43 protein-coding genes, 1 CRISPR repeat array and 1 riboswitch (1 of these 45 running past the window's edge) are annotated in these 57671 nt (G+C 75.2%); of the genes, 22 read left to right on the top strand and 21 right to left on the bottom strand.

From position 1 onward, the window contains the following. From ACFVFR_RS00215 to ACFVFR_RS00205, 3 genes are all read left to right on the top strand, one after another. Window positions 1–515, top strand: partial view of a hypothetical protein gene (locus ACFVFR_RS00215; RefSeq protein WP_383696274.1) — the 3' portion only. Its footprint begins 13 nt before the window's first position; only the last 515 of its 528 coding nucleotides appear in the window; its start codon lies beyond the left edge, outside the window; it ends in the stop codon at window positions 513–515. A gap of 556 nt (window positions 516–1071) precedes the next feature. Continuing rightward, window positions 1072–2166, top strand: coding sequence for a futalosine hydrolase (mqnB, locus tag ACFVFR_RS00210; RefSeq protein ID WP_383696779.1), 1095 nt, complete (start codon window positions 1072–1074; stop codon window positions 2164–2166). Then, on the top strand, window positions 2163–3056 hold the full coding sequence (locus ACFVFR_RS00205; RefSeq protein WP_383696271.1) for a 1,4-dihydroxy-6-naphthoate synthase: 894 nt from the start codon (window positions 2163–2165) through the stop codon (window positions 3054–3056). Before mqnB ends, ACFVFR_RS00205 begins: the two co-directional genes overlap by 4 nt. A gap of 70 nt (window positions 3057–3126) precedes the next feature. Here the strand turns inward: ACFVFR_RS00205 and ACFVFR_RS00200 are convergent, their stop codons facing one another. The 3 genes from ACFVFR_RS00200 to ACFVFR_RS00190 all read right to left on the bottom strand — a co-directional run bounded on the left by ACFVFR_RS00200 (window position 3127) and on the right by ACFVFR_RS00190 (window position 7267). Continuing rightward, window positions 3127–5310 carry a neutral/alkaline ceramidase gene (locus tag ACFVFR_RS00200; RefSeq protein ID WP_383696269.1) on the bottom strand — a complete coding sequence of 728 codons (2184 nt, stop codon included), beginning with the start codon at window positions 5308–5310 and terminating at the stop codon, window positions 3127–3129. Between the two features lie 467 nt (window positions 5311–5777). Continuing rightward, a complete protein-coding gene (locus ACFVFR_RS00195; RefSeq protein ID WP_383696266.1) occupies window positions 5778–6584 on the bottom strand; it encodes a TetR/AcrR family transcriptional regulator in 807 nt (268 codons plus the stop codon). Between the two features lie 299 nt (window positions 6585–6883). Beyond that, window positions 6884–7267, bottom strand: coding sequence for a cold-shock protein (locus tag ACFVFR_RS00190; RefSeq protein WP_383696263.1), 384 nt, complete (start codon window positions 7265–7267; stop codon window positions 6884–6886). Between the two features lie 193 nt (window positions 7268–7460). On the opposite strand from ACFVFR_RS00190, the gene ACFVFR_RS00185 reads away from it, so the two are divergent. Further along, window positions 7461–7697, top strand: a complete 237-nt coding sequence (locus ACFVFR_RS00185) for a hypothetical protein (RefSeq protein ID WP_383696260.1) — start codon at window positions 7461–7463, stop codon at window positions 7695–7697. 171 nt (window positions 7698–7868) lie between these two features. Here the strand turns inward: ACFVFR_RS00185 and ACFVFR_RS00180 are convergent, their stop codons facing one another. Next, the gene (locus tag ACFVFR_RS00180; protein ID WP_383696257.1) at window positions 7869–8642 is read right to left on the bottom strand and encodes an HAD family hydrolase; all 774 of its coding nucleotides are present in this window, start codon (window positions 8640–8642) and stop codon (window positions 7869–7871) included. Between the two features lie 514 nt (window positions 8643–9156). Between ACFVFR_RS00180 and ACFVFR_RS00175 the strand changes: the two genes are divergently transcribed. The 4 genes from ACFVFR_RS00175 (at window position 9157) to ACFVFR_RS00160 (ending at window position 14320) form a co-directional block, all read left to right on the top strand. Then, window positions 9157–10185, top strand: coding sequence for a FecCD family ABC transporter permease (locus ACFVFR_RS00175; protein WP_383696254.1), 1029 nt, complete (start codon window positions 9157–9159; stop codon window positions 10183–10185). Between the two features lie 397 nt (window positions 10186–10582). Next, window positions 10583–11671 (top strand): FecCD family ABC transporter permease, encoded by a 1089-nt coding sequence (locus tag ACFVFR_RS00170; RefSeq protein ID WP_383696252.1) that lies wholly within the window; start codon window positions 10583–10585, stop codon window positions 11669–11671. A gap of 728 nt (window positions 11672–12399) precedes the next feature. After that, a complete protein-coding gene (locus ACFVFR_RS00165; RefSeq protein ID WP_383696250.1) occupies window positions 12400–13146 on the top strand; it encodes an ABC transporter ATP-binding protein in 747 nt (248 codons plus the stop codon). Between the two features lie 190 nt (window positions 13147–13336). Continuing rightward, a complete protein-coding gene (locus tag ACFVFR_RS00160) occupies window positions 13337–14320 on the top strand; it encodes an ABC transporter substrate-binding protein (protein ID WP_383696248.1) in 984 nt (327 codons plus the stop codon). A gap of 472 nt (window positions 14321–14792) precedes the next feature. On the opposite strand, the gene ACFVFR_RS00155 is transcribed toward ACFVFR_RS00160, so the two are convergent. Both ACFVFR_RS00155 and ACFVFR_RS00150 read right to left on the bottom strand, forming a co-directional pair. After that, window positions 14793–16208: a hypothetical protein gene (locus ACFVFR_RS00155; RefSeq protein WP_383696245.1), complete on the bottom strand. Its 1416-nt coding sequence runs from the start codon at window positions 16206–16208 to the stop codon at window positions 14793–14795. Window positions 16209–17430: 1222 nt separating this feature from the next. Continuing rightward, window positions 17431–17916 carry a hypothetical protein gene (locus tag ACFVFR_RS00150; RefSeq protein WP_383696242.1) on the bottom strand — a complete coding sequence of 162 codons (486 nt, stop codon included), beginning with the start codon at window positions 17914–17916 and terminating at the stop codon, window positions 17431–17433. Between the two features lie 720 nt (window positions 17917–18636). Next, a CRISPR array of direct repeats spans window positions 18637–19654; the repeat unit is 25 nt; unit sequence CTGCTCCCCGCGCGTGCGGGGATGG. A 149-nt stretch (window positions 19655–19803) separates the two neighbouring features. On the opposite strand from ACFVFR_RS00150, the gene ACFVFR_RS00145 reads away from it, so the two are divergent. Beyond that, the gene (locus tag ACFVFR_RS00145; RefSeq protein ID WP_383696240.1) at window positions 19804–23433 is read left to right on the top strand and encodes a helicase-associated domain-containing protein; all 3630 of its coding nucleotides are present in this window, start codon (window positions 19804–19806) and stop codon (window positions 23431–23433) included. Window positions 23434–23878: 445 nt separating this feature from the next. Continuing rightward, a complete protein-coding gene (locus tag ACFVFR_RS00140; protein WP_383696238.1) occupies window positions 23879–25528 on the top strand; it encodes a DNA repair helicase XPB in 1650 nt (549 codons plus the stop codon). Between the two features lie 589 nt (window positions 25529–26117). Here ACFVFR_RS00140 and ACFVFR_RS00135 read toward each other — a convergent pair. Next, entirely contained in the window at window positions 26118–26360 is a 243-nt protein-coding gene (locus ACFVFR_RS00135; RefSeq protein ID WP_383696236.1) for a hypothetical protein, read from the bottom strand. A gap of 723 nt (window positions 26361–27083) precedes the next feature. On the opposite strand from ACFVFR_RS00135, the gene ACFVFR_RS00130 reads away from it, so the two are divergent. Together ACFVFR_RS00130 and ACFVFR_RS00125 are read left to right on the top strand one after the other, a co-directional pair. Continuing rightward, window positions 27084–29417 carry a HelD family protein gene (locus ACFVFR_RS00130; RefSeq protein WP_383696777.1) on the top strand — a complete coding sequence of 778 codons (2334 nt, stop codon included), beginning with the start codon at window positions 27084–27086 and terminating at the stop codon, window positions 29415–29417. Between the two features lie 203 nt (window positions 29418–29620). Further along, on the top strand, window positions 29621–30142 hold the full coding sequence (locus tag ACFVFR_RS00125; protein WP_383696235.1) for a GNAT family N-acetyltransferase: 522 nt from the start codon (window positions 29621–29623) through the stop codon (window positions 30140–30142). A gap of 456 nt (window positions 30143–30598) precedes the next feature. On the opposite strand, the gene ACFVFR_RS00120 is transcribed toward ACFVFR_RS00125, so the two are convergent. Then, a complete protein-coding gene (locus tag ACFVFR_RS00120) occupies window positions 30599–31315 on the bottom strand; it encodes a copper homeostasis protein CutC (protein ID WP_383696233.1) in 717 nt (238 codons plus the stop codon). 391 nt (window positions 31316–31706) lie between these two features. Here ACFVFR_RS00120 and ACFVFR_RS00115 point away from each other — a divergent pair, with 391 nt between their 5' ends. Together ACFVFR_RS00115 and ACFVFR_RS00110 are read left to right on the top strand one after the other, a co-directional pair. Continuing rightward, entirely contained in the window at window positions 31707–32333 is a 627-nt protein-coding gene (locus ACFVFR_RS00115) for a hypothetical protein (RefSeq protein ID WP_383696776.1), read from the top strand. Window positions 32334–32710: 377 nt separating this feature from the next. Continuing rightward, window positions 32711–33973, top strand: coding sequence for a Cmx/CmrA family chloramphenicol efflux MFS transporter (locus tag ACFVFR_RS00110; protein ID WP_383696232.1), 1263 nt, complete (start codon window positions 32711–32713; stop codon window positions 33971–33973). A 572-nt stretch (window positions 33974–34545) separates the two neighbouring features. Here the strand turns inward: ACFVFR_RS00110 and ACFVFR_RS00105 are convergent. Both ACFVFR_RS00105 and ACFVFR_RS00100 read right to left on the bottom strand, forming a co-directional pair. Further along, complete coding sequence (locus tag ACFVFR_RS00105) at window positions 34546–34875, bottom strand: DUF4031 domain-containing protein (RefSeq protein ID WP_383696230.1); 330 nt, start codon at window positions 34873–34875, stop codon at window positions 34546–34548. Further along, complete coding sequence (locus ACFVFR_RS00100; RefSeq protein WP_383696227.1) at window positions 34875–35273, bottom strand: hypothetical protein; 399 nt, start codon at window positions 35271–35273, stop codon at window positions 34875–34877. The genes ACFVFR_RS00105 and ACFVFR_RS00100 overlap by 1 nt, the downstream gene beginning before the upstream one ends. Window positions 35274–35334: 61 nt before the next feature. On the opposite strand from ACFVFR_RS00100, the gene ACFVFR_RS00095 reads away from it, so the two are divergent. Together ACFVFR_RS00095 and murQ are read left to right on the top strand one after the other, a co-directional pair. Continuing rightward, on the top strand, window positions 35335–36261 hold the full coding sequence (locus ACFVFR_RS00095) for a MurR/RpiR family transcriptional regulator (RefSeq protein ID WP_383696224.1): 927 nt from the start codon (window positions 35335–35337) through the stop codon (window positions 36259–36261). 123 nt (window positions 36262–36384) lie between these two features. Further along, window positions 36385–37332 (top strand): N-acetylmuramic acid 6-phosphate etherase, encoded by a 948-nt coding sequence (gene murQ, locus ACFVFR_RS00090; RefSeq protein WP_383696221.1) that lies wholly within the window; start codon window positions 36385–36387, stop codon window positions 37330–37332. A gap of 198 nt (window positions 37333–37530) precedes the next feature. Here murQ and groL read toward each other — a convergent pair whose 3' ends face one another. The 6 genes from groL to thrC form a co-directional block, all read right to left on the bottom strand. Then, window positions 37531–39156: a chaperonin GroEL gene (gene groL, locus ACFVFR_RS00085; protein ID WP_383696218.1), complete on the bottom strand. Its 1626-nt coding sequence runs from the start codon at window positions 39154–39156 to the stop codon at window positions 37531–37533. Between the two features lie 1190 nt (window positions 39157–40346). After that, the gene (locus ACFVFR_RS00080; RefSeq protein WP_383696216.1) at window positions 40347–40826 is read right to left on the bottom strand and encodes a hypothetical protein; all 480 of its coding nucleotides are present in this window, start codon (window positions 40824–40826) and stop codon (window positions 40347–40349) included. 18 nt (window positions 40827–40844) lie between these two features. Next, entirely contained in the window at window positions 40845–41063 is a 219-nt protein-coding gene (locus ACFVFR_RS00075) for a hypothetical protein (RefSeq protein ID WP_383696215.1), read from the bottom strand. A gap of 49 nt (window positions 41064–41112) precedes the next feature. Beyond that, window positions 41113–41319, bottom strand: coding sequence for a cold-shock protein (locus ACFVFR_RS00070; RefSeq protein ID WP_383696213.1), 207 nt, complete (start codon window positions 41317–41319; stop codon window positions 41113–41115). A 441-nt stretch (window positions 41320–41760) separates the two neighbouring features. Next, window positions 41761–42036, bottom strand: coding sequence for a MoaD/ThiS family protein (locus ACFVFR_RS00065; protein ID WP_383696211.1), 276 nt, complete (start codon window positions 42034–42036; stop codon window positions 41761–41763). 104 nt (window positions 42037–42140) lie between these two features. Then, window positions 42141–43457 carry a threonine synthase gene (gene thrC / locus ACFVFR_RS00060; protein WP_383696208.1) on the bottom strand — a complete coding sequence of 439 codons (1317 nt, stop codon included), beginning with the start codon at window positions 43455–43457 and terminating at the stop codon, window positions 42141–42143. 17 nt (window positions 43458–43474) lie between these two features. Beyond that, a riboswitch (SAM riboswitch) is annotated at window positions 43475–43613 on the bottom strand. Between the two features lie 174 nt (window positions 43614–43787). On the opposite strand from thrC, the gene ACFVFR_RS00055 reads away from it, so the two are divergent. Together ACFVFR_RS00055 and ACFVFR_RS00050 are read left to right on the top strand one after the other, a co-directional pair. Then, on the top strand, window positions 43788–44789 hold the full coding sequence (locus tag ACFVFR_RS00055) for a glucosyl-3-phosphoglycerate synthase (protein ID WP_383696205.1): 1002 nt from the start codon (window positions 43788–43790) through the stop codon (window positions 44787–44789). A gap of 181 nt (window positions 44790–44970) precedes the next feature. Further along, window positions 44971–46713 (top strand): trehalose-6-phosphate synthase, encoded by a 1743-nt coding sequence (locus ACFVFR_RS00050; protein WP_383696204.1) that lies wholly within the window; start codon window positions 44971–44973, stop codon window positions 46711–46713. A gap of 257 nt (window positions 46714–46970) precedes the next feature. Here ACFVFR_RS00050 and otsB read toward each other — a convergent pair whose 3' ends face one another. The 3 genes from otsB to ACFVFR_RS00035 all read right to left on the bottom strand — a co-directional run bounded on the left by otsB (window position 46971) and on the right by ACFVFR_RS00035 (window position 49962). After that, entirely contained in the window at window positions 46971–47801 is an 831-nt protein-coding gene (gene otsB, locus ACFVFR_RS00045; protein WP_383696203.1) for a trehalose-phosphatase, read from the bottom strand. Between the two features lie 456 nt (window positions 47802–48257). Then, on the bottom strand, window positions 48258–48692 hold the full coding sequence (locus tag ACFVFR_RS00040) for a DUF3263 domain-containing protein (protein WP_383696201.1): 435 nt from the start codon (window positions 48690–48692) through the stop codon (window positions 48258–48260). A 10-nt stretch (window positions 48693–48702) separates the two neighbouring features. Further along, the gene (locus ACFVFR_RS00035) at window positions 48703–49962 is read right to left on the bottom strand and encodes an extracellular solute-binding protein (RefSeq protein ID WP_383696199.1); all 1260 of its coding nucleotides are present in this window, start codon (window positions 49960–49962) and stop codon (window positions 48703–48705) included. A gap of 684 nt (window positions 49963–50646) precedes the next feature. Here ACFVFR_RS00035 and ACFVFR_RS00030 point away from each other — a divergent pair. The 4 genes from ACFVFR_RS00030 to ACFVFR_RS00015 all read left to right on the top strand — a co-directional run bounded on the left by ACFVFR_RS00030 (window position 50647) and on the right by ACFVFR_RS00015 (window position 55180). Next, window positions 50647–51579, top strand: coding sequence for an ROK family protein (locus ACFVFR_RS00030; RefSeq protein ID WP_383696196.1), 933 nt, complete (start codon window positions 50647–50649; stop codon window positions 51577–51579). Beyond that, complete coding sequence (gene nagA / locus ACFVFR_RS00025) at window positions 51579–52754, top strand: N-acetylglucosamine-6-phosphate deacetylase (protein ID WP_383696193.1); 1176 nt, start codon at window positions 51579–51581, stop codon at window positions 52752–52754. Before ACFVFR_RS00030 ends, nagA begins: the two co-directional genes overlap by 1 nt. A gap of 408 nt (window positions 52755–53162) precedes the next feature. Next, window positions 53163–54092 carry a 1-phosphofructokinase family hexose kinase gene (locus ACFVFR_RS00020; protein WP_383696190.1) on the top strand — a complete coding sequence of 310 codons (930 nt, stop codon included), beginning with the start codon at window positions 53163–53165 and terminating at the stop codon, window positions 54090–54092. A gap of 233 nt (window positions 54093–54325) precedes the next feature. Then, window positions 54326–55180, top strand: coding sequence for a ketose-bisphosphate aldolase (locus tag ACFVFR_RS00015; protein WP_383696187.1), 855 nt, complete (start codon window positions 54326–54328; stop codon window positions 55178–55180). 244 nt (window positions 55181–55424) lie between these two features. Here ACFVFR_RS00015 and ACFVFR_RS00010 read toward each other — a convergent pair whose 3' ends face one another. Both ACFVFR_RS00010 and ACFVFR_RS00005 read right to left on the bottom strand, forming a co-directional pair. Next, window positions 55425–56459, bottom strand: a complete 1035-nt coding sequence (locus ACFVFR_RS00010) for a carbohydrate-binding protein (RefSeq protein ID WP_383696185.1) — start codon at window positions 56457–56459, stop codon at window positions 55425–55427. Window positions 56460–56704: 245 nt separating this feature from the next. Then, a partial coding sequence (locus tag ACFVFR_RS00005; protein WP_383696182.1) for a diguanylate cyclase domain-containing protein occupies window positions 56705–57671 on the bottom strand: 967 nt, incomplete at its 5' end.

The raw sequence follows: 57671 nt of genomic DNA, 5'->3' as shown, positions 1-57671 counted from the left end.
CGCGGCGGAGCCGCACTTCGATGTCGTCCTGGCGCAAGGGCCGCCGCGTCGCCGCCGCCGTCGGTGCCGTGTCCATCGGGCTGATCACCCTGGCCGCCTGTGACAAGCCGACCCCCCTGGCCACCGTGACCGTCGGCACCAGCTCGGTGAACTCCGAGGCCACCGAGGGCTGCTACGGCGACGGCAAGGTGCTCAACGAGCAGAAGACCAAGGACTGCCTCTCGAAGAAGGGCGGCGAGACGATCAAGGTCGCGCCCGGCGAGAAGGTGCGCATCGGCGTGGACCCGGAGATCGGTGAGTCCGGCTGGGTGCTGGTCTCGAACAACCCGCTCATGAAGGAACCGAGCAAGCACAACTACCGCAGCTTCAACGGCGACGACCTCTTCGAGCAGAAGGACCCGCAGTCCGGCCAGGTGGTGGGCATGCGCGACAAGGTCACCATCGCCATCGTGGAGCTGTCCAAGAACGACGGTCCGAAGGCCATGTGGCACTTCGAGCTGGAGCGCGAGGACTAGGAAGCCCCGACGAACCCGGCGAACCCGATGCCCCGGGCGCACGCCCCGTCGGCCGGTCGCCGTCCCCGTGACGGCCACCGGCCCGACCACTCCGTCGCGCGCCGCGCGCCCACCGGCCGCGCGCGAGCCGGGTGCGTACGGGTCGAGCGCGCGGCGGCCCGGCGCGTACGGGCCTGGTCCGCCGGGCGCCGGCGCGTTCGTCTCGGGGCCGGCCCGTGCCACGGGTCAGCCGTCCGGCCGTATCCGCCGCTGGCCGCCCGTGTCGCGCCCCGGCCGGCCACCGGTCGGGCGCGCGCCCGGCGCCACCCCCGCCCGTACGCGCCGTACGGGCCCGCAGCACCGCACCACCACTCCGCGTCACCGCACCACCCGCACCACCTCTCCCGCACACCGCACCGCACCGCGCGTCAGCCGCAGCTCGCCGGGGGCCGTCGCGGCCCGTCGCGCGGGTTTCGCGGGGCGCCTGGGCGTGGTGCCCGACCTCTGGGGGCGTGAGCCCATGCGCGCACTGATCGTCACCGCTGTTCCGGCCGAACGCGACGCGGTGGTGCGCGGCATCCGCGACGCCGGTGCCTTCGAGGGCGTGGAACGCGCCCTGCCCGGCGCCGCCGGGTACGCGCTGCACCGGCTGGCGCTGCCGGTCACCGGAGCCACCGACGCGCTGACGCTGGACGCGCTGGACGCCGACGTACTGGCGGCCGGCGTCGGGCCGGCCGCCTCCGCCGCCGCCACCGCAGGCGCCCTGGCCACCGCGCTGGCCGCCGGCCTCCCGTACGACCTGGTCGTCTCGGCCGGCATCGGCGGCGGCTTCCCGGCCCGCCGGCCCCAGCGACACCGCCCGACGGCGACCGACGCGCTCGACCCGACGGGACCGGCCGAGACGTCCGAACCGAACGGCTTGACCGACCCGGCCGAGCACGCCGGGGTGGTGCTCGGGTCCGTCGTGGTGGCCGACGCGATCGTGGCCGCCGACCTGGGCGCCGAGACGCCCGACGGCTTCGCCGCCGTCACCGACCTCGGCTTCGGCACCGTCGAGCACCTGCCGCCGGCGCGACTGGTGCGGCTCGCGGCCGAGGCCACCGGGGGCGTGCGCGGGAGCGTGCTCACCGTCTCGACGGTCACCGGGAGCGCCGAGCGCGCCGCCGCGCTGATCGCCCGTCACCCCCGGGCGGTGGCCGAGGCGATGGAGGGGTTCGGCGTGGCGGAGGCGGCCACGGCGTACGGGGTGCCGGTGCTGGAGATCCGCGCCCTGTCCAACGCGGTGGGCCCGCGCGACCGCGCCGCCTGGCGGATCGGCGCGGCACTGGCCGCCCTCACCGGCGCCTTCGAGTCCCTGGCGCGGGCGCTGCCGCGCGCCGCGACGGAGACCGACACCGAGACCGACGCCGAGACCGGGAGCGCGGCCGAAGCCGCGCCACGGGACTCCGCGCCCCCGGCCACGACGGTGGCCGAAACCGTGACCGACGCGCCAGAAACGGCGGAGAAGCGGACGTCGGCGGCCCCGGCGGGAACAGCGGAGGCCGCCAGCGCGCTGCACCAGGCGGCTTCCGACGCGCCGGCGGCCGGGGCGCCGCCCGGTCGCGCCGAGGCACCGGACGTCCCGGCCCAGGAAGCCGCCGCAGACCCATCCCGCGCGAGGAGGACCCCGTGACGACCGACAGCGCCGCACTCTCCGAGCAGGCCGGCGGCGGCGTGGACCCGCTGCGTATCGCCTACTCGCCGTGTCCCAACGACACGTTCGTCTTCGACGCCTGGGCGCACGGCCGCGTCCCCGGGGCGCCCGCGCTCGACGTGACCTTCGCGGACATCGACCTCACCAACGGCATGGCCGAGCGCGGCGAGCTCGACGTGCTCAAGGTCTCGTACGCGGTGCTGCCCTGGGTCCTGGACGAGTACGCGCTGCTGCCCTGCGGCGGGGCGCTGGGCCGGGGCTGCGGGCCGCTGGTCCTCACCTCGGGCCCGCGCGAGGCCGCCGACCTGGCCGGCCGCACGGTCGCGGTGCCCAGCGAGCGCTCGACGGCGTACCTGCTCTTCCGGCTGTGGGCGGCGACCGAGGTGCCCGGCGGCGTGGGCGAGGTCAAGGTGCTGCCCTTCCACGAGATCATGCCGGCCGTGCGCGCCGGCGAGGTGGACGCCGGCCTGGTCATCCACGAGGCGCGCTTCACCTACCAGAACTACGGGCTGCACTGCCTGGCCGACATGGGCGAGCACTGGGAGGAGACCACCGGGCTGCCCATCCCGCTCGGCGCGATCATCGCCCGCCGCGCGCTCGGCGCCGAGCGGCTGCGGGAGCTGGCCGACGCCACCCGCGCCTCGGTGCGCATGGCCTGGGACGACCCGCTGGCCTCGCGCCCGTACGTCCTGGAGCACGCGCAGGAGATGGACCCGGCCGTGGCGGACCAGCACATCGGCCTGTACGTCAACGAGTTCACGGCCGACCTCGGCGAGGACGGTTACGCCGCCGTGCGCGGGCTGCTCACCCGCGCCGCCGCCGAGGGCCTGGTGCCCGCCCTGCCCCCGGGCGCGTTCGACTTCGCCTGACCCGCGCCGCGCGTCCGTCCGCCACGGCCCCGCCCCTCCCGTACGCCACGGGGGGCGGGGCCGTGGGGTGTCAGTGGACGGTGAACGGGCGGGAGGTGCCGGTGAAGGGGCTGATCTCGCCGCCCAGTGCGCGCGCGTCGCCGTGGTGGACCAGGCGGTAGGTGCCCGGGGGCGCGTCACGCGGGACGTCCCAGGTCACGGTGGCCGTGGAGACCGCCAGATAGGCGCGCCGCCACCGGTAGGTGGTGGACCAGTCGTCGTCGGTGGCCACCGTCCGCCAGGTGCCCGCCGGGCCGCTCTCGCGGCGCTGCACCTCCAGGAAGGTGCCGCCGGTGCGCGGGTTGTTGGCGGGATGGCCGGTGAAGAAGGTGGCGCTGGCGCGCTCGCCGGGCCGGTAGGACTCGGCCGGCTGGTCGCGTACGTCGCCGAACGCGCGGCCGGCCGGTGGCGCGTCCAGCACCGGGCCCGGGTTCAGGCTGAGTTGGCGCTCGCCCCGCCAGGGCGGGCGCACCGCGCTCGGCGTGGGCTCGCCGGTCCGCAGCGCCCGCGCCAGGGCGGCGAACTCCTGCTGGTAGGCGGGCAGGGTGTAGCGGCCGAAGTGGGTGGAGGCGCCCTCGTAGTGCTGGGCGTCGTACTCCTGCGGGGTGGTGACGTACTGGCTGTACGCGTTGGAGTAGCCGGCGAAGACGGTGTGCCGCGAGGAGTCGCCCAGTTCGGCCGCGACGGTGTCGGTGACCCGGTGCCCGGCGGCGATGGTGAACTCGGCCGGGGCCGCGGTGAGCGTGAGCTGTCCGATGCGCACGATCTGCACGGGCAGGATCTGCGGCGTCCAGGCCGGCCGTTGGGCGCCGGTGGCCAGGAAGACGGGCTTGGGCGCCTGACAGCGGCGCAGTCCGGGCGGCGCCGGGTTGAGCACCGCGCCGAGGCCGACGACCAGCGGGTTGGCCTTCAACTCTCCCTCGTCGACGAGGTCGGGCCCCGGGCCGTCCTCGGCGCCGGCCGTGAACGCCTGGCCGAGCGCGGCCTGGCAGGTGCGGTGCGGCTGGCCGTCGGGGGTGTAGCGGCCGGCGACGTCCACGGCGGAGAAGTCGACGTAGCGCTGGCGGTGGTCGATCGGGCCGCGCAGCACCTCGGTGGCGCTGTGGAAGAGTTCGAGCGCCTTGGCGGCCTGCCGCTCGCCGATGATCCTGGTGTTCTCGAACTCGTCGTCGGTGGGGCCGTGCGCGCCGCCGTCGCGCAGGTTGGGTGACATGTCGCCGGCGTTGGTCTGGGCGAACGCGGCGACGAACCGGCCGCGCTCGGACGCGTCCACGCCGAACGCGTCGTGCTCGACCCGGTAGCTGGCGTACCCCTTGTTGTCGGCGCTGATCAGCGTGTTCTCCGGGGTCATCGAGGTGGCGTGGGTGGGGAACCAGCTCAGCATGCCCACCGGGCGCCCGCCCCGCTCGAAGCGCAGCACCGTCATGCGGGTGTCCACCTCGCCGGGGAAGCGGGCCCGCTCGGCGGCCGGGTTGCGCCGGAACGCCGCCGCCGACCGGTTGACGTTCGCGCCGCGCAGCTCCCCGGAGGCGATCTTCACGGAGCCGGGCGCGCGGTCCGCGTCGGCGGCGACGACGGCCTTGACGATGCCGGAGACGATCGCCTCGTACGTCTTCCTCTGGTGGCCGAGCGTGGTCAGGTTGTAGAGCACGTCGTGTCCGTGCCCGCCGGGCCCCGCGTGGGTGTGCGTCGCGGAGAGGACCACGTTGCTCTCGGTGTAGCGCGGGCCGAGGCGTACGGCGAGCCGGCGCAGCACCTCCTGGTGCACGCCCTGCATGATCATCCCGACGTCGGTGCTGACGAACGCCGTCCGCCCGCCGCCCGCCCGCTCCACGACGAAGGCCCGCGCCCACTGTCGGGTGTGGATACCGGAGGTGCGCTGGTCGAGCCGGGCGTAGCCCATCATGCCGACCTCGGCGGCCTCCCCGGTGACGTCCGCGATGCCCACCCCGACCCGGTATCCGTCGGCCGGCGCGGAATCCGCCGGCCCGGCTGTCGACGGTGTCCGCCGGTCGCGGTCGGCGGTGAGCGGGTCGGCCGCCACGGGGCCGGGCGCGGCGAGCGGGGTGATCAGCACCGCCGCGAACAGCGCGCCGAGCACGGCCCGGGCGACACCGGGGCCGGTGATCGCCCGCCCTCGGCGGCGGGGCGTACGGATGGTCAGGGGGGCGCGGCCACCGGGACCGCGCGACGGACGCGACGTGCGCAGGGACATACGCGGAGCCTGACTGTGAGGGATGGGACACCCCCGACACCTCCCACGGGCGGCCCCACCCGGCCGGCGTTCGCGGCTCACCATGGGGCCGTACTTACTCCCGGGTCAATACGTGGAACACAGAAACCAGAAAAGACCCTCAGCTTTTGCGCCACCGCCGCGCCCTCGCGTCGACCCGCCGCCCGCGCCCCCGTCGACCGCTCGCCCCGCACTCCACGCCCCGCCGACCGGCACCCCGGGCCGCGTCCGATCCCCGCGCCGACCCGGCCGAACACCCGCACCGCCCGGCCGGACGCCACGCGCCGCGTGTCCCGCGTCCGGGGTGCACGGGCCTTCGCACGTGCGGCGTACCGGGCCCGCCCCGTCCCGCGCCCCGCCGAGGGCCACGCCGCCGCGCGCTTCCCGAGCCGGTTTCGCGTTCCACCCGGTACGCGAGCGGCCCGTGGGGCGGCGGGTGCGGCGGGTCGCTACGGCCGTCGCGACCGCGCCTCCCACGCGTGGGAGACCGCCGGGCCCGGCAGGCCGGGCCCGGCGAGCGTGGGCGTGGCGGTGGCGGTGGCGGTGGCGGGGCCCGGTCCGAGGGGGCCGCCGGACTCGCGGCGCGCACCCCGCTCGAAGATGCCCTGCACCACGCGGCGCGCCTCGGCCAGCACGGCCGGGTCGCCCTGCTCCGGGTCGCGTTCGAAGGCCAGCTTGACCAGGGCGTCGCCGGCGGCCACGGCCGTCAGCAACGCGGTCCGCAGCCGCTCGTCCACCACGACGTCGAACCGCGCGCCGACCAGCTCGGCCAGCCGGTCGGCCACCACCTCGTCGTTACGCCGCCCCTCGGCGAGCAACCGGTCGTCGGCGACGTCCCCGAAGAGCACCATCCGGAACCCCACATCGGCCCGCGACATGCGGACGTACTCGTCGAAACCGGCCGTCGCCGCCTCCGCCCAGTGCGCGAACCCGGCGCCCGCCAGCAGCTGGTCCAGTCGACCCAGGAACGCGTCCAGGTTCCGCGCGGACGCGGCCCTGAAGACCGCTCTGCGGTCGGTGAAGAAGCCGTACAACGTGGCCAGGCCCACGCCGGCGGCCTCGGCGATGCGGGTGGTGGTCGCCGCCCCGTACCCCTCACGCACCACGAGCCCCACGGCGGCGTCCATGATCCGGTCCACCTTCTCGCGGCTGCGCCGCTGCCGGGGCTCGCGGCGCAGCGCGCTCGGGCTGGCCACGGGGGCGGGCGTGCGGACCGGGACGGTTCGCCCGGTGGGCTCCGCTGGCTGAGCGTTCATCCACCCATCTAACCGAAGGGGACGCTCTCTGGCGATGACACGGAAAGGCGGAAACGAGAAGGGATGTCCCCATAGCGTGGCCGCCCCGGCGCACCAGCCGGCGCACGCCACCGCGACGCCCGGCCGCGCCCGTCAGCCTGTCGGTCTCCCGTTCGCACGGACCCGTGCCGCCCCGGTCCCAGCCCCCCGGGCGGGTGTGGCGCGGGAGACACGGCGCGGGCCCGGCGGTGGGGGTATGGCCGCCGGGCCCGGGGGGAGGGCCGGTAGGTGCCGACCCGCGCGTGCGCTTCGCCGCCGCGTTACACGTCGAGTTGGTCCGCCACCGCGCGCAGCATGCCCGCGATCTTGTGGCCGTGCGCCTTGTCGGGGTAGCGGCCCCGCTCAAGCTGTTGCGTGACGTTCTCAAGGAGGGTGGTGAGGTCCTGGACGATGGAGGCCAGCTCGTCCGGCTTGCGGCGCTGGGCCGCCGCGACCGAGGGGGTCGGGTCGAGCAGCGTCACGGAAAGCGCCTGGTCACCGCGGTTCCCCGCGACAACCCCGAACTCGACGCGCTGGCCTGGCTTGAGCACCTCGACGCCTTCGGGGAGCACCGACGAGTGGACGAAGACGTCACCGCCGTCGTCACGGGAGAGAAAGCCGAAGCCCTTCTCGCTGTTGAACCATTTGACCTTGCCGGTAGGCACGTCTGTCCTCGTCCTCGTACTCGTCGGGAAACAACGGAAAACAGCTCTGGATAGCAGTACAGCGGGTCGCAAGACCCGCCACCACCAAGGCTAATGGTCCGGAGCCTGGTGACAAGACGTACCCGGGTCGTTCCTGCTCGGTGATGACCGGCAGGAGTCCCGCTGGCGCAGGTAGGGGACCTACCCTGGTCCCGTGAGCAATGAAACTTCCCGTCCTGGGGATCTCCTGGTCCGCATCGGTGCGATCGTCTTCCTCGTCGGCGCGGTGGGGACGCTGGCCACCGTCACGCCGCTGCTGCTCGGTCTCGACCGGCTGCCGACGCCCGCCTACTTCGTGTCCATGCTGATGGGCGTCGGCTTCGTGATCGCCGGCGCCGGTCTGCTGACGTCGATCGCCGCGCAACGCCGCCAGGCCAGGTCCGCCGCGTAGCGCCTGGGCCGGCGGGGCGAGCCGGGGCCCATGTCGGGTCCGGGCGAGCCGGGGCCGGGTCCGGTGCGGGCCGCGTCGGGCGGGCCGGCCCGACGGCGGCGGGTCGCGCCGGGACGTCGGGCCGGGTGGGGGCGCGCTCCCGGCGCGCGGGGAGCGCCGTATCCGACCAGGTCAGGCCAGGTCGGCGACGTACGCGCGCCACCAGGCGGGGAACTCCGTGAGGTCGGCGAGGACGACGTCGGCCCCGGCCGCGCGTAGCTCGTCCGCGTCGCACGGGCCGGTCGAGACGGCCACCGCGAGCGCGCCGGCGGTGTGCGCGCCGCGTACGTCCCCGACATGGTCGCCGACGTACACGCTGGCGCCGTACTCGCGCAGCGCCTCCGCCTTCGCCTCGGCCCACAGCCAGCCGATGACGGCGTCGGGCGCGATGCCGAGGTGCTCCAGGTGCAGCTTGGCGTTCGGTTCGTGCTTGGCCGTGACGACGATCGCCCGCCCGCGCGTCCGCGCGGCACCCGCCGCGTCCGCGCCGCCCGCCGCGTACTCCCGGACCGCCGCGATGGACTCGCGGGCGCCGGGCAGCGCGGGGGTGGGGGCGATGGCGTGGGTGACGTACAGCTCGCGGTAGCGGTCGCCGACTGGCTGGATCTGGTCGTCGGGGAACCAGTGCGCGAGCTCCTGCTCCAGCGGCGGGCCGAGCCGGGTGATCGCGAGGTCCGCGTCGATGAAGGCCCCGGTCTCCGCCGACAGCGCCTGGTAGGCGGCCTTGATACCGGGCCGCGAGTCGATGAGCGTCATGTCGAGGTCGAAGCCGACCGTCAGGAACGGGGCCGGGGACAGGTCGCCCGCCGCCGACCCCGGACGGGCCCGCTCCGGAGCGGCCTGCCGCCGTGGACTCGGCTGGGACCGCTGAGGCTGCTGCGAAGGCTGGTGCGGTTGCGAAGACATGCCCGCCATTCTGCCGGCCCCCACGTCCCGCCCGCCGAACGGCTCCCACCGGCCCGTGCCCCACGGGAGCGGGCCCGGCCACCACGCGGCCCGGCCCCTCCCGCGCGCCCCCGCCCCCACCCGAGCGGCTCCCCCGCCTCCCGGCCCCGTGCCCCGCGCCCGGGCCCCCGTACGGCGGGCGCGACAAGGCGTTCTCCCCTGCCAGGGCACACCTCGCCCACCCCACGCCCCGACGCAACGCCCACGCTCTTCTCCGTCTGCCTTCTCCGTCTGCGGGCAGCCGTGTCAGGCGGGCGCGTTTCCCGTGTCACGCCGGGCGCGTGTTCCGGCATCGCCCGCCCGCCCTTTTCGCGTGTCCCGCCGGAGCGCGACCGACGGCGGCGTACCCGCGTACGTCCCGCCGGGCCGCCGTCCGTTGGGCGGTCGGCGTGCCGGCCGCGCCCCCTACACTTGGCACCGCCCGAACGCCAACTCGCCGTCCGTCGTTGCCGATACGCCCGAGGTGGAGGGAACGATGTCAGCCGTGCCGTCCGACAGCGCCCGGGGTCCGCGGGTCGGCCGTCGCGTCGGCTGGACGGCGCTCGCTGCGCTGGCCCTGCTGCTCGCCGTACTGCTCAGCCTCGCGGTCGGCAGCCGGCACCTCGCGCCGAGCGCCGTCGTCGACGCGCTGGCGCACGGCGGCGAGGGTGAGGCGGCGGAGGTGGTGCGCTCGATGCGGCTGCCGCGCACGCTGGTGGGGGTGATGGTGGGGGCCGCGCTGGCGATGGCGGGCACGGTGCTCCAGGGCCTCACCCGCAACCCCATCGCCGACCCCGGCATCCTCGGCATCAGCCAGGGCGCCTCGGTCGCGGTGGTGCTCGCCATCGCGTACGCCTCGGTGCACACGCTGAGCGGCTACGTGTGGTTCGCCTTCGCGGGCGCGGCGGTCGCGGCCGTCCTCGTGTACGCCGTCGCCGCGCGCGGGCGCGGCAGCGCGACCCCGGTCAAGCTGGCGCTCGCCGGGGCGGCGGTCAACGCGTTGCTGGTCTCGGTGACCATGGCGGTGCTGACGACGAAGTCCGCCGCGCTGGACGAGTTCCGCTTCTGGCAGATCGGCTCGCTCTCCGGGCGCGACGCCGAAGTGGCCGCCCGAATATGGCCGTTCCTGCTGGTCGGCACGGTGTTGGTGATCGCCGTCGCGCGTGGTCTCGACGCGCTGGCGCTCGGCGAGGACGTCGCCCGGGGCCTGGGCCAGAACGTCGCGACCGTACGGATCGTCGGCGGCCTCGGTGCCGCGGTGCTCACCGGTGTGGGCGTCGCGGCGGCGGGGCCGATCGCGTTCGTGGGCTTGGCCGTACCGCATATCGCCCGGGCGATCGTGGGCACCGACCACCGCTGGCTGCTCCCGATGGCCGCCCTCGTCGGCCCGGTGATGCTGCTCGTCTCGGACGTCGTCGGCCGCCTCGTCTTCCCGCCGAGCGAGGTCCCGGCGGGCGTCATGACCTCCCTGACCGGCGTGCCGTTCCTGGTGGCGCTGGTCCGGCGCAAGGCGGTGGCGGCGTGAACGGCCCGCGCGGCGTAGCACGCCCCGGCCACTGGGCACGGCCCCCCCATCGGCCACGCGCCGCGCACGCCCCACGGGCCGCGCGCCGCCCACACCTCCGGCGACCAGCACACCCCACCGGGGGCTCGCGCCCCGCGCGCCTCCTCCACCCGCCGCGCCCCATGGGACCGCCCCAGCCCGTGCGGCGCACGCGCCCACCACGGCCCGGGCACCCGTCGCACACGCCCAGTTCCGTACGCCCCGAGTGCGCCCCTCCCTCCCGTGGCCGGCGCGCGACACCCGCCGGGCGTACGCCGCACCTCGCGCCGCGCCCCCGGACGGCGCGCCTCCGCATGCCGCGCGCGGCCGCCCCCGCGCCCCTGCCACGCGGGCCGCGGGCCGCGCGTCGGGTGGGGCGATGAGCGTCGTCGAGGCGGGTTCGGGTGAGGCCGGGGAGCGGCGGGCGGGGGTGCGGCCGGCGGGGTACGCGCTGGTGCGGGTCGGGCACGCGGGGTTTCTCGTGCACCGGCGGGCCGTCGGCGTGGCCCTCGTGCTGGCCGTGTCGCTGGCCGGCGCGTGTGTGCTCTCCCTCTGCCTCGGGGAGTCCACCGTGCCGCCGGACGAGGTGGTGCGGGTGCTGGCCGGGCGACCGTCGCCCGACCGGCTCGTCGTGGAGACGCTGCGGCTGCCGCGCGTCGCCCTCGGGCTGCTGGTCGGCGCGGCGTTCGGGATCGCCGGCGCGCTCATCCAGACCGTCGCCCGCAACCCGCTGGCCAGCCCCGACATCATCGGCGTCACACAGGGCGCGAGCGCGCTGACGGTGGGCGCGATGACGTACGGCGTCACCGCGCAGTCCGCGCTGCCCTGTCTGTCCGTCGCGGGCGGGATGGGCGCGGCCGTGCTCGTCTACGTCTTCGCCTGGCGCGGCGGTCTGCACGCCGCCCGGTTCGTCCTCATCGGAATCGGCTTCGCGATCGCCCTGCGATCGATCACCCAACTCTTTCTGACCAAGGGTGACTACCTGGTGGCGCAACAGGCCCAGGTGTGGATGACCGGTTCGCTCAACGGGCGCGGCTGGGACGAGGCGGACCCGCTCGCGCTGGCCCTGCTCGTCCTGCTGCCCGGCGTGGTGTGGGCCGCGCGGGCGCAGCGTTCGGTGGCGCTGGACGACGACACGGCCACCGCGCTCGGCGTCCGGCTGGGCCGGGTACGGCTCGGGCTCGTCCTGCTCGGCGTGGCGCTCGCGGCGCTGGCCACCGGGGCGGCGGGGCCGGTGGACTTCGTCGCGCTGCTGGCACCGCAGGTCGCCCGCCGGCTGACCCGCACGGCGCAGCTCCCGCTGCTGTGCTCGGCGCTGCTGGGCGCGTTCATCGTGGTGCTGGCCGACCTGCTGGCCCGCAGGTTGTTCGCGCCGACGGAACTGCCGGTCGGCGTGCTGACCGCCGCCGTCGGCGCCCCGTACCTGATCTGGCTGATCGTCCGCAGCCGCGCCGGAGGCAAGGCATGACCGAACCAGCTCCCAAGGCGACGAACGCCCCCCACCCCGACCCCGCACCGAATCGCCGCAGGGCGGGAGCGACGGGGTCGGCGAGCACGGGGGACGCGGCGGAGGCGCCGGGCACGGGCGACGCGGCGGGAGCGACGGGGTCGGCGGGCGCGGGGGACGCGACGGAGGCGCCGGGCACGGGGGACGCGCCGGGCATGGGCGACGCGGCGGGCACGGGGCGCGCGACGGGCGCACGGGACGTCGCGAGCACACCGGGCCCCGCCGGTACGCGGAACCCTGTCGTGACGGCGAAGCCGGTCGGTCAGCCGAGCCCTGTCGATACGTCAGACGCGGCGGGCGCGGGGGACGCGGCGGGCGCGGCAGGCACGGGGGACGCGACAGGTGCGGTGGGCGCGGGGGACGCGGCGGGTGCGCCGAGCACGGGCGACGCGGCGGGCGCGCCAGAATCAGGGGCCACCCCGAGCCCACCAACTACCGGCCGGCCGAACCCTGTCGACACGTCGGCCGTGCCGACCACCCCGGCCCCAGCGGACGCGTCGACCGCGACGACCGCGACAACCACGGCGACCGCGACAGACGCTCCCACCACACCGGCCACGCCCACCTCGCGGACTCCGTCCGCGTCACCCGCCCCACCCGCGTCGCCCGTCCCACCGGACACCACCGCTGCCGCGTCGCGGGCGCCCCGGCTCGTCGCCCGGGGGCTGACCCTCGCGTACGCGGACCGGGTGGTGGTGGACGGCCTCGACCTGGCCGTTCCCAGTGGTGCGGTCACCGTGATCGTCGGCCCCAACGCGTGCGGCAAGTCCACGTTGCTGCGCGCGCTCGGCCGGTTGCTGAAGCCTCGACGCGGCGCCGTCCTGCTCGACGGCGCCGCGCTCGACCGCGTCCCGACCAGGCGGATCGCCCAGTCCCTCGGCCTGCTGCCGCAGTCGCCGGTGGCGCCGGAGGCGATCACCGTGGCCGATCTGGTCGCGCGGGGCCGCCAGCCGCACCAGAGCTGGTGGCGGCAGTGGTCGGCGGCGGACGAGCGGGCCGTGACGGACGCGATGGCCCGTACGGACGTGACCGCGCTGGCCGACCGGCCGGTGGACGAGCTCTCGGGCGGCCAGCGGCAGCGGGTGTGGATCGCGATGGCGCTGGCCCAGGAGACCGATCTGCTGCTGCTCGACGAACCGACCACCTACCTCGACATCGCGCACCAGGTGGAGGTGCTCGACCTGGTGCGCCAGCTCAACCACGAGCGGGGCCGTACGGTCGTGGCGGTGCTGCACGACCTCAACCAGGCCGCCCGGTACGCGGACCACCTGGTGGCGATGAGGGCCGGCCGGATCGTCGCGCAGGGCGGCCCCGCCGAGACGGTCACGGCCGACCTGGTGCGCGAGGTCTTCGGGCTCGCCTCCGTCGTCGTACCGGACCCGGTCACCGGCGGCCCGCTGGTCGTCCCCGGCGCACCCTGGTCGGGCCCGGCGTGAGGCCCCGCCCCCGCCCGCCGGCCCACGCTGACCAGCCAGGACGCGCACCCGGCGGCGCTCGCGTACCGCCCGCCGCCCCGCCCGGTTCCACCCGGCGCGGCCCGACGCGGGGCGACCCGGCCCACCCGTCGGTTCCCCGCCCCCTCCCCCGTACGCCCCTTCCGTACGGACGGCTCCGAAAGGTCGGAACATGACCCGTATCCCGTACCGCCCCGCCCTCCTCGCCGCCTCCCTCGCCGTGGCGGTGGTCGCGGGCCTGACCGCGTGTGGCGCGGACTCCACCGACGACGCGGCGGGCGGCGGCCCGAAACGCACCGTGGACACGGCCATGGGCGAGGTCCGGGTACCCGAGACGCCCGCACGCGTCGTCGTGCTCGACACCGCCGAACTCGACTCCGCGATCACCCTGGGCGTTCGGCCGGTCGGCGCCACCCGCGCCGACGTGGCCTCGGGCTTCCTCAACTACCTGCCGAAAGACAAGGTCAAGGGCATCACCGACGTCGGTGCCATCGGCTCGCCCAGCCTGGAGAAGATCGCCAGCCTCAAGCCGGACCTGATCCTCACCAACAAGGAACGCGACGCCTCCCGCTTCGGGGAGCTGAGCGCCATCGCCCCCACGGTGATGACCGAGTCCACCGGCTACCCGTGGAAGCGGAACTTCCTGACGCACGCCACCGCGCTCGGCAGGACCGCCGAGGCGCGGAAGGTCGTCGCCGACTACACGGCCCACGCCCGCCGCGTCACCGCCGCCGTCGGCGGCCCGGCCAGGGCCGCGAAGACCGAGGTCAACGTCGTCCGCTTCGTCGAGGGCGCCGACATCCGCATCTACGGCAAGAAGAACTACATCGCCACCGTCCTCGCCGACGCCGGCCTGGGCCGCCCCCCGGTCACCGACAAGGCCAGGGACGGCTTCTCGTACGACGTCAGCCCCGAGCGGATCGACCAGGCGGACGCCGACGCCATCTTCACCAGCACCTACGGCGACCCGAAGAAGTCCAAGGCGACGAGGACGACCAGCAGCGGCCTGTGGAAGAACATGAACGCCGTACGCGCCGGCGCGTCCTTCACCGTGGACGACCAGCTCTGGATCCAGGGCATCGGCTACACCGCCGCCCACCAGATCCTCGACGAGCTCCAACGCGACCTGACCCGGGGCGCTCCGCGCGCGGACTGACGCGGTTCCGCACGGCGGTCGGTCACGGCCCACCCCGGCCCACGCCCCGGCCGACCTACGGCGATCGCCCGCGACCTGTCCGGCGCGCCCCCTCCCGGCCGGCCCACCCCGGCCGTCTCGTTCCGGCCGTCTCATCCCGGCTGACCTGACCTGCGACGCTGGTCGCGCGGCGGCGCGGCGGCGCTGTTCGCTTGGCGGCGCGGCGCGGCGCGGCGGGACGGGCGAGCGGGGGCGAGGGCGGGCCGGGGGCCAGACGGGCCGACGCGGAGGCCGCCGGCACCGGGGCCGGGCCGGCACCGGGGCCGAGCGGGCGCGAGGGTCGGGCCGAGCCTGGGGCGGGTCGGGGGCCGGCCGGCGGGGGGCGAGCCCGTACGAGTGCCGAGCCGGCGCCAGGGACACGCCGGCGCGAGGGTCAGCCCGGGACGAGCCGGGCCAGAGTCAGGAGTGGGCCTCTCGTGGGTGGGGGCGTGGGTCAGCCGCTGGCGCGCTTGCGCTGCACGCGCCAGCCCAGGTACAGGGCCGAGGCGAACGCGGCGACGCGGATGACCACGGGGGCCGTGTCGGCCAGAGCCTCACCCATGCCGTCCTCCGGGATGGGTGCGCCCCAACGCTCCTCGAAGCGCCCCCACAGCCACACCATCCCCCCGAACACCGCGAGGCTGGGCACGCCGATGGTGGCGAAGTTCGTCTCGCCGCGCGTGAGGGCACGCGTGTTGTACGCCAGCACCCAGCCGACGCCCAACGCGAGCCAACTGCCGAACGCCCCGCCGCCGATCAGGAACAACGCGGCCAGCACCGCGAGCCAGGCGATCGACCCGCCGCCACCTTCGCCGCCACCCCCGCTGTCGCCACCGCGCCGCCGCAACACCCGGCGCAGCAGCCCCCGGCGTCCCCCGCCACCCCCCTCGGTCGCGGCGCCGTCGCCTCCCTCGGCGCCCTTCCCGTCCGTGAGCGCGCCGCCCGGCCCCTTCTCGACCGGCTTGACCCCGGTGTCGGCGTCCGTCGGCGGCTTGAGCAGGTCGGGCAGCTCGATGCCGCCGACGAACCCGTCCACGAAGCCGGGCCCCTGCCCCTGCGGCGCGAAGACGCCACCGTCGAACGGGCTGACCTCCATCGGGCCGGGTTCGCTGTGCCACCAGTCGGGGTTCGACTCGCGCGGCCCGAGCTCGTCCTCACCGGCCAGGTGCGGCGGCGAGGCCGCGCCCGGTGGCCGGACCCAGCGCGGCGCGGGAACGTACGGCCCGTCGAACCCCGCGTCCTCGATCCCTCCCGTGGCCCGCTCGCTCGGCTCCTTACGCAACGTGGGGCCGGGCCCCGGCGGGGTCGGCCGCGCCGGCGCGTCGGGGGGCGCGGCCGGGCCCGGTGACCGGGTCTCAGGGCGTCGCCGCGTGGCCGGCTTGCTGCTGAACCCGCTGGTCAGATTGCTCGTCAGGGCGCTGAGGTCGGTCAGTCGGGCCAGCTTCTCGCGGGCCGCGCGAGTGGCCTGGTCGGCGGCCGAGAAGATGCCCGTACGGTCCGCCCCGGCACCACCTCCCGACTGCCCGCCGCTCCCCTCACCCCGGTCCGACGGGCCGGCCCCGGAGTCCCGCGAACCGTCGGCCGACCCCGGCCCCGGCTCGATACGGGTGGGCTCGATCGGCACGGGCGCACCGGGCGGCCGACCGCCCGCGGCGACCACCAGCTCGGCCGGCGTACCCATCTTCGCCAGCAGCTTCCTCACCGCGGCCGGGCTGTCCGCCCCCGCCATGGCGCCCCGCCGCCGATCGATCTCGGCCCGCACCTCGGACACGAGCCGCACCCGGTCACCGGACAGCAGCCCCTGCTGCTGGGCAAGGTCGCCGACCTTGCCCAGATAGTCATAAACGAGCTGATCGCTCTCGATCCCCACCAAAACCCCTGCGAATCCGCAACGTTGGCGCCCCGAACTCATCCGACGTTACCGTTTCGGCCCCGCCGAGGAGAGCCGGCGCCACGGGGGCGCCCGCCGGCTTGGGAAGCGGGGGCGCGCGGGGCGTGGCTGGCTGCTTCCCCGGGCCGGCGTTTCGCGCGGCTCGCGCGGGGGCTTGTCGGCTTGCGGCGCCTACGCCCCCCGGCGGGGTGTGGGGCGTGGCCGGCCTGTCGCGCCAGGCGTGCGGCGTACGGGCGCCGCCCGGCGACCGCCGCCCAGCGGGCGGTTTACGGGGGGGTAGGTTGACGCTTCGAGGGTGGCTCGGCCGAGGGGCCCACGCGTGCTGCACGAGCTGTGTCGGACTCCGAGGGAGCTGCGGAAAACGGCTACCTCGCGCTGTGAACCCGCAGGTCAATCGCCTGATCCCCGCGTGTGCGGGGGCCTCCCGCCGGGCTGCGGCTTGCCCGAGGCCGCGTACTGGTCCCCGTGCGTGCGGGGGTGGTCCCTGGTCGCCCAGGTTCGTGGCCGCGCGCTTCAGCTGGTCCCCGCGTGCGCGGGGGTGGTCCGCCGGCACCGTCGCCGTAGCTGTCGTCGGTGACGACCTGTCCCCGCACGCTCGGGGATGGCCCCGCTTGGCCTCGATCGACATGCACCAGGCCGCCTCGGTCCCCGCGTGCGCGGGGGTGATCCCTGGTCGCCCAGGTTCGTGGCCGCGCACTTCAGCTGGTCCCCGCGCGCGGGGGTGGTCCCGTGAACGCCGTGGACGTGCCGACCGACGCTTCCTGGTCCCCGCGCACGCGGGGGTCCTTCGTCCCCGCGCGCGGGGTCTTCCCAGCCGCCGGTGGTCCTGCCGGTCGGGCGGAGGCTGATCCCCGCGCGTGCGGGGGTGACCCCACGACATGGCCACGGTCGTCGGCGGGGGTTGGGGCGGCTCCCCGCGTATGCGGGGGTGGTCCCCCGATGAGGTAGCTCTCGCCGGGCACGTTGAGCTGGTCCCCGCGCTGCGGGGATGACCCACACGAGCGCCCCGGGGCCATCAAGCAACCCCAGGGGCATCAGCCACCTCGCTGATCCCCGCACCTGCGGGGCCACGCCGCCTGTCGCACGCGGCGACCGGGCCGCGGCCCGAACTCCTCGCCCCCGCCCCGGCAGGGAGCCCCGACGCACCGCGCGGCCGGCCCCCGAACTCACCCGCCCCGGCGAAGGAACGCGGCGCGGGCCCTCACCCCCGCCGCGCCCCCGCGGGCCAGACCACGTCGACAGGCAGACCCATGTCCCGGGCGGCGGTCACCACGTCGGCCGTGCCGCCGCCCTTGCCGGTGGGAGGCGTGCCGTCCCAGACGGCGACCAGGCGATCGGCCCGTTCGAGGAGCACCGCGTTGGCCGCCGCGTAGGCCGTACGGTTCGCCCTGTCGTACGGCATGACCAGCGTTTCGTGCGCGGTACGACGCAGCCGGTCGAACGTCTCGGCGTACTCCGGCGTGACCGCCGCCTCCCGGTAGTCGCGGGACGGAACGATGGCGACCAGGCGCCCGCCCGCCGCCAACACCAGCTCCGCGAAGAGCGCGTCCGCGCCGGCGGCGATGCACGACACGCCCGTCAACCCGTCGCGGACGTGCGCGTCGACGACACGCCGCAGCCCCTCCCGCACGAGCGGCACGGTGGCCCCGGTCAGGTTGATGTGCCCCGTCACGGCCAGAGTGACCACGCGACCGCCCCCTCGACTCCACCGCGACCCACGCCGCGTACGAACCATCCCGCCGACCCGCCGACCCGCCGCCCGGCCCCGGCTGACCTCACCGTACGGGCCCGCCGGGGGAGGCGCCCCTCGCGACCGGATGGCACGGGGCGCGGGGCGGCGTACCGCGATCAACGGGTTCTGCGACAGGAGCAACGCATGAGCGTTCCTGTCGAGTTGGGCATGGGCGAGCGGTGGGCGCGACTGCGGATATGACGCGGCTTCACGCGGGAAAGCCTGGCCGAACGCGCCGGATTCTCCGTGGACGTGATCCGCGAACGGTCCACGCGTCGCGACGCCCGGCCATCGAGCTGCCCCCCGACTCGGCATCGCCGGGCAGGACGGGGCGCCACGACCGCCATCACGCACCGCAAGCGGCGTCGGGCCGATACCACCACCCCGGAGAACAGCGGCCAGGCCGACGCACGCGAATACACGCCCCGGCACCCAGACCAAACCGCGCCCCGAGTCGAGCCCGCCACCACTCCCGAGCCGACCACACCGAGCACTCAGTCCGAGCCCCTCCCCGCCCCAGCTCCCTCTCACCCACGCCGGCCGAACGGTAACCTGAGCGTCCCGCGTCAAGAAGGGTTCGCTGTGCACGTTTTGCCGAGATTGACCGATAGGTCGCGATCCGCAGAAGTTGCAAAAAGGCGGGGCCAGGCGCAGTAAAACCGCAGGTCAATTACTCTGCTCCCCGCGCGTGCGGGGATGGCCCCTCCTCCTCCCTCTCCACGCGAACCGCCCTGGTCTGCTCCCCGCGCGTGCGGGGATGGCCCCGGTTGCGCAGCAGCAGGAGCAGCAGCTCCAGGCTGCTCCCCGCGCGTGCGGGGATGGCCCCTGAAGCGAACCAGCAAGGCCCTGCAGGCGGAACTGCTCCCCGCGCGTGCGGGGATGGCCCCTACCGGCCGTGGCATCTGCGTTCGGCGCAGGCCTGCTCCCCGCGCGTGCGGGGATGGCCCCTCGGCGCAGCACTCGTCGAAGATGTCGCGCGACTGCTCCCCGCGCGTGCGGGGATGGCCCGAGGATGACCAGGGCGAGGAAGAGCAGGAACACCTGCTCCCCGCGCGTGCGGGGATGGCCCCTCATCCACCCACAACAACTTCTGCCTCAGCGCCTGCTCCCCGCGCGTGCGGGGATGGCCCCGAGCTGATGGCCGAGGCCCGGACGATCCACCACTGCTCCCCGCGCGTGCGGGGATGGTCCCATCCTTCTCCGCCATCTCCACCGTGGCCACGCCTGCTCCCCGCGCGTGCGGGGATGGTCCCGAGGGGTGGGATATCCCCGGCCGGGGATATCCCTGCTCCCCGCGCGTGCGGGGATGGTCCCACGTCGGCCGAGGGCGGCCGGCGGCTTCTTCCCTGCTCCCCGCGCGTGCGGGGATGGTCCCATGTCGATCTCCTCGTGTCACCGTGCCAGGTCGCTGCTCCCCGCGCGTGCGGGGATGGTCCCCGTGAGGAGACGAGCTTCGTGAGTGACCTCCTCTGCTCCCCGCGCGTGCGGGGATGGTCCCGGTCGGGGCGCGGACGTCATCACGCTCCCCATCTGCTCCCCGCGCGTGCGGGGATGGTCCCCTGCCTGGGCCACGGAAGCAGCGGCCCGGCGCCTGCCCCCGCGCATGCGGGGATGGCCCCAGCCGAGGCTTGCCCTACCACCTCACCGGGCCCCACCCCCTCGCCACCGCTGGCCCCCGCCCACGCGGGGCCCGCCCCCGCGACCCCACCCGTCGCCCAGCGGCCAGCACCTTGCGGCCAGCCCCTTGCGGCCAGCACCCCCCATCCGCCGTCCATTCGGGCTCTAGCCGGGCTCGGGGCGAGCTCGTGGGGGTTGGGGTGGGTTGCCGGTACCGTGGGGCGAATGACCACCTCGCGGGATGGAGCGGTACGCAGGGGCCGGGGAGCCGGGCGGCGCGACGGCGGGTCCCGTGGGGCGCCGCGCACGCTGGCCGAAGAGTTGCGGGGGCGCCCTGACGGCGCGCTCGAACTGTTGCTGCGCGCCCGTCCTGACCTGCTGAATCCGGTGCCTGGCGACCTCACCCAGCTCGCCACCAGGGCTGGTACCCGGGGCTCGGTCGTACGGGCGGTCGAGCGGCTGGACCGGTTCGCGTTGCAGGTCGCCGAGGCGCTGGCGGTGGCGCCCGACCCGTGCCCGTACGAGACGCTGGCCGCTCTGATGACCGGCGATCCGGACGCGGGGGCGGAGCCGGAGACCGAGGCGGGTACGGCCCCCGGCGCGGAGGCCGCCTCGCGCGAGGCGCGCCCGCGTGAGGCGCACCCCGACGACGCCCGGACGGACGGCAGCCGCCTCGACGACGACCAGAGCGCCGACGGTCAGACCGCTGACAGCCAGACGGGAGACGACCAGACCGCTGACGTCCGGACCAGCGGCGCCCGCTCCGACCGCGCCCGTCGGGACGACACCCGCCCCGACGGGGGTGCCCCGGGTGGGGTCAGCCCGGTGGCGGAGGGCGCCGCCCTCGCGGCGGAGGTTCGGGCCGCGCTGCCGCGGGCCGTGGCGACGTTGCGGCGGCAGGCGCTGGTCTGGGGCGGGGACGACCGGCTGCGCCTCATCCGTACCGCCCGCGAACTGCTGGCCCCGGCCGCCAACCGGCCCTCGCCCACCGGGCTCGGGCCGACCGTCGCGGAGGCCACGGCGGGGATGTCGCCTGGCCGGTTGCAGGAGGTCATCGCCGCCGCCGGGTTGCCGGCCACGCACGATCCGGTGACCGCTGTCGCGGCTCTGACCAGCCTGTTCACGGATCGCCCGCGGATGACGGCGCTGTTGGAGACGGCCCCGCCGCAGGCCCGTACGGCGTTGCGCCGGCTGATGTGGGGGCCGCCGTACGGGTCGGTCTCCGCGGCCACCGCCGACCCGGCCGGGGCGGGCCCGGACCAGAGCCGGGGCCAGAGTCAGAGCCGGGGCCACACCGAGGACGCACCCACCCCCGACACCGCGCGTGCCGACGTCCGCGCGGCCACGACCGTGGCGGGCGCGGTGAGCGCGGCGCGGGCCGCGTCGACCGGCCGGGCGGTCACGGCCCGGCGCGCCGGCGCGCCGGGCAAGCCCGCCACCACGGTCGGCCCACCGGACGACTCGCCGGGCGGCCCACCCGGCGGCGCGCCCCGCCCGGACCAGGCTCCCTCGCCCGCCGGCGCACACCCCACGGGTGCCCCGACCGACCGGCCTCCGACCAACCTCCACCGGGCCACGGACGCCCAGGCCGCCGCCTCACCGACCACACGGTCGACGACCGGCCAAGCCCCCACCACCCCCTCGCCGACCGGCCAAGCATCGGCCGGCCAGGCCCCGACCGACCGGGCGCCAGCCACTTCACACCAGAGCGCCGGCGCTCCGGCCAACCCGCCCCCCGCCGGCCCGCGCGGCACCCCCACACCCCCGCCCGCCGGCGCCGAGGCCAGCACCGGCCCCGCCCCGCATCTGCGCTGGTTGCTCGCGCGCGGACTCCTGCTGCCCGCGGGCCCCCGCAACGTCGTCCTGCCGCGCGAGGTCGCGCTGTTCCTGCGCGGGGGGCGCGCGCACCGCGTGGTCGAGCCGGTTCGGCCGCCGCTCGCGCCGTTGACCGAGCGTCGTCCACAGGTGGTGGACAACGCGGCGGCCGGCCAGGCGTACACCGCCCTCGCGACGGTCGAGGAGCTCCTCGCCCAGTGGCAGAGCGGCGGACCCGCCGTGTTGCGGGCGGGTGGGCTCAGCGTGCGCGACCTGAAGCGGACCGCCGCCGCGCTGGACGTACCGGAGTCGCAGGCCGCGTTCTGGATCGAGCTGGCGTACGCGGCCGGGCTGCTGGCCTCGGACGGGGAGGCGGACGAGCGGTTCGCGCCGACGCCGGCGTACGACGAGTGGCTCCGGCTGCCGGCCGAGCAGCGGTGGGCCCGGCTCGCCACCGCCTGGCTGGTGGCCACCCGGACGCCGGGGCTGGTCGGCGGTCGGGACGGCAAGGGGCGCACGCTGGCGGCGCTCGGGCCCGACCTGGACCGGGGTGCCGCGCCCGAGGTGCGCCGGCGTGTGCTCGGGTCGCTGGCCTCCGTGCCGGTCGGGTCGGCGGTGCCGGCCGACGCGCTGTTGGCCCGGCTGCGCTGGGAGCGCCCGTTGCGGGGTGCTGCCGACGCCGACGCGCCCCCGGGCGACGACCCGCGCTCCCGGCTGGCCCGCTGGGCCCTCGCCGAGGCGGAGGAACTCGGCGTGACCGGTCGCGGCGCGCTCGCCGCGCACGGCCGCGCGCTCCTCGGCCCGAGCGCGCCCCCCGAGCCACCCGCCGGGGCACCGGCGCCCCCCGCCGCCACCCCATCCACCAGCGCGAACGCGCCAGCCGACGACCCCGCCCCCGGCGCGGGCCGCGCCACCACACCGGCCCCACGCCGGTCCGCGACCCGCCCCACAGCGGCCACAGCGGCCACAGCGGCCACCGTCGCGGACCCGGCCGGCCCGGCCGAACCCTCCACGCCCGCCCCGACCACCGCGGAGTTGGCCGCCGGGGCCACCGCCGCCGCGCGCCTGCTCGCGCCGCTGCTCCCGCAGCCGCTGGACCACGTGCTCCTCCAGGCCGACCTGACCGCCGTCGCGCCGGGCCCGCTCGAACGCCACCTCGCCGACGTGCTGGGGGTACTCGCCGACGTCGAGTCCAAGGGCGGCGCGACCGTCTACCGCTTCACGCCCGCCTCGGTACGCCGCGCCCTCGACACCGGCCGGGCCGCCGCCGACCTGCACGCCTTCCTCGCGGAGCACTCCCGTACGCCGGTGCCGCAGCCGTTGGCGTACCTGATCGACGACGTGGCGCGGCGGCACGGGCAACTGCGGGTCGGCGCCGCCTCGGCGTACGTACGCTGCGACGACGACGCGCTGCTCGCCGAGATCCTGGCCGACCGGCGCTCGGCGGGCCTTCGGCTGCGCCGGCTCGCGCCGACCGTACTGGCCGCGCAGGTCGCGCCGGACGTCCTCCTGGAGCGGCTGCGCGAGCTGGGGCACGCGCCGGCGGCCGAGTCCGCCGAGGGGGATGTGGTGGTGACACGGGCCGACGCGTACCGCACGCCGGCGCGCACCGCGCCCGCCCCCGTCCCCGACGGGCCGCCGGTGCCGGACGGGACGCTGCTGCACGCGGCGGTGCGCGCCATCCGCGCCGGGGACCTGGCCGCGACCGCCACCCACCGGCCGGCCGCCCCCGCGACCACCGTGACCAGCGACGACACCGCCGCCGAGGCCGGCGCGCCCACGCCCGCCACCGCCCCGGGCCAGCTCCCGCGCACCACCTCCGCCGAGACCCTGGCCACCATGCAGGCGGCGGCACTGACCGGCTCCGCCGTGTGGATCGGCTACGTCAACGCGGACGGCGCCGCGAGCCAGCGCGTGATCGCGCCGGTACGTGTCGAGGGCGGGTTCGTCACCGCCTACGACCACACCGCCGACGAGGTCCGCACCTATCCACTGCACCGCATCACGGGCGTCGCCGAACTGGCCGACGACGCGCTGTAGCCGCCCCCCACCCCTCGGCACCGACGCCGAGCCCCCGGGCCCGAAGGCCGTACGCCCTCACGCCCGTACGCCCCGCGCCCGTACGGCACGCCCCGCGCGAAGCCCCCGCACGGCCCCCACCCCGCACGAGACGTGCCCCACCCGCACGGGGCACCACATGCCCCACCAGCCTCGCCACGCACCGGGCCACCCCCGCCCCACCGCCCCGGAGTGCCGCGCGAGCGCCCCGCACCACCCGCTCCCCCGCGCGCCGCCACCCCCGCGTGATGGATCCCACCCCGGCGCCCCGCCCCGATGCGCGACACTGGCTGTTTGGCCGCCCCTCGCGTGGGCGGCTCCCGGACCCACCGTGTCGGCCGCCCCCGCGGCCCTCGCACGGCCCGGACGGTCGTCGATGCCAGCCGGTCACCAGTGGAACCGGTCACCAGCGGAAAGGGCGAGGCACGTGAACGGACCCCTCATCGTCCAGAGCGACAAGACACTCCTGCTGGAGGTGGACCACGAGCAGGCCGACGCCTGTCGGCGGGCCATCGCGCCCTTCGCCGAGCTGGAGCGCGCGCCGGAGCACATGCACACCTACCGGGTGACACCGCTCGGCCTGTGGAACGCGCGGGCCGCCGGGCACGACGCCGAGCAGGTCGTGGACGCGCTCGTGGAGTTCTCCCGGTACCCGGTGCCGCACGCCCTGCTCGTGGACGTCGCGGAGACGATGGCCCGCTACGGTCGGCTGCGGCTGCTCAAGCACCCCACGCACGGCCTGGTCCTGGAGAGCAGCGACCGGCCGGTGCTGGAAGAGGTGCTGCGTTCGAAGAAGGTCCAGCCGCTGGTCGGGACGCGCATCGACGCGGACACCGTCGCGGTGCACCCCTCCGAGCGCGGGCAGATCAAGCAGACCCTGCTCAAGCTGGGCTGGCCGGCCGAGGACCTGGCCGGATACGTGGACGGCGAGGCGCACCCGATCGCGCTGGACGAGAGCCAGTGGTCGCTGCGCCCGTACCAGAAGCAGGCCGTCGAGGGCTTCTGGCACGGCGGCTCCGGCGTGGTCGTGCTGCCGTGCGGCGCGGGCAAGACGCTGGTGGGCGCGGGCGCGATGGCCGAGGCGAAGGCCACCACGCTGATCCTGGTGACCAACACCGTCTCGGCCCGGCAGTGGAAGCACGAGCTGGTCCGGCGCACCTCGCTGACCGAGGACGAGATCGGCGAGTACAGCGGTACGCGCAAGGAGATCCGGCCGGTCACCATCGCCACCTACCAGGTGCTGACGACCCGCCGGAAGGGCGTCTACCCGCACCTGGAACTCTTCGACTCCCGGGACTGGGGCCTGATCGTCTACGACGAGGTGCACCTGCTGCCGGCGCCCGTGTTCAAGTTCACCGCCGACCTCCAGGCGCGGCGCCGGCTGGGCCTGACGGCCACGCTGGTCCGCGAGGACGGCCGCGAGTCGGACGTCTTCTCGCTGATCGGCCCCAAGCGGTTCGACGCGCCGTGGAAGGAGATCGAGGCGCAGGGCTACATCGCACCCGCCGACTGCGTCGAGGTGCGGGTCAACCTGACCGACAGCGAGCGGCTGACGTACGCCACGGCCGAGGCCGAGGAGAAGTACCGCTACTGCGCGACCACCGATTCCAAGCGGCGGATCACCGAAGCGCTGGTCAAGCGGCACCAGGGCGAGCAGACACTGGTCATCGGGCAGTACATCGACCAGCTCGACGAACTCGGCGAGCACCTGGGCGCGCCGGTGATCAAGGGCGAGACGAGCAACGCCGAGCGGGAACGGCTCTTCGACGCCTTCCGCGCCGGCGAACTGTCCGTCCTCGTCGTCTCCAAGGTGGCCAACTTCTCCATCGACCTGCCCGAGGCGACGGTGGCCATCCAGGTCTCCGGCACGTTCGGGTCACGCCAGGAGGAGGCCCAGCGGCTCGGCCGGGTGCTGCGCCCGAAGGCGGACGGGCACGAGGCCCGGTTCTACTCGGTGGTCGCCCGCGACACGATCGACCAGGACTTCGCCGCCCACCGCCAGCGCTTCCTGGCCGAGCAGGGCTACGCGTACCGGATCGTCGACGCGAGCGAACTCCTCACGGACGAGGACGTGTGACGAGCACGTGTGAGGCCGGCCGAGACCGACCGAAGCGGGCGCGCCGAACTGGACGCACGCGCCGGACGGGGCGGGCGGGAGACACCGGGCGCGGCGAGTCAGGTGGAGCGGGTCGGGTGAGGCGGGTACGCGCCGTGGGCGCGAGGTAGGACGTCGGATCGCGGTGCGCCGGCGTACGGGCACGGCGGCGCTGTGTCGGTGCGGCGGCGCGCGCCAGCGCGGTGGTGTGTCAGGGCGGTGGTGCGCCAGCACGGTGTCGCGTCAGGGCGGTGTCGCGTCAGGGCGGTGGTGCTTCGGCACGGTGGTGCTTCGGCACGAGCGCCGCGTACGGCCACGGGGGTCGTGACAGTGGCGTACGCGATCGAGGCGGGACGGCGGCGCGTGCGGGCGGTCGCGGAGTGCGGGCGGTCGGGCGGTCGCGGTGTACGGCATGGTGCGGGTGGCTCGGCACGGTCGTGGCGGCCGGCGTGGTGCGGGTGGGGCGGTCGGGCGGAGTGCGGGTGGCTCGGCCGGTCGTGATGGCCGGCGTGGGGGTCGGGGCTGGCGTGGGGGCGTGCGGGCCGGGGGTCAGCGCGTGGGCCGGGGGCCGCTACCGCTTGCGTACGCCCGCGTCCGCGTAGTCGCCGAGGACGGCCACGCGGAACGCGGCGCCGGCGAACGCCTTGACGGCGTGCATCGCGGTGCCCAGCGGGCGGCGGGAGCGGGCGGGCTCGCCGGTGCGCGGCGCGGAGGCCGTGGCGCAGGCGGCGGGGGCTCCGGAGGGCAGCGGTGCCGCGCCGAAACCGCTGGTCGTCGGGGCGAGGGGGCTGGAGGCGATCGTCGCGGTGCTCATGTGAACCATCATCGATGCCGCACCTGGCCCAGACATCGACCTGCCGGTGTAACCGTCGGTGTCCGCCCCTCCCCCTCCGGTCCTACGGCATCCCCTACGGGAGGTGGAGCCCAACCCTGACAACCTCCACCCCCGCTCCCCCCGGCGGCCGAGCCCCACCCCGCCCGACCTCGCCCGACCCCACCCCGCCCGCCCCCGAGACAACGCCCCGCCCCCCGCACGCGCGGGCCGGTGCGGGACCCGTGAGCGGGACCCCGCGACGGTGCTCACGAGATAACCGGTCGCGCCCGCCCGCCCCGGTGGTTAAACTCTCGCTCTTCCCCGGCCACGCCCGGGGGCTCCCCGCCTCCCTCACTGCCAGGGAGCGCCGCCGACCGGACGGAAACCGGTCGGTCCTCGCTCACATCCGCGCGGAGGCTGTCGTGCGTCGACGTGCGCCCAGGCGCGCCGTCGTGCATCTCGTACTACGCCCCCGCGCACCTCGTACGCCCTCGCACCACAGCCGGAGGCAACACCGTGCCCGCGCACGCCCAGGAACCCGCCGCATCGCACCGCACCCGTGCCGACGAGCCGCCCGACCCGACCACCGGGCGGCCCGGTCCGCCGGCGGACCCCGGCGGGCCGGCGCCCGCCGACCCGCCGACCGGGGCCGCGACCGACGACGGCGGGCCGCTCGGCAGGGAGCGGGCGCACCTGGCCGCCTCGCGCTCCGCGCTGCGGGCCATGCGCGCGGACGCGGAGGCGCTCGACACCACGGACACGGCCGGGAACTGGGTCAGCGCCGAGTCCCTGCGGCACACCATCGACGAGCGGATCAAGGCACTCGCCGACCTGTCCGACACCCCGCTGTTCTTCGGGCGCCTCGACTACGGGCACGCCCACCACACCATCGAGACACCCGCCGAACCCACCCCGGCCGACCGGCCCGCGCCGGGGAGCACGGCGGACGAGGTCGGCGACCGGTTCTACATCGGGCGTCGGCACGTGCACGACGCCGGCGGCGACCCCATGGTCATCGACTGGCGCGCGCCCATCTCGCAACCCTTCTACCAGGCGTCCCCGAAGAAGCCGATGGACGTCGTACTGCGGCGGCGCTTCGGCTACACCGGCGGCGAGTTGACCGCGTACGAGGACGAGCCGCTCAGCGGGCCCGGCGCCGACGCCGGCGAACGAACCAGCCAACTCCTCCAGTCCGAGATCGAGCGCCCGCGCGTGGGGCCGATGCGTGACATCGTCGCGACGATCCAGCCGGAGCAGGACGAGATCGTCCGGGCCGGCATCGGTGGCACCGTCTGTGTGCAGGGCGCGCCGGGGACCGGGAAGACCGCCGTCGGCCTGCACCGGGTGGCGTACCTGCTGTACGCGCACCGCGAGCGCCTGGCGCGCACCGGCACCCTGGTCATCGGGCCCAACCAGTCCTTCCTCAGCTACATCGAGCAGGTGCTGCCGGCGCTCGGCGAGCTCCAGGTCAAGCAGGCGACGGTGGCCGACCTGGTGGCCCATGTGGAGGTGCGCGGCACGGACAGCGCGGAACGGGCCCGGATCAAGGGCGACGCGCGGATGGCCGAGGTGTTGCGGCGGGCGCTGCGGTCGGGGGTGCGGATGCCACGGGATCCGGTGGTCGTGGTGCGCGGTTCGCGGCGGTGGCGGGTGCCGGCGTACGAGGTGGAGGAGCTCGTGCGGGAGCTGCTGGCCCGCGACATCCGGTACGGGGCGGCCCGGGCGGCCCTGCCGCAGCGCATCGCGCACGCCGTGCTGGTGCGCATGGAGCAGGCCGGCGAGGCGCCGGACGACCGGGTGCAGGACGCGGTGGCCCGTAACGCGGCGGTCAAGGCCGTGGTCAAGGAGGTCTGGCCGGCGGTCGACCCGGCCAAGCTTGTGCTCCGGCTCCTGTCCGACGCCGACGCGCTGGCCGAGCACGCGGCGGGCCTGCTCAGCGCCGACGAACAGCGCGCGCTGCTGTGGGAGAAGCCGGCCCGGGGGCCGAAGTCGGCCAGGTGGTCGGCGGCGGACACGGTGCTGATCGACGAGGCGGCCGACCTGATCGAGCGCACCCCCTCGCTCGGGCACGTGGTCCTGGACGAGGCGCAGGACCTGTCGCCGATGCAGTACCGCGCGGTGGGCCGCCGCTGCACGACGGGTTCGGCGACCGTCCTCGGCGACATCGCGCAGGGCACCACGCCGTGGGCGACCGGCAGTTGGGCCGAGGCCCTGCACCATCTCGGCAAGCCGGATGCCAGGGTTGAAGAGTTGACCCGTGGCTTCCGCGTGCCGCGCGAGGTCATCGCGTACGCCTCCCGGCTGCTCCCGTCCATCGCCCCCGACCTGGCCGAGGCGACGTCGGTACGTGAGTCGCCGGGCTCGTTGGAGTTCCGCCGAGCACGACCCGCCGACCCGGGGGCGGCGCCCGACGGGAGCACCGAGGCGCTGGACGCGGAGGTGGTCGCGGCCTGCCGGCAGGCTCTGGAGCGGGAGGGTTCGGTGGGCCTCATCGCCGCCGACGCCCGCGTCCCGGCGCTGGCGTCCGCCCTGTCGACGGCCGGCCTCAGCCACCTGTCCCCGGGCGAGGAGACCACCCCCGACGCCCGGCTGACCCTGGTCCCCGCCTCCCTGGCCAAGGGCCTGGAGTACGACTACGTCGTCCTGGACGAGCCAGCCGCCGTAGTGGCCGGCGAACCCCTCCTGACCCTCCCCACGCCGCACCCGATCCCCGCACCGGACGGCACGTCAGCCACCGGAAGGGACGGCGAGTTGACCGCCGGAAGCGAGGCCGAGTCGACCACCGCGCTGCGGCCCGACAGCGAGGGCGGGTCACACACCGAAGGCGAGCGCCGCTCGCACGACCGAGGCGAGGGTGGAGCGAGCGCTGGAGGCGAGGGCGCCCCGCCCGCCGAGCCGAAGGCCACGGACCAGGCCCGGGTCCCGGCCCACCGCACCGGCCTACGCCGCCTCTACGTCGCCCTCACCCGCGCCGTCTCGGGCCTGACCATCGTCCACGCCGAGCCCCTGCCGGCGGAGCTGGCGGAGCCGACAGCGCCCGCCGCGACGGCGGCGTAGCGGGCGGGGTGGGCCCGCCGGCCCGGCACACCGGCGGTGCCGGCGGACCGCCCCCACCTGGCGGACCGGCAGGCGAGAGCGGCGAACCCACCCCTGCCGCACCGCCCACACGACATGATCTTGTGTGGCGAGGGGTGGTGGTTGAGGATGGAGAGGCGTGGGTGACTGGCCCACGTGGGCTCGGGCCGGGAAGGGGTGGGGGCGTGACCGATCGCTGGGTGCGGCTTGAACTCGATGTCGCGGGGTTCGACGGGGCGCGGTTCGCGTCGTACGTGGAGCGGTGTCGGGCCGAGGGGTTGCGACTGGTCACGCTCGCCGAGTTGGGGGACACGCCGGAGCACCGGCGGGCGCTGTACGAGCTGAACAAGGAGTGTTCGGCCGACATCCCGGAGCGCGGGGAGTTCTTCAGTTACGAGGAGTTCGTGGTGCGGCGCTTCGACGATCCCTCGTACGACCCGCGCGGCGTGGTGCTCGCCCTGGACGGCGACGTGTGGGCGGGGCTGGCGGCCACCTCGCGCCACAGCGGCTTCGCGATGAACGAGATGACCGGGGTACGCGCGGCGTACCGGGGGCGGGGGCTCTCCCTGGCCATGAAGACGTACGGCATGGCCTTCGTCCGGGAGTGGGGCGTACCCACGGTGCGGACGATCCACCACCCGGCCAACGCGAGCGCGATCGCGATGAACCGGACGATGGGGTTCGTGGACGCGCCCGAGGGCGACTGACCGTCCGCGTTCCCGTGCGGCGTCCCGGGCTCGGCCCCTCCGCGCGGGCGCCGATCCTTCGTCTCTTCCCCGGCCGGGCCCCGCCCCGCGTGACCCCGAGCCAGCCTCGGCCCGGCCCGCCTCGCCCCGCTCCCCCCGTATCCGGCGCTGCCAGGGCGTACGACACGGCAGCCGGGGGGCGGTCAACTCGCCTCACCAGTAAGCCTGTTGACGCCGCGTCAGCACGCCGACGTAACCGGTGTACGCCTCGCGCGGCGCACTCCGACGCGGCACACGGCTTGCACCCGGGCGCGACGCACGCCGACCCGCGACACCCGATCCCGCCGCCCGCCCCGCCCGACTCCTCCCTCCCTTCCTCCCGGGAGGATCGCCCCGCCCGCGCCAGAGTGGCCCGAACGGAGGACGGAGGAATGGCGAGATGGCGGGGGCGTCGCCGGCGCCGGGCGCCGGCCTCGCTCAGCCGACGGCCACCGGGGTGTCGAGGGCGGCGCGCCAGGCGGCCACCGCTTCCGCCGCGACCGGGCCGGTCCAGCCCCGCGGGCGGGCCGCGCCGCCGATGTGGAAGGCGTTGACGCCCGCCGCGCGCAGGGCGGGCAGGTGGTCGAGGCGCAGGCCGCCGCCGACGAGGATGGTCGGCTCGTACCCGGGTTCGCCGTTCGCGCCCCGGGCCGCCTCGGCGACCAGGGCGTCCAGGCCGGCGTCCACGCCCTGCGCGGCGCCCGCCGTCAGGTACGTGTCGAGGCCGGGCAGCCCGACCAGGCGCTTGCGGGCCAGGTCGCGGTCGGCGGCCCGGTCGATGGCGCGGTGGAAGGTCCAGGGCGCGCCCTCGATGGCGTCGGCCAGCGCGCGGACGGTCGCCAGGTCGGGCTGGCCCGCGTCGTTGAGGAAGCCGAAGACGAACTGGTCGGCGCCCGCGGCGCGCAGCTCCCGCGCGCTCGCGCACAGCGCGGCCACGTCGCTCGCGCCGCCCGCGGTGAAGCCGTCCGTGGCCCGCAGCATCACGCGCAGCGGGAGGTCGACGGCGGACCGGATCGCGGTGAAGCCGTCGAGCGTGGGAGTGAGCCCGTCGGCGGCCATGTCGGTGACCAGTTCGAGGCGGTCCGCCCCTCCGGCCTCGGCCGCGATCGCGTCGTCCACGCCGAGCGCGATCACCTCAAGAATTGGTCTAGACATGTAACACAGCCTGCCACACGCCGGGCGGCGACCGGAAGGTGTACCTCACAATTGGCTTATGCCCGACCCCGTGCCACACCCCGCCCCCTCCCCCGGCGAACCCCCCTCCGGCGCCCACCGTTCCGAGGAGGCCCCGGCCGCCAACGCCCCCGCCGACAGGCCCGCTTCCGGCGCCACCCCGCCCGACGCGGACCCGCCCGACGAGGCCGCGCGAGGTGGCGGCCGGGCCGGCACGCGCCAGCGGCCCGCCCCGGGCGCGTCGGCACCCGAGGAGCGCGCCGCGCGGCACCCCGCCGAGCGCCGTGCGGACCCGCGCCCGCCGGACCCGCACGGCACGCCGGCGGCGGCGCCACCCGCACAGGCCGGCCCCCCGCATCCGGCCACCCGGGCGCTGCTCTCCCGCTGGACGCAGACGCTGACCGCCGCGCGCGGGGACGCCGAGGGCCCCGGCCCGCTCCCGTACGGCGAGCACCTCCTCGACCGGTGGGCCGAGCCGCACCGGCGCTACCACACCACCGACCACCTGGTCGCGGTGCTCGACCGGGTCGACGAGCTGGCCCACCACGCGGACGACCCCGACGCGGTGCGGCTGGCGGCCTGGTTCCACGACGCCGTCTACCGCCCGGACCGCTCGACCAACGAGGAGCGCAGCGCCCGCCTGGCCGAGCGCGCCCTGCCGGAGGCGGGCCTCTCGCCGGCCGGGACCGCCGAGGTGGCCCGTCTGGTGCGGCTGACCGTCGACCACGACCCGGCCGACGGGGACCACAACGGCGCCGTCCTGTGCGACGCGGACCTGGCCGTGCTGGCGGGCGGCCCACGGGAGTACGCGGCGTACGCGGCGGCGGTGCGCGCGGAGTACGCGTTCGTGCCCGACGAGACGTTCCGGGCCGGCCGGGCCGACGTACTGCGCCAACTCCTGACCCTGGAGCGGCTGTTCAGGACGCCGACCGGACACGACCGCTGGGAGCGGGTGGCGCGCCGCAACCTCGCCACCGAACTGGAGCTGCTCGGCGCGTAGGGCCGTTTCGGCCACGGCGGGACGGGCGACAGGGGCGCCGGACGCCCCCGCGCGGTGGTCCCGGCCGCGCCGCGACCTCCCCGCCGGCGCCCCGACCGCGCGGGCCGGACACCGTCGGCGGAGCACCGCGAACCGGGCGGTGCTCGACCGGGTGCCGCCCGCCCGAGCCACCGGCGGCACCCTCCGTCTACGCGCCGAACCTACCGGTCGGTTCGCTCAACGGCGGCGTGACCTGCTGAAAGACGACAGGTAGCGGCGGCGCGGCGGGAATGCCGAACCCCGCGTCAACGTTCAAGCCTGTCATGCCCGTCCCCACTGAACCCACAGCTTCACCCACTGCCCCCGCGCCCCTCCCGTCACCCGCGGCGCCCTACCGCATGCCGATCGCGGTCTACGTCCTGGGCCTGTCGGTCTTCGCTCTGGGCACGTCCGAATTCATGCTCTCCGGGCTGCTCCAGCCCCTCGCCCGCGACCTGGGCGTGTCCATCCCGAAGGCCGGCCTGCTGGTCTCCGCCTTCGCCGTCGGCATGGTGGTCGGCGCCCCGGTGCTGGCCGCCGCGACGCTCCGGCTGCCGCGCCGGACGACCCTGATCGCCCTGCTCGCCGTCTTCGGGCTCGGCCAGATAGCCGGCGCGCTCGCCCCCACGTACAACGTGCTGTTCGTCTCCCGGGTGGTCAGCGCGCTCGCCTGTGCCGGGTTCTGGGCGGTGGGCGCGGCGGTAGCCGTCTCGCTGGTACCGGTCACGGCGCGGGCGCGGGCGATGGCCGTCATGGTCGGCGGGCTCAGCATCGCCAACATCGCGGGCGTTCCGGCGGGCGCGTTCCTGGGCCAGCACGCCGGCTGGCGGGCCGCCTTCTGGGCCGTGGCCGGGCTCTCCGTGCTCGGGCTGGTCGGCGTCATCGCCCTGGTGCCCCGCACCGCGCCGGCCACCGGCGACGACGCGCCCTCGCTCCGTAGGGAACTACTCATCTACCGGGACCGACAGGTGTGGCTCGCGCTGGTCACCACGGCCCTCAACGGTGCTGCCGTCTTCGCGCTCTTCTCCTACCTCGGGCCGCTGCTGACCGATTCGGCGGGCCTGAAGGAGAGTTGGGTGCCCACGGTGCTCGGCCTGTTCGGCGTCGGCGCGCTCATCGGTACGGCCATCGGCGGGCGCTTCGCGGACGCGCACCTCTTCGGCACCATCTACGGCGGCATCGCGGCCTCGACGGCCGTGCTCACGCTGCTGGCGCTCACCGCCCACTGGCCCGTCGCCGCCGTGACCCTGTCACTGCTGCTCGGCGTCACCGCGTTCGCCACCGCGCCCGCGCTCAACGCGCGCATGTTCAACGTCGCGAGCGCCGCGCCCACCCTCGCCGGGGCCACCACGACCTCGGCGTTCAACATCGGCAACACGGTCGGCCCCTGGCTCGGCGGCCTGGTCATCGGCGCCGGCTGGGGCTACTCCGCCGTCGCCTGGACCGCCGCCGCGATGGCCGCCCTCGCGGTCGGCATGACGGCCGTGTCCTCGCGCATCCACCAGCGGACGCCGTCCGCCGAGACCGGCTCCCGCGTGGTGGCCACCTCCACACCGGAACCCGCCACCACCCCGGCCACGTGCAGCACGGTCACGGCCCAGGAGACCTGCCCCGCCCCGTAGACCGCCGTCGACTCCCGCCCGCCGGCCCGCCCCTCCGGCCGCGCGGCGGGCCCTCCCGGCCGTCGCCCAGCGGCCCGCGAGCGGGCCAGACCCGTACGACCCGGCGGCGTACGCACGGGCCGGTGGCACCCGAAACACCCCGGAACGCCCAACGCGCCAACCTCGACCCCCGGGCCCAGGCCCCTCAACCCGCCGACCCGCCAGCGCACGCACGTGCCGACCCGCCGACCCGCCGCATCAACCACTCACGAACTCGCCGGCCCGCCGACCCGCCACGCCCTCGCGGCGGGGGGGCGAGGCGGGTCGCCGGCTCACATCGGCCCGGTGGGCGACCCGGCGGGAGAGGCCACCGACGGGACGGGCCACGGGCGGGACGGGCCACGGGCGGGGCCGGCCGCGTCAGGGCCATGGCGCCCGGGCCGGCCACACCGGGGGGCGCCGGCGGGCCGCAGCCACACACCCCCGGGCCGCGCCACACACCACCAGGCCACGGGCACGGCGGCACGCCAGGAGTCGCGGCGGCACGCGACGGTTACGGCGCCAGGCCAGGGCTCACGGTCAGACGCCAACGGTCACGGCGCCGCGCCGCCCGCCGAACCCGGTTCGCCCAGGCTGTCCGCGCGCGGGAGCGCGCCCCCGTCGCCGCCCTGCTTCGGGCGCCGCAGTCCGGCCTGGGTGAGCCGCCGCACCAGTTCCTTGCTGGTCACCTCGATCGCGCCGCCGTCCACGGCCGCCGCGTAACTGCTGGACGGCAGGTCGTAGTGGTCGCGGTCGAAGCCCCGTCGCGGGGCGCCGATCCGCTCGGCGAAGTCGTGCAGTTCCGCGTACGAGACGTCGCTGACCAGGTGCGACCACATGCGGCCGTGGCCGGGCCAGACCGGCGGGTCGATGTACACGGCCATCAGTGGTCGTCCCCGGGTCTGCGGGCGCGACCGGCGCCGCCCGAGATCACCTCGGCGAGCGCGCCCACCCGGGCGACGGACACCGTGGTCTTCACGCACACCCAGTGCGGGTCCGCGCCCAACTCGGGCTCCACCTCCAGCGCGTGCGGATCGCCCCCGCTCACGCACACCGGGCACAGCGGCCACCGCCCGTACCGTTCGAGAAGCGCGTCCTGTACGTCCTGGGCGACCAGGCCGGCCACGAACTCCGACCCCTGGGGCCACTGCTCGACCCACCACCGACGGTGGGCCACCGCGTCCTCCACGAGCGAGACCACGTCCGCCCGCGCCACGTCTCCGGCCGACAGGTCGGCGAGCACCAGCGACCGGGCCATGTGCAGTGTCTGTTCGAGCTCCATGCCTCCATTGTCGGGGGCGGGCGGGGTTGACGCCCGCCATGCCTGAAAATACCTTTCAGAGGTGAGCAGCAAACTGAAAGAAACTTTCATCGGGGTGGACGCCCCGCCGCCGGCCCCGGCCGCCCTGACGGCCAAGGTCCGCGCCCTGGCCCCGTCCATGACCCGCTCCATGCAGCGGGTCGCCGAGACCGTCGCCGCCGATCCGGCCGGCTGTGCCGCGCTCACCGTCACCGGCCTCGCGGAGCGCACCGGCACCAGCGAGGCCACCGTGGTGCGCACCGCCCGCGTCCTCGGCTACCCGGGCTACCGGGACCTGCGGCTGGCGCTGGCCGCGCTCGCCGCACAGCAGAGCGCGGGCCGCGCGCCCGCCGTCACCGCCGACATCGCGGTGGACGACCCGATCGCCGACGTCGTGGCCAAGCTCGCCGAGGAGGAGCGGCAGTGCCTGGCGGACACGGCCGCCGCGCTGGACGTGGGCCAGCTCGACGCGGCCGTCGCGGCCCTGGTGGCCGCCCGCCGTGTCGACGCGTACGGCATCGCCGCCTCCGGCCTGGTCTGCCAGGACCTCGTACAGAAGCTGCTGCGCATCGGCCTGGTCGCGCACGCCCACTCCGACCCGCACCTGGCGGTCACGGCCGCCGTGCAGCTACGGCCGGGCGACGTGGCCATCGCCGTCACGCACTCGGGCCGCACCGTCGACGTCATCGAGCCGCTGCGCCGGGCCTTCGACCAGGGCGCGACGACGGTGGCGATCACCGGGCACCCGCAGGCGGAGGTGGCGCAGTACGCGGACCTGGTGCTGACCACCTCCACGGCCCGCGAGAGCGAGCTGCGCCCGGCGGCCATGTCGAGCCGTACGAGCCAACTCCTGGTGGTGGACTGCCTGTTCGTCGGCGTCGCGCAGCGCACGTACGCGACCGCCGCGCCGGCCCTGTCGGCGTCGTACGAGGCGCTGGCGCACCGGCGCGACCCCCGCGCGGGCCGCTGACCCCGCCCCACCACCGCCCCCCCGGCGGGGTACACCCCTCCCGCGCCGCGCCCCGTACGCGTCCCGGCCCCGCTCCCCCTCGCGTCTCCCCCCGACCCGTACCAAGAAAGAGCCCCCGCCGCCATGAACAGCAGCGCCGACGACGCAGCACCCGACCAGCTCCGAGCCCAGCTCGACACCCTGACGACGGAGGCGTTCCGCCCCGAACTCGCCGACGTCGACCGGCTCAACACCCTCGCCATCGCCCGGCTGATGAACGCGGAGGACGCCGCCGTCCCCACCGCCGTCGCCGACCAGCTCCCGCGCGTCGCGGCGGCCATCGACGCGATCGCCGCGCGCATGGCCGACGGCGGCCGGCTGATCTACGCGGGCGCGGGCACCGCGGGGCGGCTCGGAGTACTGGACGCGAGCGAGTGTCCGCCGACCTTCAACGCGGACCCCGAGCAGGTCGTCGGGCTCATCGCGGGCGGCCCGAGCGCGCTGGTCACCTCGGCGGAGGCCGCCGAGGACAGCGGCGAACTGGCCGCCGCCGACCTGGCCGCGCTGAAGCTGACCGACCGCGACAGCGTGGTCGGCGTCTCCGCGTCGGGGCGTACGCCGTACGCCGTCGGGGCCGTGACGTACGCGCGCGAGCACGGCGCGCTGACCGTGGGGTTGGCGTGCAACGCGGGTTCGGCGCTGGCGGGCGCGGCCGAGCACGGCATCGAGGTCGTCGTCGGCCCCGAGCTGCTCACCGGCTCCACCCGGCTGAAGGCGGGCACGGCGCAGAAGCTCGTCCTCAACATGATCTCGACACTGACCATGATCCGGCTGGGCAAGACGTACGGGAACCTGATGGTGGACCTGCGGGCCTCCAACGACAAGCTGCGCGCCCGCTCGCGGCGCATCGTCGCGCTGGCCACCGGCGCTCCGGAGGAGCGGATCGAGGAGGCGTTGGCGGCCACCGACGGCGAGGTCAAGGACGCCATCCTCACCCTGGTCGCCGACGTGGACGCGCCGGCCGCCCGGCGCCTGCTCGCCGACGCGAACGGCCACCTGCGGGTGGCGATCGACGCCGCCCGCACCGCCTGACGCACCCGCGACCGCCGCCGACGCGCGCGTCGCGCGCCAGCCCGTACCCGGCCGTGAGGTCCCACCAGGTCCGGCGAGGTCGCGGGAGGTCACGCGACGTTTCGCCCGGGCCCGGGGCCGGGCAGGACAACGCCCGAGGGCGGCACCCCCTGGGGGGTGCCGCCCTCGTTCGTAGGAGCAGCCGATCCGCGAGGCGGATCAGAAGTCCATGTCACCGCCCGGCATGCCGCCCGGGGCGCCCGCGGGGGCGGCCTTCTCCGGCTTGTCGGCGATGACGGCCTCGGTGGTGAGGAACAGCGCGGCGATCGACGCGGCGTTCTGCAGCGCGGAGCGCGTGACCTTCGCCGGGTCGAGGATGCCCTCGGCGATCATGTCGACGTACTCACCGGTCGCGGCGTTGAGGCCGTGGCCGACGGTCAGGTTGCGCACCTTCTCGACGACGACGCCACCCTCAAGGCCGGCGTTGACGGCGATCTGCTTCAGCGGGGCCTCAAGGGCCAGCTTCACCGCGGCGGCACCGGTGGCCTCGTCACCTTCGAGCTCAAGCTTCTCGAAGACGGCGGCGGCCTGGATGAGGGCCACGCCACCACCGGCGACGATGCCCTCCTCGACGGCGGCCTTCGCGTTGCGAACGGCGTCCTCGATGCGGTGCTTGCGCTCCTTGAGCTCGACCTCGGTGGCGGCACCGGCCTTGATCACCGCGACACCGCCGGCGAGCTTCGCCAGGCGCTCCTGCAGCTTCTCGCGGTCGTAGTCGCTGTCCGAGTTCTCGATCTCGGCGCGGATCTGGTTGACGCGGCCCTGGACCTGGTCGCTGTCACCGGCACCGTCGACGATGGTCGTCTCGTCCTTGGTGATGACGACCTTGCGGGCGCGGCCCAGCAGGTCGAGACCGGCGTTCTCCAGCTTGAGGCCGACCTCCTCGGAGATGACGGTGCCACCGGTGAGGATGGCGATGTCGCCGAGCATGGCCTTGCGGCGGTCACCGAAGCCCGGGGCCTTGACGGCGACGGACTTGAAGGTGCCACGGATCTTGTTGACCACCAGGGTGGACAGGGCCTCGCCCTCGACGTCCTCGGCGATGATCAGCAGCGGCTTGCCGGACTGCATGACCTTCTCGAGGAGCGGCAGCAGGTCCTTGACCGCGGAGATCTTGGAGTTGACGATCAGGATGTACGGGTCGTCGAGAGCCGACTCCATACGCTCCATGTCGGTGGCGAAGTACGCCGAGATGTAGCCCTTGTCGAAGCGCATGCCCTCGGTGAGCTCCAGCTCAAGCCCGAAGGTCTGCGACTCCTCGACGGTGATGACGCCTTCCTTGCCGACCTTGTCCATCGCCTCGGCGATGAGCTCGCCGATCTGGGTGTCGGCGGCGGAGATGGAGGCCGTGGAAGCGATCTGCTCCTTGGTCTCGACATCCTTCGCCTGCTCAAGGAGGGCGCCGGAGACGGCCTCGACGGCCTTCTCGATGCCGCGCTTGAGGGCCATCGGGTTGGCGCCGGCGGCGACGTTCCGCAGGCCCTCCTTGACGAGCGCCTGGGCCAGGACGGTCGCGGTCGTCGTGCCGTCACCGGCGACGTCGTCCGTCTTCTTCGCGACCTCCTTGACCAGCTCGGCGCCGATCTTCTCGTACGGGTCCTCGAGCTCGATCTCCTTGGCGATGGACACACCATCGTTGGTGATCGTGGGGGCGCCCCACTTCTTCTCAAGGACGACGTTGCGGCCCTTGGGACCGAGGGTGACCCGGACGGCGTCGGCGAGCTGGTTCATCCCGCGCTCGAGACCGCGCCGTGCCTCCTCGTCGAACGCGATGATCTTGGCCATGTGAAGTGGTCCTCCCAGGACTGGGGGTCCCCCCGGCCAGTGGCTGGGGGAGGGTGGATACTCCGGACCGCGCGCGGCGCCCGCGACGGACGGCCTGCCTGCCGAGCGGTTCCTTCCCCACCCGGCCTGCGGGCCTCACCGACCCGGTCCTGCTGTCACTCTCGACATCAGAGTGCTAACGCCAATGATTAGCACTCGACCCATGAGAGTGCAAGGCCGCTCCACGGGAGCGCCGACGGGGAGTGACCGCCCGGGACCCGGCGGGAGCAGGGCGTGCGGCCCGCCGGCGCCCCCGGAACGGGCGCCGGCGGCGGCGACCCGCACCCCGCGAGGACGTTCGCGAACGGGGCCGGCGACCGGGCGCGCCGGCCCCGGACCCCGCTCCACCGGGGCGAGCGCGCGAGGGCTCAAGGCCGGGGCGACCGACGCGGAGTTCGCCCCGCGCGAACCCTTCCGCGAGCGGAGCCGGGACAGGTGTCGGCGGCGGGCGACGCTCCGGAGGACGCTGACGAAGGGGCCCGGGAGCCGGGGCGCACGGGCCGCTTCGCGGCATAGCCACGGGGGCTCGCGGGGCGGGCGCGCGGGCGCGTCGTCATATGTGTTCGCTCTACGCGATCGCAACGACAGGGAACGGTCGCGGCGAGGTCAGATCGAGGTACGGAACGTCGCCCGGGCCCGCTGGGGGGCGCCCGCCCGGGTCGCGGAGCCCGGGCCGAGCGAGCGCCGTACCCCCGCCGTACACGAGGTGGCCACGCCCCCGGCGCGAGCCGGCCCTCCCATCCGTACGCCAGCGACCCGCCACGCGGGCGCCAGCGCGCCCCGAGCGCCGCACCGGCCGGCCACCACCACGCGGTACGCGCCCGGCCGCCCAGCGGCGATTGGACCGGACCAAGACCGTCGCACGGAGGCACCCGGCCCGACCGAGCGGAAGCGGCGAGGCCGTCCAGGCCAGCCCGACCAGGACGCCCGAGCCCCCCGAGCGATCACCCACACCGTCCAGAACGCGACGACCGACCGAAGCGAAACAGTCGGCCCGACCGGCCCCGTCACACCAGCCGGACCAACCACGTCGGCGAGACCGGCCAGACCGGCGAGGCCAACCGTGTCGGCGAGGCGAGCCGGGTCGGCGAGGTCAACCGGGGCGGCGAGATCGGCCGTGTTGGCGAGGCGAGCCAGACCAGCGAGGTCAGTCACACCAGCGAGGCCAGCCGGGCGGCGAGATCGGCCGGCGAGGCGAGCCGGGTCGACGAGGTCAGCCGGGTCGGCGAGGCGAGCCAGACCAGCGAGGTCAGCTGGGTCGGCGAGGCCAGCCGGGTCGGCGAGATCGGCCGGGCCAACCAACCCATCCCGAGCGGCGAGGTCAGCCAGACCGGCGAGGTCAGCCATATCAGCGAGGTCGACCGGGGCCGGCACCTCGGCCAGACCAGCGAGGTCAACCGGACCGGCGAGGCGAGCCGGGTCGGCGAGGTCAACCGGGGCGGCGAGATCGGCCACACCAGCGAGGTCAGCCGGGGCGGCGAGGCCAACCGCGTCGGCGAGATCGGCCACACCAGCGAGGTCAGCCGGGGCCGGCACCTCGGCCAGACCGGCGGGGTCAACTGCGGCGGCGAGGCCAACCGGGGCGGCGAGCTCAGCCGGGGCGGCGAGCTCAGCCGGACCAGCGAGGCCAACCGGGTCGGCGAGGTCAGTCACACCAGCGAGGTCGACCGGGGCCGGCGCCTCGGCCAGACCAGCGAGGCCAGCCAGGTCGGCAAGATCGGCCAGACCAGTGAGGTCAACCGGGTCAGCGAGATCGGCCGGACCGGCACGGTCAGCCAGACCGGCGAGGTCAGCCATATCAGCGAGGTCGACCGGGGTGAGGTAGTCGGAACGGCCAGGCCGGCGAGGCCAACGCGAAGGGCCCGCACCCCCCTGCCGAGGGTGCGGGCCCTTGTTCACGCTGCAGTCGGTCGGCGCTCAGCTGCCGGCCACGCGGACCATGTCCGCCTGCGGCCCCTTCTGACCCTGCGAGATCTCGAACTCGACCCGCTGGCCCTCCTCAAGGGTGCGGTACCCGTCCATCTGGATCGCGCTGTAGTGGACGAACACGTCCGCACCACCGTCGACCGCGATGAAGCCGTATCCCTTCTCCGCGTTGAACCACTTGACGGTGCCCTGAGCCATTCCTAACTCCCCTATTGCTGGCCCTTGCGCAGGACCGCACTCCGCGGACCCGGGTCAGACCTCACCCCTGAGAACCCCTGACGAATGGAAAGGGGACCCCTGGGGCGTGCGCCGGAACGCGTCGACCGCCGCTGAATGTATCTGCCCAGATGCCCAGAGCAACAGGTCAATCGGACGAGAATTCTGGGCACGCGTCATCGGCGATACGGGGCGAATTCCGGCGATTACCGGTCAAGTCGGGCCGGACATGGCGGGAGTAAACCGGCAAAACATGTCCACGCTTCGCGCACATTTTGACGGGTTCCCATATGCGGTCCACACACGGGCCCGTGAGGCGGAGAGGAGATCACTTCAACTCTATCGCGGTTCTAAACATGGAATTGCCCCGTCCACTTTCCGGTGGACGGGGCAGTTCCGGCAGTTCGCGGCGGAGCGGGTCGGTCAGCCGCCGGCGACGGCGGGAATGATCGAAATGCCCGCACCGTCCGGGGTGACCGTTTCCAGTCCGCTACTGAATCGCACGTCGTCGTCGTTGACGTACACATTCACAAAGCGGCGCAGCTTGCCCTGGTCGTCGAGCACGCGGGCGGCGATGCCCTGGTGGTTCTTCTCCAGGTCCGCCAGCACCTCGCCGAGGGTCGCGCCCTCGGCGCTCACCTCGGCCTTGCCGTCGGTGTAGGTGCGCAGAATGGTCGGAATGCGAACGCTGACGCTCATGTTGGGGTCACCTTCGTGGGAGAACGGGGAGAGCTTGCTGGTCGCGGCGGTCGGGCCGGGCCGCCGTCGCGGGCGCGACCGACGGCCTGGCCGACGCGCGGGCCTCAGCCCGCCAGGCCCGCCGCGCGGAACGCGTCGAGGCTCGGCTTGATCGTCGCGGTGGGCCCGGCCGTGGGCGCGACGGCGTCCAGCGTCTTGAGCCCGTCACCGGTGTTGAGGACGACGGTGGTCAGGGTCGGGTCGAGCTGCCCGGTCTCGATGAGCTTCTTGGTGACACCCACGGTCACGCCGCCGGCGGTCTCGGCGAAGATGCCCTCGGTACGGGCGAGCAGCTTGATCGCGTCGACCACCTGCGCGTCGGTGACGTCCTCCACCGCTCCCCCGGTGCGCCGGGCGATGTCGAGCACGTACGGGCCGTCGGCCGGGTTTCCGATGGCCAGCGACTTGGCGATGGTGTCGGGCTTCACCGGGCGCACCACGTCGTGCCCGTCCTTGAAGGCGCGGGAGACCGGCGAGCAGCCCTCGGCCTGCGCGCCGAAGATCTTGTACGGCTTGTCCTCGACCAGGCCGAGCTTGATCAGCTCCTTGAGCCCCTTGTCGATCTTGGTGAGCTGCGAGCCGGAGGCGATCGGGATGACGATCTGGTCGGGGATCTCCCAGCCGAGCTGCTCGCAGATCTCGTAGGCCAGCGTCTTGGAGCCCTCGCCGTAGTACGGGCGCAGGTTCACGTTGACAAAGCCCCAGCCCTCGCCGAGCGAGTCGCCGATCAGCTCGCTGCAGAAGCGGTTGACGTCGTCGTAGGTGCCCTCGATGGCCACCAGCTCGCCGCCGTAGACGGCGGCCATGACGACCTTGCCCGCCTCCAGGTCGTGCGGGATGAACACGCAGGAGCGGAAGCCGGCGCGGGCGGCGGCGGCACCGACCGCGCCGGCCAGGTTGCCGGTGGAGGAGCAGGAGAGCGTGGTGAAGCCGAAGGCGCGGGCGGCCTCGACGGCGACGGCCACGACCCGGTCCTTGAAGGAGTGCGTCGGGTTGCCCGAGTCGTCCTTGACGTACAGGCCGCCGGTGACGCCGAGCTCGCTGGCGAGTCGGTCGGCCTGGACGAGGGGGGTCAGGCCCGGGTTCAGGTTGGGCTTGGCGGCGACGTCGGCGGGCACCGGCAGCAGCGGCGCGTACCGCCAGATGCTGTTCGGGCCGGCCGCGATGCGCTCGCGCAGCGCCTCCGGGTCGCCGGTCGGCAGGTCGTACGCCACCTCAAGGGGGCCGAAACACAGTGCGCAGGCGAAGATCGGACCGAGGTCGAAGCGCTCGCCGCACTCGCGACAGGACAGCGCGACGGCGGGGCCCAGATCGACCGAGCCGGTGGAAACGGCGGGGTCAGCGGGGGTGGTGGTGCTGGTTTCGGTGACTTGCACAGCCATGGAGGCGAGGCCCTTTCTCCTCATCTTCCTCGCGACGCATCTCGTCACGAGACGGAATTGGCACCTTCCCGGCCGGGAGCCTCGCTTCGCGAGAAACCGACTGGAGGGTTGCCGGGGCTTCAACGGGCCGTATCCCTCTGCCCCTCTGGATGAGCGGTATGGCACCGGCTCCTTGGAGCCAGGCGTTTGTTGGCGTGATGACCCCGGCATGCGACGGTCATCCGCGTTGTTCAAGACTGTAACCGAAGGTTGGAACCCTGGAGGGGGTCGTCCAAACCACGAGATGAACGTAACATCGAGCGCCGCCCGGCGCGCAAAGGAGTCACGCACGTGCTGGAAGAGGTGGAGCGCTGGCTGAGCCGACGGTCCTGGTCCGCCGCCGACCGTCCGCTCGACGTGCTCCTGACGGCGAAACGGGCCACCGGCACCCGCGTCAGCGTGGTGCTGCCGGCGTTGAACGAGGAGGCCACGGTCGGCGCGATCGTCGCCGCGATACGTCGCGACCTGATGGGCCCGGCTCCCCTGGTGGACGAGTTGGTGGTGCTGGACTCGGGATCGAGCGACCGCACCGCCGAGGTCGCGCGGGCGGCGGGGGCGCGCGTGGTGCACCGCGACAGCCTGCTGCCCCGGGTGCCGACGGTGCCGGGCAAGGGCGAGGTGCTGTGGCGCTCGCTGTTGGCCACGGACGGCGACATCGTCTGCTTCGTCGACGCCGACCTGCGCGACTTCTCCACCACCTTCGTCTCCGGGATCGTCGGCCCGCTGCTCACCGACCCCGAGACGCAGTTCGTCAAGGCGATGTACGACCGGCCGCTCCAGCTGTCGGGGCACCCGGTCGAGCCGGACGAGGAACCCGGCGACGTGGTGGGTGGTGGGCCCGCCGGACAGGGCGGTCGGGTGACCGAACTGGTGGCCAGGCCGCTGCTGAACCTGCACTGGCCGCTGCTCGCGGGGTTCGTCCAGCCGCTCGGCGGCGAGTACGCGGCGCGCCGGTCGCTCCTTGAGCGACTGCCGTTCCCGGTCGGCTACGGCGTGGAGATCGGCCTGCTGGTGGACGCGCTGCACACGGTCGGACTCGACGCGCTCGGCCAGGTGGACGTGGGCGTACGCCGCCATCGCCACCAGGACGGCCAGGCCCTGGGCCGGATGGCGGCGGCCATCTACCGCACCGCCCAACTACGCCTGGCCCGTGGTCACTTGGTGCGCCCGCAGCTGACGCAGTTCACGCGTGGCGCGGACGGCGGATTCACCCCGCACACGTACCCGGTGGACACCGAGGAACGCCCGCCGATGATCGAGATCCCGGAGTACGCGGAGCGCTGGGCGGCCTGAGACGACGCGGGCGGTCGGGGGTCGTGCGGCGCGCGGGGGTCGTGGGTGGCACGGGGCGGGCGCGGCGTACGGGAATCGGCGTAGCGGGAGTCGTCGGGCGGTCGGGTGGTGGCCGGGTAGGCGGGTGGGGCGGGATGCGTCCGCACGTTTGAGCGGTTCCGGTCCTGGCTAGGCTCGCCGCATGGTCCCCGCGTACCCCGCACAGGACGCCGCCGACTCCGCGCGAGACGCCGACCCAGGGCCCGGTGCCCTGGTGCTGGTCGCCTCCAACCGCGGACCCGTCTCGTACGCGCTGGCGTCACCCCCGCCCCGTTCGCCATCGCGAACCGCACCCGGTGGCTCCGACGCCGCGAGCGCGCCCGAGCCCCGGCCGTCCCCCCGTTCCGCCGCGTCCCCCGAGCCGCCCGCGTTGACCGCCCGGCGCGGCGGTGGCGGGCTGGTCTCCGGCCTCTCCGCGATCGGCGCGGACGCCCAGGCGGTGTGGGTGTGCGCCGCGCTCGGCGACGGCGACCGGGAGGCGGTACGCCAGGCCGCCGCCCGGGCCGGCGCGGGAGCCGGCGACGGGGCCGACACCGCCCGGAGCGCCGCCCCGGACGCCGCCGGCGGCCGGGCCGGGGCGCTGTTGGACACCGCGGACACCGGTGGCCAGCGGGTGCGGATGCTGGACATCGAGCCGGAGGTCTTCGCCGCCGCGTACAACGGCGTGGCCAACTCCGTGCTGTGGTTCGTCCACCATCTGCTCTACCAGACGCCGCTGGAGCCGTCGTTCGACGCCGACTTCGCGCGCCAGTGGGCGGCGTACGAGGCGTACAACGGGGCGTTCGCGGACGCGCTCGCGCGCGAGGCCGCGCCGGGGGCGGCCGTGCTGGTGCAGGACTACCACCTGACGCTGGTGCCGGCGCTGCTCCGGGAGCGCCGCCCTGACCTGCGCATCGGTCACTTCTCGCACACGCCGTGGGCGCCGCCGGACTACTACCGGATGCTGCCGGACGACGTCGCCGAGGCCGTGCTGCGCGGCATCCTCGGCGGCGACCGCGCCGGCTTCCTGACCGCGCGCTGGGCCGAGGCGTTCGCGGACTGCTGCGCGCGGGTGCTCGGTGCCCGCGTCGGGCGGGACACGGCCTCGGGCGAGCTGACGGTGGAGCTCGACGGCCGCACGACCCGGCTCGGGGTGCACGGCCTGGGCGCGGACGCGGAGTTCCTGCGCGCCCGCTCGCGCGCGGCCGACGTGGCCGAACGCCGGGACGCGCTGCGCGCGCAGATCGACGGCGGCCCGACCGGCGCGGACGCACCGGCCGCCGGCGGCGTCGAGGGAGGCGAGGGTGGGCGGAAGGTGATCGTCCGGGTCGATCGGACGGAGCTGTCCAAGAACATCGTGCGCGGCCTGCACGCCTACCGGCGGTTGCTCACCGACCGGCCGCAGTGGCGGGAGCGGGTCGTCCACGTCGCGTTCGCCTACCCCTCCCGCCAGGACCTCGCGGTCTACCGGGAGTACACGCAGGAGGTGCGGCGGGTCGCCGAGGAGATCAACGAGGCGTTCGGGACGCCCGGTTGGCAGCCGGTGGTCCTGCACGTCAAGGACGACTTCGCGCGCTCGCTGGCCGCGTACCGGATCGCCGACGTGGCCCTGGTCAACCCGATCCGGGACGGCATGAACCTGGTCGCCAAGGAGGTCCCGGTGATCTCGGAAGCGGGCTGCGCGCTGGTGCTCTCGCGCGAGGCGGGCGCGTACGCGGAGCTGGGCGAGGACGCGCTGACGGTCAATCCGTACGACGTGGAGGCGACGGCCCGCGCCCTGCACGAGGCACTCTCGATGGACCCCGCCGAACGCGCCGCACGCACGAAACGGCTGGCCAAGGCGGCGACGGCGCTGCCGCCCCGGGAGTGGTTCCTGGCCCAGCTACGCGCCCTGGGCGCGACGTAGCGCGGGGCGCTCCGCCGAGGCGGTCGCCCACCCGCCTCCCACCGTGGACGCCCGCCGCCCCCTGGTGCGGGGCGGCCACGGCGTTGTGCGCGGCGTCCCCGTCGGCTGCCGGCCCGGGCCCCCTCGCACGCGGGCCCGGTCGAAGGGGGGCGGGCCCGATGGCTGGCCAGCCGGACGGGGGCCGGCCCGGACGGGGTGGGGCGCTCGATGGTCGCCTGGCCGGGTGGCCGGGGTGATCGGGCGGGCGGGGGAAACGTTCAGCGCAGGGCGTCGGCCAGGGCCGTGAGGAGGGCCACCACGCCGGGTGGGCCGTCCACGACGAGGTCGGCGCGCTCGGTCAACGCGGTGACCTCCGTGCTGCCGCTGCCCACCAGCACCCCGGGCTGGCCCGCTGACCTGCGGCGTTCGATCGCGTCGAAGGCGGCGAGGTCGCCGAGGTCGTCGCCCGCGTACAACACGGCCTCCGCGTCCACCTCGGTGACGAACGACGTGAGCGCGGTCCCCTTGTCCACGCCGGGCGGGCGCAGCTCAAGGACCAGGCGGCCCGGCTCGACGATGAGGCCGTGCCGGCGGGCGAGCCCGGCCAGGGGCTCGCGCAGCGCCTCGAACGCGGCCTGTGGATCGACGGCCCGACGCGTGTGGACGGCGATGGCGCGGCTCTTGTCCTCGACCCAGGCGCCGTCGGCCCCGACGGCGCGGGCGAGCACGGCCGGCAGCTCGGCGCGCGCGGCGGCCACCCCCGGCGGCGGCTCGGGGGCGTGCAACCCGCCGGTGGCCGCGTCCCAGCGCTCGGCGCCGTAGTGGCCGAGAACGACCAGGCGCTCCAGGCCGGGTACGCCGGCGAAGCCGCCGTAGCGCACCGCGACCTCGGCGGGGCGGCCGGTGAGGACGAGGACCGTGCCGACCAGCGGGGCGATCGCGGCCAGCGCGGGCACGGCGGCGGGGTGGGCGCGGGCCTGCTCCGGGTCGGGCACGATCTCGGCGAGCGTGCCGTCGAAGTCGAGTGCGATGACGGCCCGTTCGGGCCGGGCGAGCAGCGCGGCGAGGCCGGCGCGGCCGGCGGCGGTGGCGGGGACGGGAATGCCCATACGACCGACCCTACCGGCGCGCCCCGCCCCCGTCGCCGGTGCCGGACCAGCCACCACCCACCACACGCTTTCGGCCGCCGCCCCGTCACGGGCCCGACACGCCACGGGGCGCCCCGCGCACCACGGGGCGCCGTGCGCACCACGGGGCGCCGTGCGCACCACGGGGTGCGGTACCCCACGCCGCGCGGTGCGCGAGGCCGACCCGCGCGAGACAGGACACGCCCGCCGGGGCCGACCCGCGCGGGAACGGGACACCTCCGCCGGAGCTGAACCGTCCGCCGGAGCCGGGCCGTGCGCGGGGACCGCCGGCGTCCGGGTGTGCGGCTCGTGTCGGAGCGGTGCCGTATCCGCCCGGCCAGGTGACCGGGTCAGGGCCGGCCGCGTCAGGACGGGTGAGTCAGCGGCTGCCGGGTCAGGGCCGGCCGCGTCAGGACGAGTGGGTCAACGGCTGCCGGGTCAGCGGCGGTCGCGGCGGTCGTCGCGGAGCCGTCGGAGCCGGTGGACCGTCACCGGGTCGTGCCGTAGGGCGCGCGGGTCGTCGAGGAGGGCGTTGAGCACCTGGTAGTAGCGGGTCGGGGACATGCCGAGCCGCTCGCGGATGGTCCGCTCCTTCACACCGGGCCCCGGCCAGCCACGGCTCTCCATGGCCAACACGGCGGCGTCCCGCGCGCAGAGCGTGTCGCCCTCGCCGGGCGGGGAGCCCGGGGACGACCGACTCGGCTCACCGGCCTCGTCGGACTCGGCGGCCCCGGCGGTCTCGTCGGCCCCGGCGCGCGCACCCGCACCCGTATCAGCGCCCGCGTCAGCGACCACGCCCGCGTCAGGGGATATCCGCTCCGACGCGGGGCGGGGCGGGTCCGGAGTGGGGTCGGGCTCGGCGGGGTGGGTCACGCCGGCCAACCTAACGTTCCTCGTTCTCCGTGGCGTCGGCCGTGCGCTGGATCTCCCCGAGCACGGTCGACGGGTCGCCGCCCTTCAGCACCATCGTGCCGACCGACTCCCGCAGGGACTCGTTGACCTTGGCCCAGGACGTCTTGTCGAACGGGTAGAACTGCGCGGTCTCCAGCCCGTCGAGGAAGCGCCACATGCTCTTGTACTCGTCGTTGCGGCGCATCGTGGCGGAGGCTTCGCTGGTGACGGGCAGCAGCCGGTACTTCGCGGCGAAGGCCACGACGTTCGGCTCGCTGTAGACGAAGTCGAGGAACTGACCTATCTGCTTGCGGTGGCCGTTCTTCTTGAACGCCATCATCCAGTCGGCCACGCCCATCGTGGTGGCCGAGAGGCCGTCGCGGCCGGGCAGCGGGGCCACGTCGTACTCCAGGCGGTGCCCGACGGCCTGTTGCATGAGCGTGGGGTGGCCGTTGAGCATGCCGACCTCACCGCGCGTGAAGGCGTTGAACGCGTCCTGCCGGTTGAGGGAGCCGGGCTTGCGGGGGCCGGTGAGGCCCTTGCCGACGAGTTCGTCGCGCAGCCACTCCAGCGTCGCGACGTTCTCGGGCGAGTCGAGCATGTAGCTGCCGTAGCCGTCGGTGTAGCCACCACCACCGCTGAGCAGCCAGATCAGGGTCTCGGCCTGGGCTTCCTCGCGGCCGAAGGGCAGCGCGTACGGGTACTTCACACCGATCGCCTTGAGCTGCTCGGCGGCCGTCTGGAGCTCGTCCCAGTCGGTGGGTGGCTTGGCGATGCCCGCCTCGCCGAAGAGCTTCTTGTTGTAGAAGAGCAGCCGGGTGCTGGCGCCGAACGGCATCGCGTACTGCACCCGCTTGACCTCGCCCGCCTGTGTGATGGCGGAGGGGAAGGACGCCTGGGTGCGGATGGACAGGATCTGGTCGGCGCGGTAGAGCATGCCCTTGGCGGCGAAGTCCGCGTACGTGCCGAACTGGACGAGATCCGGGGTCTCGTCCTTGTCGATCATCTCGGCGACCTTCTTGTCGATGTCGGTCCAGCTGAAGACGTTGACATCGATCTTGATGTTGCCGTGCTGGGTCTCGAAGGCCCGCGCCAGGTCGCCCCAGTAGTTCAGGGAGCTGTTGGTGCTGGTGTCGCCGTAGTCGGCCGCGACCAGCTTCAGCCGTACGTCACCGGAGCCCGAGCCGGCTCCGCAGGCGGCCAGCGCCGGGGAGACCGCCGCCGTGGCGGCACCCGCCGCCGTCAGACTCAAGAACCGCCGCCGCTGCACAACCGGTACCCACCCTCACGCTCTGCTCGTCTACCGGAATCTGCCGGAGTGTCACTCTCCGACACGAGTTGCGAGTCTCCCCCCGCAACCCCCCTGAGGTCTACACCACACCTGGTCTCGCTTCGGTATCACCTGTGGCCACTTCCGCGTCACCCACACCAGCTACGGCGACCCGGAACACGTCACTCCACGTGGCGTCGCCGGGCCCGCTCAGACTAAGCACGACCACCCTTCGCGAGGGGGCACCACCCCCCACGAATCCGACCACCCGCCCACGCCATACAGGTTGATTTCCGGGCCATTCAGGCGCTTCGCCCCGGCACCGTGTGCGGTCTCACAGATCGTTTACCGGCCTCCGGCGCTCAGCCCGTACGCCGGTCGCCGTTCACGGGCCGGTCGCCGCCCGGCCCGCGCCCGCCCCTCGCCCGGCCGGTCCGCGCCCGCCCGACCGACCGGCCGTCGGGCCCGCGCCACGCGTACGCCCACGGGGTGTTCGGGCGAGAACCGATGACCGAACGAAGGGTTCCGGTGCCCGAGCGGGTGCGTTCGGGCACGCTTTCGCGCACCCCGAAAACGGCCGACAACCCGTGCGGCGACAGGGCGCGACACTCCGCGACGGCGAAGTGGCCTAGACCTCTAGCGGTGAATCGCGCGAGACTATCCCGCGTGAAACACGTCATCGCCCTCGATGTGGGCGGCACCGGAATGAAGGCCGCCCTGGTCGGGGCGGACGGCGAGCTGCTGCACACGGCTCGGCGGCCGACGGAACGCGAACGCGGACCGGACGCCGTGATAGCCGCGATCCTCGACTTCGCGGCCGAGCTGCACGCCATCGGCACCGAGCGGTACGGCACCCCCGCCGCGGCGGCCGGCGTCGCCGTGCCCGGCATCGTCGACGAGACCGCCGGGGTCGCGGTGTACGCGACCAACCTGGGCTGGAACAACGTGCCCATGCGCGCCCTGCTCTCCGAACGCCTGGACGGCGTGCCCGTCGCGCTCGGCCACGACGTGCGGGCCGGCGGCCTGGCCGAGGGGCGCATCGGTGCCGGCGAGGGCACCGACCGCTACCTGTTCGTGCCGTTGGGCACCGGCATCGCCGGCGCCATCGGCATCGACGGCCGCGTCGAGGCCGGCGCGCACGGCTACGCCGGCGAGATCGGGCACGTCGTGGTGCGCCCCGACGGTCCGGACTGCGGCTGTGGCCAGCGCGGTTGTCTGGAGACCCTGGCGTCGGCCGCGGCCGTCAGCCGGGCCTGGGCCACCGCCGTGGGCGCCCCGGACGCGGACGCCGCCGACTGCGCGAAGGCCGTCGCCTCGGGCGACCCGCGCGCGCTGGCCGTCTGGCAGGAGGCCGTGGACGCGCTCGCCGACGGCCTGGTCATCGCCCTCACCCTGCTCGACCCGCGCCGGCTGATCATCGGCGGCGGGCTCGCCGAGGCCAGGGACACGCTGTTCGTGCCGCTGCGCGCGGCGGTGGCCGAGCGGGTCACGTTCCAACAGCTCCCCGACATCGTCCCGGCGGCGCTCGGGGACACCGCCGGTTGCCTGGGCGCCGGTCTGCTCGCCTGGGATCTTCTCGCTACGGAGGTATCCGCCTGATGGCCGAACGAACATCTCTCGCGGGCGCCCGCGTCGTCCTGCCCACCGGAGTCGTCGAGTCCGGTGTGGTGACGGTCGCGGACGGCCACGTCGTCTCCGCCGGTCCCGCCGGCCCGGACGCGGCGGGCGCCGGCGGGGGCGAGCACCTCGACCTGCCCGGTCACTGGGTGGTCCCCGGCTTCGTCGACCTGCACGTACACGGCGGCGGCGGCGCCTCCTTCTCCTCCGGCACCACCGAGGAGTCGCTGCGCGCGATCGACACCCACCGCCGGCACGGCACCACCACGATGCTCGCCTCCACCGTCACCGGCGACCTGGACGAGGTGGCCCGGCAGGCCCACGTCCTGTCCGAGCTGGTCCAGCAGGGCGAGCTGGCGGGCGTGCACTTCGAGGGCCCGTTCATCTCGCCGCACCGCTGCGGGGCGCACGAGCCGACCCTGCTGCGCGACCCGGACCCGGCGGACGTGCGCAAGCTGGTCGACGCCGCCCGGGGCACGGCGAAGATGATGACGCTGGCGCCCGAACTGCCCGGCGGCCTGGACTCGGTACGGCTGCTCGTGGACGCCGGGGTCGTGGCGGCCGTGGGCCACACGGACTCCACGTACGACGCGACGCGCGAGGCCATCGAGGCCGGCGCGAGCGTGGCCACCCACCTGTTCAACGCCATGCCCTCGCTGCTGCACCGCGCGCCGGGCCCGGTGGCCGCCCTCCTGGAGGACGAGCGGGTCACCGTCGAGCTGATCAACGACGGCACGCACCTGCACCCGGCGACGCTGGAGCTGGCCTTCCGCAGCGCGGGCGCCGACCGGGTCGCGTTCATCACCGACGCCATGGGCGCGGCCGGCATGGAGGACGGCATCTTCCCGCTGGGCCCGATGAAGGTCGAGGTCAAGGACGGTGTGGCGCGCATCAGCGAGGGCCCGACGGCCGGTTCCATCGCGGGCTCCACGCTCACCCTGGACCAGGTCTTCCGGCGCGCGGTGACCGTCGACGGGCTCAGCGTGGAGCAGGCCGTACGCGCCCTGTCCGCCACCCCCGCACGGGTGCTCGGGCTCACCGACCGGATCGGCTCGCTCGAGGCGGGCAAGGACGCCGACCTGGTGGTGCTCGACGCCGAGTTCGCGCTGGTCGGTGTGATGCGCCGGGGCGCGTGGGTGATCCGGCCCGCGAGCTGAGCCGCCGCGCGCCCGCCCCGGCCGACCACCCCCCGGCCGAGGACGCGCGCCAGGCCGCGCCCCGTGGGCGCCGGCGCGAAGAGCGGGGCCGCGAGCGCCAGTCGCCCGCGGCCCCGCCCCACGCCCGGCCAGCCGTCGGAGCGGAATACGCCCCGAAGCGGGGCGTAACACGTCGACAACGGCTCATAACGCGTCAGAGCCGCGCGGTTGGCCTACAGGGGTGGGACAACCGCCCCGGCTTTGGCATGATCGCTGGCAGTAAGCCAACCGCTCCGCGCGCCGCGACACGCGACCCGGACCAGGCGCGTGGGGCCGGACCTTCGGCCTCGGACCCGACCGCGCCGGCCGACCGCCACCGCGACGCCGGGGCACCGTCACGTCCACCACCAACGGGAGGGGGAGCCCGCAGTGATCCTGACCGTGACCCTCAACGCTGCCCTCGACATCACCTACCGCCTGCCACGCCTGCGGCCCCACCACAGCCACCGGATCTCCGAGGTCATCGAGCGGCCGGGCGGCAAGGGCGTGAACGTCGCCCGCGTGCTGGCCACCCTCGGCCACGAGACGGTCGCCACCGGCCTGGTCGGCGGCGCGACGGGCGCCGCGCTGCGCGACCAGCTCGGCGCGTACCCGGGCGTCGCGGACGCGTTCGTCCCCATCGCGGGCACCACCCGGCGCACGGTCGGCCTCGTGGACGCCGCCTCGGGCGACACCACGCAGCTCAACGAGCCGGGTCCGCAGGTCACGCCGGCCGAGTGGGCCGCCTTCGCCGACCGGTACGCCGAGCTGCTGACGGGGGCGGCGGCGGTCGCGCTGTGCGGCAGCCTGCCACCGGGACTGCCGGTGGGCGCGTACGCCCAGCTGATACGCACCGCGCGCACCGCCGACGTGCCGGTGCTGCTCGACACCAGCGGCGAACCGCTGCGCCGGGGCATCGCCGCCCGGCCCGACATCGTCAAGCCGAACGCGGAGGAGCTGGCCGCGCTCACCGGGTCCACCGAGCCGGTGCGGGCCGCGCGGGACGCCAGACGCCGGGGCGCGCACGCGGTCGCCGCCTCGCTCGGCCCGGACGGACTGCTGGCCGTCACGGGCGACGGCGCCTGGCGCGCGAGCCCGCCCGCCCGTATCGCGGGCAACCCGACCGGCGCCGGCGACTCGGCCGTGGCCGGCCTGCTCTCCGGCCTCGCCGAAGGACTGCCCTGGCCGGAGCGGCTGGCCCGCGCGGTGGCACTGTCGGCGGCGACGGTGCGCTCACCGGTGGCCGGCGAGTACGACGCGGCCACCTACGCCGAGCTCCTGCCCAAGGTCCGTGTGAGCCCCCACCCGGCGGCGGCGTGAACCTGGCTGGTTAAGGTCGGTCGCGACCCCCTCCGCACACGCGGCCCCCGCCCACCCGGGTACGGGCCGCGAGCGGGAGGCGGGTGGCGACGCCATGTCGCGTCGCGTCACGCACCAGGGTCGTCGGGCCGTGGCCCGGCGCGAGAACGACCGCCCGGGTGGGCCCCTCGCCACAGGCTGGGACGGCCGCGCGGGCACGAGGGGCCGAGCCCGGCCCGGAACGAAGGACGGACATGCCACTGGTCAGCACTGGTGAACTCGTCGAAGGAGCGCGGGCCACGGGCCGCGCGGTCGCCGCGTTCAACGTCATCTCGCTGGAGCACGCCGAGGCGATAGCCGCCGGCGCCGAGGCCGCGGGCGCGCCCGCGATCCTCCAGGTCTCGGAGAACGCGGTCCGCTTCCACGGCGGGCGCCTGGCCCCCATCGCCGCCGCCGCTGCCGCCGTGGCCCGCGCCTCCAGCGCCCCACTCTCGCTCCACCTCGACCACGTGGTCAGCGTCGACCTGCTGCACGCCGCGCACCCGGAGGGCTTCAGCTCCGTGATGTTCGACGCGTCCAAGCTCACCTACGAGCAGAACGTGGCGGCCACCGCCGACGCCGTGCGCTGGGGCCACGAGCGGGGCGTCTGGGTGGAGGCCGAGCTGGGCAAGGTCGGCGGCAAGGAGGGCGAGGCGCCGCTGGACGCGCACGCCCCGGGGGTGCGCACCGACCCCGAGGAGGCGGCGGCCTACGTCGCGGACACCGGCGTGGACGCGCTGGCCGTGGCGGTCGGCAGCTCGCACGCGATGACCGAGCGCACCGCCACGCTTGACCACGAGCTGGTCGCGCGGCTGCGCGCGGCGGTGTCGGTGCCGCTGGTGCTGCACGGCTCCTCGGGCGTGCCGGACGCGGAGATCCGGCGGGCCGTGACCGCCGGCATGGTCAAGATCAATGTGGGGACGGCCCTGAACACGGCGTTCACCGGCGCGGTCCGCGCGGAGCTGGAGGCCCACCCGGCGCTGGTGGACCCGCGCAAGTACGTGGGCCCGGGGCGGGACGCGATGGCCGAGACGGTGGCCCGCTTCCTGGCCGTGGTGCACACCGCCTGACCCGCGCGAAGCGGCGGGCCGGAGCCCGGGACGGCCCCGTCGCCCCGGGCTCCGGCCGGCACGGGAGCGGTACGAGGCCACGGGGCGGGGCCGGGTCGCCGTACGGACGTGTCGGACCCGGTGACGCCACGGGGCGTGCGGCCGGCGGGTGGTACGGCCGGCGGGTGGCGCGGACGGGACGGGGTCGCCGGTGGGGACCGGCGCGAGGGCGGAACGCGGGCGGCGGGGCCGCCCGGTCGCGGTGTCAGCCGTTCTTCAGCCAGACCTGGTCGAGGTTGACGTCGCACTTGTTGCCGGCCTCGCAGGACAGCCGCACCGTGTTCGTCCCCTTGTTCAGGTTGACGATGGCCCAGGTGTGGGTCCAGCCCTTCTCCCAGTCACCCTTCTTCGCGAGTGCGAAGTTCTTCATGCTGATGGCGCGGGAGTCCCGCTTGCTGTTCACCGTGACCGTCAGGTTCTGGTCCTCGCCGGGTACGCCGTAGCCGACGTACAGCCGGTACTGGCCGGCCTTCTCGACGTCCACGGTCCAGGTGGCGGCGGCGCCGGGCTTGTTCATGCCCGCGACGTAGTTGCCCCCCTCGGCCTTCGCGCCGGGGATGTCCGTGGCCAGGGTCGTGCCGCCCTCCAGCCGCATCGCCGAGGCGTCCTCGGTCGGCAGCGGGTCCGGCTTCTTCGTCGGCTTCGGGTCCTCGCTGGGCTCGACGGACTCGGCCTGGGTCGGGGTGGCCGACCCGGTGGGCTCGGCCTTGTCGTCCTTCTTGCCGGAGTTGGAGATCATCGCGACGGAGATGCCGATGACCACGACGGCCACCACGGCTATCGCGCCGATCAGCAACCCCTTGCTGTTGGGCCCGCGCCCTCCGCCGCCGTGTCCCGCGCCGGGCGCCGGGGCGTACTGCCGGGGCGGTACGCCGCCGGGCTGCGGGGCACCCTGGGCGCGCTGGCGGGCCTGCTGGGGCAGTGCCTCGGGGGCGGTGTAGTGAGCGTTGTGCTGCGGCGGGTAGCCGTAACCACCCTGCTGCTGCGCCGGGGGCTGCTGCTGGCCGTACGGCTGCTGGGCGTGCTGCTGGCCGTACTGGCGCTCGCCGACGGCGCGCACGTGGTTGTACGAGGTCCTCGGGACGCCCGGCTGCTGCGGCCCGGGGTAGCCGTAACCGCCCGTGCGTGACGCGCCCTGGCCGCCCTGACCCGCGCTCTCCTCGCCGCCCTCCTGGCGGTACAGGTACGCGAACGGGTCGTCGTCCTGCGGCGCGCCCGAGCCGTTGTTGCCGGCCGTCATCCCCTGGTCACTCCCACTTCGTCCCTGATGGTCATCCGCGCTGCGGCACTCGCGTGCCAGAACAGCTCTTATCAGGGCCGGGGCGGCCGTAATAGCCGTGCGCTGTCCGGATGGCCAATGTTCATGATCGATTCACTCTCGGCAGCCGTGCCGACCGGCGCAGCCTACCTCGCCACGCAACGCCCGCGCGGCTTCTCCCCGTTCCCTCCCCCGGGCCCGTGCGGTGGCGGGCCGGGCCGCCCGTGCTAGCCGGCGCGCCGACCGGCCTTGGACCGCGATCGCTTCTCGACGTACATCCGCTGGTCAGCGGATTGCAACACCTCTTCGGCCGACATTCCGCAGGCCGCCCAGCTGATGCCGAAGCTCGCTCCGACGCGCACCGCGCGGCCCTCGAAACGGATGGGCGGGATGATCGCGTTCCGTAGGCGCACGGCGAGGTCCTGCGCGTCGGCCCGGCCCAGTCCGTCGGCCAGGACCACGAACTCGTCGCCACCGAGCCGGGCCACCGTGTCCCCGTCCCGCACCCCGTGCGAGAGGCGGCGGGCCACCTCGATGAGCACCGCGTCGCCGGTGTGGTGGCCGAACCTGTCGTTGATCGACTTGAAGCCGTCCAGGTCGCAGAAGAGCACCGCGAGCCCTTTGGTGCCGTCGTCCTCCTCGCCCTCGGCGGGCGCGTAGGTGTGCACGTGGTGGTCGAAGGGGCCGCCGTCGCCGCCGCCGGTCAGGCTCTCCAGCGTCTCGGCGTCCAGGCCGGCGAAGTCGCCGAGGGCGGCCAGGTCCACGGGCGAGTCGAGCCCGTCGAACCCGAAGCCCTGCACGAACGCGTCCTGCTCGACGCTGCCGACCAGCGCCGCCTCCCGCACCGCCGTGGCGGCCGGCTGCGCGCCGCCCGGCCCCGGCAGGGCGGTGTCGGCGCCCGCGTAGGCGGGCTGCGGCGGCCGGCCGCAGAGCCGGGCCCCGAGCCGGGCGCGCAGCTCGGCGCTGTTGGGCAGGCCGGTGAGCGAGTCGTGGCTGGCCCGGTGGGCGAGCTGGAGCTCGTGCCGCTTGCGCTCCTCGATGTCCTCGACGTGGGTGAGCAGGAAGCGGGGGCCGTCGGCGGCGTCGGCGACCACCGAGTTGCGCAGCGAGACCCACACGTAGGTGCCGTCCCGGCGCAGCAGCCGCAGTTCGGCCGCCCGATCGCCGACTTCCAGGGCCTGCGCTTCATCCTGG

The sequence above is a fragment of the Streptomyces sp. NPDC057702 genome (genome assembly GCF_042799315.1).
Taxonomy (GTDB): Bacteria; Actinomycetota; Actinomycetes; order Streptomycetales; family Streptomycetaceae; genus Streptomyces.
This window is presented reverse-complemented; position numbering and strand designations above follow the sequence as displayed.

Excerpts from the sequence above, each read along its gene's own strand:
- ACFVFR_RS00170 (WP_383696252.1), top strand. The coding sequence starts at position 10,583 with ATGAGCGTCGTCGAGGCGGGTTCGGGTGAGGCCGGGGAGCGGCGGGCG.
- ACFVFR_RS00050 (WP_383696204.1), top strand. The coding sequence starts at position 44,971 with ATGGTCCCCGCGTACCCCGCACAGGACGCCGCCGACTCCGCGCGAGAC.
- thrC (WP_383696208.1), bottom strand. The coding sequence starts at position 43,457 with ATGGCTGTGCAAGTCACCGAAACCAGCACCACCACCCCCGCTGACCCC.
- ACFVFR_RS00145 (WP_383696240.1), top strand. The coding sequence starts at position 19,804 with ATGACCACCTCGCGGGATGGAGCGGTACGCAGGGGCCGGGGAGCCGGG.
- ACFVFR_RS00160 (WP_383696248.1), top strand. The coding sequence starts at position 13,337 with ATGACCCGTATCCCGTACCGCCCCGCCCTCCTCGCCGCCTCCCTCGCC.
- ACFVFR_RS00015 (WP_383696187.1), top strand. The coding sequence starts at position 54,326 with ATGCCACTGGTCAGCACTGGTGAACTCGTCGAAGGAGCGCGGGCCACG.
- ACFVFR_RS00120 (WP_383696233.1), bottom strand. The coding sequence starts at position 31,315 with ATGTCTAGACCAATTCTTGAGGTGATCGCGCTCGGCGTGGACGACGCG.
- ACFVFR_RS00180 (WP_383696257.1), bottom strand. The coding sequence starts at position 8,642 with ATGTCTTCGCAACCGCACCAGCCTTCGCAGCAGCCTCAGCGGTCCCAG.
- otsB (WP_383696203.1), bottom strand. The coding sequence starts at position 47,801 with ATGGGCATTCCCGTCCCCGCCACCGCCGCCGGCCGCGCCGGCCTCGCC.
- ACFVFR_RS00135 (WP_383696236.1), bottom strand. The coding sequence starts at position 26,360 with ATGAGCACCGCGACGATCGCCTCCAGCCCCCTCGCCCCGACGACCAGC.
- ACFVFR_RS00070 (WP_383696213.1), bottom strand. The coding sequence starts at position 41,319 with ATGGCTCAGGGCACCGTCAAGTGGTTCAACGCGGAGAAGGGATACGGC.
- ACFVFR_RS00130 (WP_383696777.1), top strand. The coding sequence starts at position 27,084 with ATGCGCGCGGACGCGGAGGCGCTCGACACCACGGACACGGCCGGGAAC.
- ACFVFR_RS00200 (WP_383696269.1), bottom strand. The coding sequence starts at position 5,310 with ATGTCCCTGCGCACGTCGCGTCCGTCGCGCGGTCCCGGTGGCCGCGCC.
- ACFVFR_RS00065 (WP_383696211.1), bottom strand. The coding sequence starts at position 42,036 with ATGAGCGTCAGCGTTCGCATTCCGACCATTCTGCGCACCTACACCGAC.
- ACFVFR_RS00100 (WP_383696227.1), bottom strand. The coding sequence starts at position 35,273 with ATGGAGCTCGAACAGACACTGCACATGGCCCGGTCGCTGGTGCTCGCC.
- ACFVFR_RS00195 (WP_383696266.1), bottom strand. The coding sequence starts at position 6,584 with ATGAACGCTCAGCCAGCGGAGCCCACCGGGCGAACCGTCCCGGTCCGC.
- ACFVFR_RS00175 (WP_383696254.1), top strand. The coding sequence starts at position 9,157 with ATGTCAGCCGTGCCGTCCGACAGCGCCCGGGGTCCGCGGGTCGGCCGT.
- ACFVFR_RS00105 (WP_383696230.1), bottom strand. The coding sequence starts at position 34,875 with ATGGCCGTGTACATCGACCCGCCGGTCTGGCCCGGCCACGGCCGCATG.
- nagA (WP_383696193.1), top strand. The coding sequence starts at position 51,579 with ATGGCCGAACGAACATCTCTCGCGGGCGCCCGCGTCGTCCTGCCCACC.
- groL (WP_383696218.1), bottom strand. The coding sequence starts at position 39,156 with ATGGCCAAGATCATCGCGTTCGACGAGGAGGCACGGCGCGGTCTCGAG.
- murQ (WP_383696221.1), top strand. The coding sequence starts at position 36,385 with ATGAACAGCAGCGCCGACGACGCAGCACCCGACCAGCTCCGAGCCCAG.
- ACFVFR_RS00110 (WP_383696232.1), top strand. The coding sequence starts at position 32,711 with ATGCCGATCGCGGTCTACGTCCTGGGCCTGTCGGTCTTCGCTCTGGGC.
- ACFVFR_RS00010 (WP_383696185.1), bottom strand. The coding sequence starts at position 56,459 with ATGACGGCCGGCAACAACGGCTCGGGCGCGCCGCAGGACGACGACCCG.